Source organism: Mesorhizobium sp. M0119, assembly GCF_040322615.1.
GTDB lineage: Bacteria > Pseudomonadota > Alphaproteobacteria > Rhizobiales > Rhizobiaceae > Mesorhizobium.
On record NZ_JAMYTU010000020.1, the window covers coordinates 1 to 57,264 of the forward strand.

Genomic DNA, 57,264 nt, shown 5'->3' on the forward strand with positions numbered 1-57,264 from the left:
ACCGCAGGCTTTCCTATCGGCTGGGGCGCGCGGGGGGGGCCCGGGGGGCCCCCCCCCCCCCCCCCCCCCCACGACTGGATCACCAGCGCCTCGCAGGCACTCGCCTATGCCATCGTTGCGGCGTCCTCTGTCATCGATTTCGAAGCCGCGGTGATCGACGGATGGATGCCGCTCGCCGTGCGCCGCCGGCTCGTCGGTGCCGTCATCGAAGCTATCGGCAGGATCGACGGCGAAGGCCTGAGGCTGCCGGGCGTTCGCGAGGGAACGGTCGGCATCCATGCGCGAGCGCTAGGTGGCGCCAGCCTGCCGCTATCGGAGCGCTTTCTCATCAGCTCGACCACGATTTCCCGGAGCTTCTGAGCATGCTGATCGGCATCCCGGCGCTGCTCGGCCCGGAGCTTCTGGCGATATTGCGCGCCATGGGCCATGGCGATGAGATCGCCCTGGTCGACGGCAACTACCCGGCCGAGCAGCAGGCACGGCGGCTGATCCGCGCCGACGGCCATCATCTCATCCCGGTGCTCGATGCCATATTGAGCGTGTTGCCTGTCGACGACGCCGTGCCTGACGCGCTTTTTCGCGCCTCGGCCAAAGGCGATCCCCTGCTCGCCGATCCGGTTCATCATGAGATCGAAGCGATCTGCGCCAGGCGTGTGCCGGGCCGCAAGGTGGTTGCGCTTGCCGGCGCCGACTTTTATGCACGGGTCAAGGCCGCGCACGCGATCGTAGCGACGAGCGAGCCGCGGCTTTATGCCAACATCATCATCCGCAAGGGCGTGATCTATCCGCCGGAAAGCAAGACTTCATGATCCTCTGCTGTGGCGAAGCCCTGATCGACATGCTGCCGCGCACCACGACGGAGGGCGAGTCGGCCTTTGCGCCCTATGTCGGCGGTGCCGTCTTCAACTCGGCAATTGCGCTTGGCCGGCTCGGCGCGCCCGCTGCCTTCTTCTCCGGCCTGTCGTCGGATCTGTTCGGGGGCCAGCTCAGGGAGGCGCTGGGAGCCAGCAAGGTCAGTTCCACCTATGCACACACCTCGCCGCGCCCGACTACGCTCGCCTTCGTGCGGCTCACCAACGGCCAGGCGACCTACACATTCTACGACGAGAACACCGCCGGGCGCATGCTGACCATCGAGGATTTGCCGGAACTCGGCAGCGAGATCGAGGCCATGCTGTTCGGCGCCATCAGCCTGATCTCGGAGCCGGCCGGGTCGGCCTACGAGGAGTTCATGCGACGCGAGCATGAGCGCCGCGTGATGATGCTCGACCCCAACATCCGGCCAAACTTCATTCCGGACAAGGCCAAGCACCTCAGGCGCATCCGCAACATGATGGCGATGGCCGACGTCGTGAAACTGTCGGACGAGGATCTGAACTGGTTCGGCGAAGCCGGCTCGCATGAGGACGTGGTCCGCAACTGGCTGGACCGCGGTCCGAAGCTGATCGTCGTCACCCATGGCAGCGAGGGCGCGGTTGGTTACAGCAGCCAGCACCGGGTCACCGTCGTACCGGACAAGGTCGAGGTGGTCGATACGGTCGGCGCCGGCGACACCTTCAACGCCGGCATCCTTGCTTCCTTGCACGAACAGGGCCTGCTCTCGAAGACGGCAATCGCCAGCCTGCCGGAAGATGCCATCCAAAAGGCGCTGACGCTCGGCGCCAAGGCCGCAGCGGTGACGGTATCGCGGGCCGGCGCCAATCCACCATGGCGGCATGAACTCGCTTGACCGGCTGGTGCGCAGCCCATGGACTGCTCACCGGCGATCACTTTATGTTTCGTCCAGCCTGGCGGGCGGGATGCGAAGCCTGTATCAGGCCGGCCGAAGCCCGGATTTCCCCGCGTTTAAGAGGGCAGATCGGAAATCAGAGGTAACAGGCTGCGACACTTGAGCAATTCAGGGTTTTGCCCTGCGGCTTTCTCGGCCGTGCCAAGTCTGCTACCAGCGGCCGGTTATCTGACTATTTGAGGCCGACATGCAGTTCATCGATCTTGGCGCGCAGCGCGAACGCATCCGCGACAGGCTGAAAGCGGCAATTGACCATGTCGTCGACGAGGGCCGCTATATTCTCGGACCTCAGGTCACCGAATTCGAAAACAAGCTCGCCGCCTATATTGGCACCAAGCATGTGGTCGCTTGCGCCAACGGCACCGATGCGCTGCTGCTGCCGCTGTTTGCAGCCGGCATCGGCCCGGGCGACGCGGTGTTCGTGCCGAGCTTCACCTTTGCCGCCACGGCCGAAGTGGTGGCGCTGACCAAGGCCGAACCGGTGTTCGTCGATGTCGATGCTGACAGCTACAATATCGACATCGCCAGCCTCGAGGCGGCAATCGCCATGATCAAGGCTGAGGGCCGGCTGAGGCCGAAGGCAATCATTCCCGTCGACCTGTTCGGCCTCGCCGCCGATTACGAGGCGATCATGGCCATCGCCGATCGCGAAGGCCTGATGGTCATCGAGGATGCGGCGCAGGCGACCGGCGGCTCGGCCGACGGCAAGATGTGCGGCTCGTTCGGCACCGTCGGCTCGACCAGCTTCTATCCGGCAAAGCCGCTCGGCTGCTATGGCGACGGCGGTGCGATGTTCACCAATGACGATGCGCTGGCCGAACAGCTGCGCTCGTTTGCTTTTCACGGCAAGGGCGAAACGCAATACGACAATGTCCGCGTCGGCATCAACTCGCGGCTCGACACGCTTCAGGCGGCGATCCTGATAGAGAAGCTGGCCATCCTCGAGGACGAGATGGTGGCGCGGCAAGCGGTCGCCAATCGCTATGCCGAAGGTCTCGGCGATATCGTCAAGGCTGCGCGCAATCTGGGCGGCGGCCGCTCGGCCTGGGCGCAATACGCCATCGAAACGCCGAAACGCGACGGGCTCAAGGCACATCTCGGTGAAAAGGGCATTCCGTCAGTCATCTACTATGTGAAACCGCTGCACAGCCAGATTGCCTATCGCGATTATCCGCGCACGCCGACCGGCCTTGCCGTTTCGGAAGGGCTGCCGAAGCGCATCCTGTGCCTGCCGATGCATCCCTATCTGAGCGAGGCTGACCAGGACCGGATCATCGAAACGATCCGTAACTATATCGGCTCGAATTCGGCGCATGTAGCGGCGGCATAAATTCGAAAGCTTCGAAGCGTGGTCGCGGATTACATCGACGAGTTCATCATGTTCTGCGCCGGGTTGTGGATGGCTGGCGTCGGCTTCGGATTTTTCTCGGACCCCTCTCAAGCTCGCCCCGGCCAACAGCAGGCATGGTGGACCAACTTTGGAACCCATTTTAAATGGATGGGGCCGCTGTTGATCCTCATCGCGATAGTGCTCGCATTCGCGGCACCTTCCTAGCGGACCCTATTCGGCGGGCTATTCACGAGTTCGGTGCGATCAGCTTGAGTGATGGAAAATAGGTACGATAACGACCAACATCGCGAGTGAGCAGCGGCAGCCCATTGACGGCGGCATGGGCGCCGATGAAAAAGTCGGGCAGCACGCCGGAGCGCAACCCGCCCGATCTCCTGTATTGGGTAAAGACCTTTCCCGCGAGGAACAGTGCTGCCCGTGGCATCGAAGCGATTTCGAGACCAGCTTTGTCAAGAAACGCGTCGAGATCCTCGATGCGCCCGTATCGGACGGCCAACTCCGCATAGACAGCATCGTTGATCAACAGCGGTCCATTCAGGCTTTGGGCCTCAAGCTGGGCGATCGACCAATCCGCCCAGTTCGGATCATTGGTGACAAGATCGAGCAGAACGTTGGTGTCGACCAGCGTCACACGTCGCCACGCGTCAGTGCCATGATCGCGTCGGTATCGAGACCCTTGCCGGCATGGCCGCGCAATTTCGCGAAGCGGCTCGCGGGCTGCTTCTTGTCACTGCGCGTAATCACGACGTTGCCGTCATCGGCGCGGCGGAAGTCGACTCTGCTGCCCGGGACGATCCCAAGCAGTTCGCGGACCGGCTTTGGAATAGTCACCTGTCCCTTGGCTGTGACTTTGGTGGTCATGTTCGAACCTCGGTAATACCAATAATCAACAAGGTATTACCCGTCGTGTTGGATTTCAACCGCTAGATCGGTATCCATCCGTCATTTTACGGTCGCACATTGGCCTTCTGCACTGCCAGAACTCATCCCCTGCCCTCTCTCCCAAATCGGCCGGCGCGGCTTTGAAAGATTGCCGTCAGGGCAAAATTTTTGAAGTGCTTTGCTCTGCGCCGAAGCATAGTCTGCACCTGTCTTCCCTCTAGGCTGGCTATTTCATGAAGAAGATTGGTTTCCTCTCGTTCGGGCACTGGACGCCCTCGCCGCAATCGCAGACGCGGACGGCATCCGACGCGCTTTTGCAGTCCGTCGAGCTGGCGGTCGCGGCCGAGGAGCTGGGTGCGGACGGCGCGTATTTCCGCGTGCATCACTTCGCGCGCCAGCTCGCCTCGCCCTTCCCGCTGCTGGCAGCGGTTGGGGCGAAGACCAGCCGAATCGAGATCGGCACGGCGGTGATCGACATGCGCTATGAGAACCCGCTCTACATGGCCGAGGACGCCGGCGCCGCCGACCTAATCGCCGGAGGGCGTCTGCAGCTGGGCATCAGCCGCGGCTCGCCGGAGCAGGTGATCGAGGGATGGCGCTACTTCGGCTACGCCCCGCAAGAGGGCGAGAGTGATGCCGACATGGCCCGCAGACACACCGGAGTGCTGCTCGAAGTGTTGCTGGGCAAAGGCTTTGCGCAGCCCAACCCGCGGCCGATGTTTCCCAACCCGCCTGGCCTGCTTCGCGTCGAGCCGCACTCGGAGGGCCTGCGCGAGCGCATCTGGTGGGGCGCCGCCACAAACGCCACCGCAGAATGGGCTGCGAAACTGGGGATGAACCTGCAGAGCTCCACGCTCAAATTCGACGAAGGCGCAAAGCCGTTTCACATCCAGCAGGCCGAACAGATCCGGGCTTTTCGTGAGGCCTGGAAGGCGGCAGGGCACACGCGCGAGCCGCGGGTGTCGGTCAGCCGGAGCATTTTTGCGCTGGTCGACGATCGCGACCGCGCCTACTTCGGCGGCAACCAGAGCGGAGATCATTTCGGCTATATCGAGGCAGACAGGCTTGCCGTGTTCGGCCGCTCCTATGCCGCCGAACCGGACGTCCTGATCGAGCAGCTAAAGGGCGACGAAGCCATCGCCGAGGCCGATACGCTGCTGCTTACCGTCCCCAACCAGCTCGGCGTCGACTACAATGCCCACGTCATCGAGGCGATCCTGACCCATGTCGCCCCCGGCTTGGGCTGGCGCTGACGCGCGACTTTGTTGGAAAAGCGCACGGCTGTCGATACGATGCTCGCGTTCTGGCGGTCTCACTGCTGCTTCCCGTCGGCTCGTTTCAGCATCGCGAATGCGCGACTGATCCGTTGCAGCGCTGTGGCGTTGGCCAGCACTGCGTACAGCGCGAACCCGCCCGCCAGAATCCAGGGTGAAGCCGCGCCCATGGCGGTAGCGACTCCGTCGGCGGCGAGCAGCACGCAAATGAACACCAGGCGTTCCATCCGCTCGAAGAAATCCGGCCAACCGTGGTTTTCCACAGGGATTTCCAGCGCCGTCCGCGCCTTGGCGTAACTGGTGAGGATCCCGCCGGCGAACGCGAACATTGCGATCGCCCACAGATCGGCGACCCAGCCGATTGCCGCAAAGACGGCCAATTCCTGATAGCGGTCGACGACGGCATCGAAATAGCCACCGGCCTTGGTGCTCATATTTGTCCGGCGGGCGACCGCACCGTCCAGCGCATCGAAGGTGAAGGCAAACGCCAGGCAAAGGCCAAAGGCAAGACTTGAATGGTGATAGACATAGGCGGCCGACGACAAAGCGACGAGCACGAGCCCGCTGGCCGTAACCTGGTTCGGCGTCATGCCGATCCCGATCAGCGGAGAGGCGGCCTGCTCCCATAGCGGGTCGATGCGACTTTTCATGAGACCGGCGATCATGGCGGCTCCTCTGATGATGTCGTTTCACCGAGCTTTACCAGCAATTTGCGGGTTTGTTCCACCGTCGCTACCGTTTGACTTTGTCAACGCAGACGGAGAACTGGCTCAGCAACGTTCTCAACCCGACGCAACAGCGATTTCTTTTTGGCGGATGCGGCCGGCGGATTAAGGTGCTCGCCAAGCTGACGGAGCAAATCGACCGGCGGTCTGGCGGCCGCACCCGAACGATGTGACTAAGTTGCTGCCATCCGTCGGAAGCCGGCCGAAACTCGATGCATAAATTTTCACCCAAGTTTGCCTACCTGCTCGCGACCTCTGTCGGCGCGGGATTATCTCCAATATGGCCGGGCACGGCCGGCGCAATGGTTGGAGTGGCTGTTGCCGCAGCTCTGATACCTGCATCGCCTTGGCTGACGGTGCTTGCCTATGCGGCCCTGTTCGCCGTCGGCGTATGGGCGTCATCGCATGTCATCTCCCGTACCGGGACGGAGGACCCGCAGATCGTCGTCATCGATGAGACCTTCGGCGCCGCCGTGACACTTTCCATGCTGCCACTCGACCCACTCTGGTGGGCAGCAGGCTTCCTTGCTTTCCGGTTTTTCGACGTCGTCAAGCCTTGGCCTATCCGTATCATGCATGACAAGGTAAGGGGTGGGGCCGGCATCATGCTGGACGATGCTGCCGCGGCTGTCGTCGCTGGGGCGTTGCTGCTCCTGCTGAACGGTTTGGTTGACCATTTGCGGTAACGGCGGCATCGGCCCCCACTGCCAAAGGCCGGCACGATGGTCCATGCGAGTTTAGCACCACAAGGGAGGACCGGACCGATGCGAAGCTACAGGATAGCGGCCATTCCAGGCGATAGGATCGGCAAGGAAGTCGTGCCCGCTCCCGCCGCTCACCGATGATGTTCGTGTGCGTCCGTGCGGAAACCGAACCCGTCAGGTGTTTCGATCAGCATCCTTGATTGATATTCCGGATCAAGCAGGGCAATCAGCTTGCCGGGGACACGCCGCAAACTCAGGCAATGGATAGCGGCTGCGCATCCGCTGCGCCGACCACTTCCCGCATTGTCACGATGGTGCGAAAAGCCTTCACGTTCGAATCGGTGTGGAAGACTTCCCGCGCGAAGACATCGTAAGCCTCCATCCCCGGCAATTGCAGGAGGAGCACGAAATCCGTTTCACCGGTGACATACCAGGCCTGACGAACCTCCGAGCGCCCACGGAGCTTGCCGATGAAGGCGTCCAATTCGACAGCGCTCTCCCGATCTAGGGAAACGAGCACATGGATGGTTAGCGGCAGGCCCACGGCCGCCGGACGAACGACGGCAATGTCTGCTGCGATCACGCCATCTTTCCGCAGCCGGCGCAGGCGGCGCAGGACCGCACTCTGGGAAAGCCCGACCTGCTCGGCGAGACGCCGCGCCGGGATCTGGTTGTCGCGCTGAACCAGCGACAGCAGTACATGGTCGAAGCGATCCAGGGCGGCAGTTTTCGTCATAAGGACAGGCATCTATGACGAAATCAGGCAGGTGGGCAACGACAATAGGCGCCAAGCGGCATCGTTTCCGGAATAGAATTTCGCCTCATGACCACAGACACACAGCCGGGCCTTGGCCCCGATCTCATTGCGGCGCTGTTACAGCGCCTGTCGCCATTTTATGCACCGACACCGCTGCTCGACCTGCCAAACCTGGCTGCGAGCCTGGATGTGACCCAGGTGCTTGCCAAGAACGAGGGCCACCGTGCCCTCGGCAGCTTCAAGTCCCTCGGCGGCACTTATGCCGGTCTGTGCGCTCTCGCTCGCACTACCGGGATGGATATCGATGAATTGCTCGATCCAGAGCGGGCCCAGACGCCGCTGCCGGCACTGATCACAGCCAGCGCCGGCAATCACGGACTTGCCGTCGCCGCGGCGGCGAAGTTTGCCGGCGGGAGGGCAAGGATATACCTCCACCCGGGCGTTCCTGCAGCGCGAGTGCGGCGTATCGAGTCCCAAGGCGCCGAAATCGTGCGGGTCGACGGCACCTATGACGATGCCGTGGATCTGGCCTCTGCGGCGGCCCGCGCCGGAGAAGGCATTCTCGTGGCCGACACCTCGAGCGACCCGGATGACCCAGCTGTCGCAGATGTCCTCGCTGGCTATGGCGTGCTTGCTGCGGAAATTCGTCGCCAGGTCGACGAGATTGGCCATCTGAGGCCAACCCACCTTTTCGTGCAAGCCGGTGTCGGTGGACTTGCCGCCGCCCTGACGGCGGGGCTGAAGGACTGGCTGATGCCTCCAGCCATGATCGTCGTGGTAGAGCCAGAGGCCGCAGCCTGCGTCGCGGCCGCACTGTCGCAAGCACGGTCCGTGCGGATATCCGGCGATCTCAAAACGTCGGCGGACATGCTCGCCTGTGGCGAAGCAGCTGCATCGGCGCTCGACGTACTCCGCCAAGGCAACGCTCGGGTCATAGCCGTGTCCGAAGCGGCGCTTGCCGACGCGAAGAGCCGGCTTCGCGAGGCAAACGGTCCAGGTACAACCCCGTCGGGTGCCGCCGGCCTCGCCGGTCTTGCCACAGCCGTCGCGGTTTCCGGCCTGTCGCAGGAGCTTGCGCTCGATGGATCGAGCCGGGTGCTGATCATCGTGACCGAGGCCGAACTGGAGAGGGACGCATGACGAGGGTGCCGGGTCGGGTGAAGGAACGAGATTGGCCGGTACCTCGGCGCAGAACGGGTCCATGAAACTCATTTACCAGACCCACTCCCCCTACGCGCGCAAGGTTCTGGTCTTTGCCCACGAGGCCGGGCTTGCCGGACGTCTGCGCGTCATTCATCAGGAGACGAGCCCCATCAATCGCAACGATGATGCGTTTGCGATCAATCCACTTGGCAAAGTGCCCGTTCTCGTTCTCAACGATGGGTATGCGATCTTCGATTCGGGCGTAATCTGCGACTATCTCGACAATCTCGAAAGCAATCGTCGGCTCATCCCCGAAACAGGGCGGGCCAAATGGTCCGCCTTGCGCCTCCAGGCGCTCGCCGGCGGCATGTGCGACGCAGGCATTTCCATCCGCTGGGAAAACGAGCGCCGCCCTGAACATCTGCGTTATCCCGCCTTGGGCGCAGGCATGACGATGAAGCTTATCGAATCCTATGACTTCGTGGAACGCGAGGTCGAATTCGACGCGCCGCTCCATGTCGGCCACATCGCGCTAGCCACTTGTCTAAGCTGGCTGGAATTCCGCCGACTGCCCGACTTCTTGCAGGGAAGGCCACGACTGGCACAATGGTATAGAGCCTTCGTGGAACGCCCTTCAATGCGTGCCACACCCTATGACGGCGACACGCGAGATTGATATCGATCGCCAGGCTTTCGAAATCCAGTACGCGTCGGTCGCCATGAAATATCGGCTCCGGATTGCGCGTACTCAGTCATGCTCTCAGAAAACCGAACGGCGGCAAAGGGTGCCTATCCTCGCGTCCGCCCTGCTGTCGAAGTGCTTCGGAGCGTTGGATCAGGCAAGCTCCGACTTGAGCACGATCATTGCAAGCTCGCGCCAAGTTCGAAATTAGGCCAAGACAGCGCTCGTGCATCCACGTCTGTGATCAGCATGTGGCCCGGCGAGACGGTGATGGAGATCGCGAGTTCGGCACGAGCAAGAGCGTCTTGGGCGGTCAGGCTGCTGGCCCAAAATACAGGGACCTCCCCTTCCAAGACTTCGACGGCATCACCCCAGTCGGGAGCCATCAAATTTCGGATGCCGATCGTCGTGGGCTCTCCGACATGGACGGGAGACCCGTGCGCATGCGGAAAGCGCGCGGTGAGCACGCGAACCTTGTCGACCTCGCTATGCCGTATCGGACGCATGGAGACGACCATTTCGCCACCGAACGGTCCGACTTGGGACGTCTCGATCTTGGTGCGGAATTTGGGGGTGGTTTTTCCACGGCCGATACGCCGGAGTTTCACACCCCGTTCGACAAGTGCGGCCTCGACGGTGAGCGAACTGCCGAGCGCGAAGGCCGCAAAGTCATCTCGCCACAGGTCGATGATGTCTGTGGTCTGGCGGATCATTTCGCCGAAGTGATAGATGCTATACTGTGGTGCATCGGTCCGAATGTCGATATCGCCCAGCGCTGGCAGAAATGGGCTGCCCGCACGGCTCACACCGACCAAAGGGCAGGGTTTCGGATTGCGCACACAAAACTGATAGAAATCGGCGGCAAAGCTGCGCGGCACAATCACGACGTTGGCCTGGAGCTTGCCGCGCGCAAGCCCTCCTGTATGCCCTTCATAGGCACCCATCCTGACGAGTCTGCGCAATCTGCCCGCATCGACCATTCGCAAATCCTCGTAGATCGGTAAAGTGATCGGGCGAGCCATGGCTTCCAACGGATGCGCGTTTCAGAGACACGTCGAGAGCGCGTAAGATCATCGGCGGGTCTGCCGCTTGTCAAATCATCAGAATCTTTCCTCATTGATAAATCGTATTTATTGGCCGGCGAAGGATGGCGCTTTTTATTAGCTTTTGCTCATATTTATTCTCATTGACACTCGCGGCAGCCGATCGCTTCTATCTGTCGGCTTGCCTCATGCAGGAAGCCAAGATCCCGGTTCATGTAGAAGAGCAGGAAAGCCGCATAGAGTACAAAGACGAGACTGAACACCAGCGTCTTGACGATCAGCGACAGTGCAAAAACGTTCAGGTGCGGAGAAGCCCGCGCTAGGAATGCCAGCACAATGTCGGACAGGAGCATGCTGATGATGAGCGGGAAAACGAGGGTCAGCGCCATCGCCATGATGCGATTCAGCAGACCCAGAAATATTCCCGCAGCATCCTTGCTGAATACAGGCAGAAGACTGTCGATCGGCCACAGGCCGTAGCTCTCGTAGAGACTGGTCAGGGAAAGCTGCAGGCCGCCGGCAGCCAGGTAGATTGTGACCATGATGACTGCGAGCAAGGTGCCGGTAGCACTCGTCTCGTGCGTCATCATAGGGTCGATCAGCGTCCCCATCGTAGAGCCCCGCTGCAGGTCGAGGATGTCGCCGGCAGCCTCCGCTGCCCAGAACGGTATCCCCATACACAGCCCGAGCGTTACACCGACCACAACCTCCTTGAGAATGTAGGCTGCGATCATCGTGGTCGTGATGTCGCTGTTCGTCAGCTTGCTCACGACCATTGGAAAGATTGGAACTGCCAGCGCCAGCGCCACGCCATTGCGTAGAAGCCCTGATAGCGGCACACGCGAAAACAGCGGCATCAGAAGCATGAAACCACCCACGCGAGCGAGCGCGAAAGCGCCTGCCAGGAGATAGACCTGAAGGTCTTTGACAGACGCGAAGAGTGGTTCGACCGGCACCCGCGTGCCTCAACGTGTGACGACCGGGAATTCGTCCAGAGCCGTCGATGCCTGCTGCGCGATCTGCTGCCCAAGCACAGGACCTAAGACGATGATGACCAGCAGGATCACGACAAGCTTGATCGTCTGCGGCAGCGACTGGTCCTGAATCTGTGTCAGCGCCTGGGCAAGGCCGACGAGGATGCCGACCGCCAGCGCCGCAATGATCGCTGGGCTGGACGCGAACAGCACCGTCAAAAGCGCGCTTTGGACCTTCGCCAGGATGAAGTCATTGCTCATGCGAACCCGCCAATGTCGTCAGCCGTAACTCAGGATCAGGCCATGCATCAGCCGCGACCAGCCATCTATGGCGACGAAAAGGAATAGTTTCAGGGGAATCGAAATAAGGACCGGCGAGACCATGATCATGCCGAGCGTCATCAGGATATTGGCAACAACGATGTCGATGATGAGGAAAGGAAGATAAAGCAGGAAACCGATCTCGAAGGCTCGGGTAAGCTCGGACGCGACAAAGGCCGGAACAAGGATCGAGAGATCGTCGTCCTTCAGGTTCTGCCGCGCCTGTTCCGGCCAAAGGCGGCTCGTTCCATCGAGAAAAAACTGCCGCTCCTGCGGCTGAGTGAATTTCATAAGGTGTCGCTGCAATGGTTCCCTGACCAGTTGTGCTGCCCTGGCGAGGTCGTCAGTCGTCTGGAACTGAACTTGCCCTTCCTGAAGTCGGCCAGACATCTCGCTCAGCAACGGTGTCGTGACGTAGACGGTGAGCACAAGCGCTATGCCGTACAGCACCAGATTGGGTGGCATCTGCTGGACGCCGAGTGCGTTACGGATGAGAAACAGCACGACCGAAATCTTCAAGAACCCTGTCATCGTGACCACCGCCAGAGGCAGCAACCCGACGAAGCCGACGGCGATCAGAATACCAAGGAGATTGGGCGAATTCTCAAGCATTGTCGAACATACGAACGATCCGCACGCCCAGGCTTTCCCCAATCCGCACGATCTCGCCACTGCCAACACGTTTACCGTTGGCAATGATGTCGACAATCGCCTCCGTCACATCGGGGAGCGAAACGATGGCGCCGGGCGCAAGCAGCCTCACTTCTCCGAGAGGCATTGCCGTGCGGCCGATTTCGAAAGCGAGTACAACCGGCAACTCGTCCAGAGTTGACTCTTCCAAGGTCTGGCCGACTGACGACGGCGTGTTCTGGTTCATGGTCCACTCCCAATTGGATCCGGCGATGGGGGTCGGCGCCGCAAGCAATTGCGGCCCGGCGGCAGTCAGAGCCACCGACGCATAAAGGTGCTCGGCAATGACGAGTGCCGCATTGCGTTCTTCCGCCTCATTCCTGAAAAGCACCACGTCGCCAGCCTGCAGGCTTTTCAGCTCACCAAGGGTTACTTTGAGTGCGCCACGCCGAAGGCAGATCGGCAGAGGAAATTCGGCCGGGATCGGCGGTCCGGCATTGGCGATCTCGTCAAAAAGACGGCCGATCCGAACCGCCAGGCTGGCGTCATTCGTGTTCAAGACGCAGTCAATCGTTTCCTGGCTGTCGGTCAGGACAAAAGCCAACGGGGTCTCGCCCGAAACCGAAACGGCTTCTGTTTGTGTGACCGAGGTGAGCGCGATACTCTCGCCCAGCTTGGCCTCAATCCATTCGAGATCCTCTTCAAACGCGGATTCCAGCAGCAGTGCGGCATGGGCGGGGGCCAGCCGCTTCATGTCGACCAGTTCGTCTGCCCTGGCGAAGCCCCTTTCGACCACGGAAAGCGGCAGGCGCAATTTGCCCATCGTGTCTCCGACGGAGAACGCAATGGTGTACCACCACTGGTCGGCAGGGTTGGGCGCCGGCCAGACGGCGGCAATCGGCACCGCCCTGCCCGCGATCGTGATTTCCGCGGGCGCGCGCCGGCGGTAGAAGGCGTTCAATGCCTCAACGTCGACAGACGCAACAGAGTTCAGCACCAGCCGCTCGCCAACGCTTGACCGTGAGGCCTTGCGTTTTGCCGGCTTTACCTGCGCTCTCGTTTTTCCCGACGCAAAGGCTTGGGGCATCACATCCATATTCGATCACAAACTGGGCTATCGTTCTGTGGGCAGGCGCGTTGGACCGCGCTCTTCTTCCTCGGAAAGCTCGGCAAGCGCCAGGCAACGTCGTGCGGTGCGTTTGATCAGATGCTCCAATAGCCCGTCCAGCTTCGTCAGAGCTTTCATGGCCGCACGATGATCATTGCGAGCTGCCGACAGTTCCTCTTTCCGTTGCTGCTCGGCGACGCCGGCCATCTTCTCGTTTTCACGCAACTGCTCGGTTTTTCTGGCGGCGATTTCGAACCGTCCCTGTAGCTGGTGAAGGCTGGCAGCCTTTATCGGATGCCCAATAAGCGAGCCGAACGCTGCGTCTTCGGCATCGACCGTGCGCTGCAGGTGCTCCGTGACCGCTCTGGCCGCCTCCCGACCCTTCCTCGCGGCCCGGTCCAAAGCGGCGTGCCGTCTGATCACCTCTTCCCGTGCACGGTCCTCACGGCGGCGTCTGAGGTCGCGTAATCGAGTGATCATCTCACGATCTTTCACCGACGATCTCCCGCATGAGTTGGCGTGTCCTCTCGAAGCTCTCATGAGTGGCGGACGCCTGACGCAGAAAGGCGTTGATGACATCGATCTTCACCACCGCCTCGTCCGCCACGGGATCGCTGCCTTTTTTGTATTCGCCGACGCGCAGGAGAAGCTCGATGTCAGCGTAGCGGGCAAGCAGTTCGCGCAGGTGGCCGGCGTCGGACCGATGTGCCGGCGCCACAACCGCATCCATGAGGCGGCTTCGGCTGCGCAAGACATCAATGGCCGGGAAATGGTTGCGCTGGGCAAGCTCGTTCGACAAGAAGACATGGCCATCAAGGAGGGCCTGAACTTCCTCGGCGACAGGGTCCAGCGTACCGTCGCCTTCAAGAAGAACGCTGTAGAGGCTGGTGATGGATCCGACGCGACCCGTGCCTGACCGCTCGAGCAGACGGGGCAAGATCGCAAAGAGCGAAGACGGAAAGCCGCGACGCGTCGGCGGCTCGCCCGCGGCCAGGCCAATCTCTCTGTGCGCACGGGCAAACCGGGTTAGGTTGTCCATTGCAAGCAACACATGCTTGCCCTGGTCGCGAAAATATTCGGCAATGCTGGTCGCCACATAGGCAGCCTTGACACGCTCAATGGCGGGACGGTCCGAGGTCGCAACAACGACAATGGCCCTCGCCCGCCCCTCGGGCCCGAGCTGTTGATCGAGGAATTCGCGCACCTCACGTCCGCGCTCTCCAACAAGGGCGACCACCGCGACATCGGCATCGGTGCCGCTGACGATATCGGAAAGCAGGATCGACTTTCCCACGCCCGGTTCGCCAAAGATTCCGACGCGCTGGCCGCGCGCACAGGTGAGCAGCGCATCGAGGGCGCGTATTCCGAGCTGGATCGGCTGGGAAATCAAGCTGCGCTCCAGCGGAGATGGCGGATAGGCATTGACCGGATAGCTGCCGGTGATGCCGTCCGACGAAAGCGGCTTGCCGTCCAACGGCTCGCCAAGCGCGCTGATCACGCGACCAAGAAGGCTGGGGCCGACGGGCACCTGCTGGTCTTTTCCGGTCGCCACGACCTCAGTCAGGTTTGAAAGACCGGCCAAATCGCCCAGCGGAACAAGGATCGCCATTTCGTCCATGAGGCCGACGACTTCCGCCTTGGTCACCCTTCCGGTCCTAGGGTCGACGAGTTCGCATATCTCGCCGATCCGTGCCTCCTCCACAGTCGCATGAATGACCGTGCCGGCGACCCGCCGTACACGCCCCTTCCTGGGCCGGCCGGTATCGTCGCGCAGCCCCGAACGCAAATTCGGGATGATGGAGGCCAGACGGCTTTCGATATCAGCGGCGGGCGCGGTCATCGGACCTCCGTCTTCGACGCAATCGCGGCAGCTATGGCTTTGAGCTGTGCGTCGATGCTCGCGTCGACGACGGCAAAGTCGGTCGAAACGATGCAGGCGTCGGGAGCCAGCGCCTCATCCGCGTCGATCTCAACCGTCATCCCCAGATCACTTTCGCGCAAGACTGCGTCCAGCTCATTACGAACCCTTTCGATGGACCCGGGATGAACTCGGACTTTCAGGTATTTGGCGCGGCGGATTTCAGTCACCGCCTGTCTTGCGGCTTTGGCGACAAGCGCGCCGACGTCGAATTCCCCCAGAATTCGCCTGACGATGTCGACGGCAAGGCCAACGACTTCGGATTCCAGCCCACCAAAATAGCGATCCACCTTGACCGCCGTCTCGCTGACTAGCCGCGTGGCCTCAGCATCGCCTTGCGCCTTGCCGTCGTCATAGCCCAGCGCGTATTCGGCCGCATAGGCTCGCCGAGCGGCGTCGCGCAACTGCTGCGCATCACGCCTTGCTTCATCGAGAAACGCATGCCCATCCTGCAGAGCGCGCACCTCGGCGGGCCGCAGGATCCGAGCGTAGGGACGCCTCACCAGAGCTTCCGGCGCTTTGCCCGATTCGACCATCTCGTCTAGCTCATCGCTCGTCGAACAATCGCGGGGCCGGCCTCGGCAAATTGTTCGGCTGACGGCTGGTGGATGAGCTCTTGCGGCATCAGCTTGAGACGCACCCGCATGCTCGTATCGCTCGGCATGATCTGACACCAGGCGCCAAGGCAACTCAGGCCGTCGGCATAGACGCGACCGGAAATGTCTTCCAGCGGCCCCAATCGCTCAATCCGGCCGGCCAGATCGCGGTTGGCGACGGCGAAAGCGCACAGATCAGCCCCAAGCGCCGCCTGCAATGCGGCCGCTTCACGCCCAACAATGACTGCGGCCAGACTCCCAGCCCAGTAGATCGCGCCCGAGCGAAGTGCAAGTTCCTCCAACTCTTCGCCAGACGATAAGGCGATCGCTCGATCTACCTCGTCGGCCGGCTCTTCGACCACTCGAGAGAGCCTATGCCGGTCGAGCAGAAGCTTCGACAGTCGCTCCTGCAAGCGTTGCGAGCGCAGCATGCGCTCGCAGGCAGCCTCGCCGATCGCTCCGTCAAAGCACTCCGCGAGCCAAGCCGCATCCACATAAGATGCGGGTTTGGAGATGAATGCCTGCCATTCCGGGGTGGCAGTTTGCTCCGAGCCGCGCTGGGTCATGTTTTCTTCACCCGCATTGCGGGAGCATCGAGCGCGTACACGCTGGGCCGTCGATACCACTGCATGTAGGCCAACCGACCAGCCAGCGCGAATATGGCGGCCGCCATGCCATAAAACAGCGACATCGCGGCGGCGACGCTGTCGGGATGCAGCCACAGGCCGAGGAAGGTGGTGAAACCGGCCTCGCCGGTTTCCTGGTTGGGGGCTGTCGCTGCAACCGGAATGAGGGTGACCGAAACATTGTCGTAGGTCAGTCCGGCGATGCCCTTGGCCACCAGCATCTTGACCTGCGGGATGAGCTCGTTCATCGGAACGGATGCGCGATGCCGGATGAACACGGAGGCGGACGACGGTACCAGCTGCTGCCTCAGTGGATCGTTTTCGGGCAGGACGAGATGAACGCGAGCCGAAAGCACGCCGTCGATGTCCGAGATCGTCTGCGACAGCTCCTGGCTCAAGCCGTAGATCATCGTTGCCCGCTCTTCCACCGGCGAGGACACAAGCCCATCCCTCTTGAACACCTCGCCGAGCGTCTGGAATTCCTGTTTGGGCAAGCCGCTCTCGTCGAGAATGGCCATAGCTTCGGCGAAGCGGCCCTTCTGTACGGAAACCGTCATCTTGCCGTCCTTGCCTGCCTCGCGTTGGGCTGGAATCCCGTGACGCATGAGCGTGGCCACGATCTCGTTGGCCTGCCGTTGGTTGAGGTTGGAATACAACTCCACCGAACACGCCTGGAGCACAAGCATACCCATGACAACGAGCGCAACGCGACACCTGGCGCCGCATCGATTCAATCGCATTAAACGCCGCAGCGAGGTTGGCATGGGCGCGAACACTCCGCGGCGCTTACTGTTGCTTGATCAGCGTGCTGGTGGACGACGTGACAGCCGTCACGCTGCTCGTGACCACCTCGAGATTGGCGGCCGCCCACATCACCGAAATCGATCGTTCCAGGAGTTGCTCTGCATTCCTGGCTCGGGAGTCTTCGCCTTCCTTGCCGGATAGAGCCATCTTGTCGGCGCGATCCTGCGCGGCGGCCTTTTCAGCACTTTGGGGGGCGTTAGCCTGGCCAAGAGCCGTCTGTACCTGCTGCATGGTTCCTTCCAGCGACTTGACGGCAGAACCGAAAAGGGCCGATGGATCGGTGAACACCCCACCTGCAGCCTTCTCCGTCTCGGCCAAGTAGTCCAAGAGTTTGTGCTCGAGGATTGGCTCGGTCTTCTCCGGCTTGAAAGCCTGGCCGCCTATTGCCGGATTGGTGCCGGGCGGCTGCGCCACCTGCTGACCAGCCCGCGTGGCGACATCACTGCGCTCAGATGTATTGACCTTCGCGGCATCGTGCTTTTCTTGCTTGGCGCCCACCATTCGGTTGCCGGGCTGGGCTGCCGCGCCGACGGTGATTTGCTGTTGCGAACTTATGCTGGTGGTTAAGTTTGCAAGCGTAGCCTCTAGGGCTCCAATCGGCGCGATTTGCATGAATCTGCCCTCCTGTTCTAGTTCGGTTTGGTGGAGGGGACAATCTGCGCCTCCGCCTGCTTTCCGCGGAAAACGCGAACGGACACAGCTTTGCCAGTCTCCTGCTTGGCGCTCGGCGTGGCAGGCACCCCGAGGGTTTTCCTGACGAGCTCGATGTAGGATGGGGGACCCGATACCGAGATGACATCGTCTTGCTTGGAGACCTTTATTGGAAACCGCGGGTCACTGACGCCCAGCCGTGAAAGCCTGTCTTCCGCGCCAGCAGCCATGTTGGCATCAAGCGGGATCATTTCCGTCTGGACTTCCGCTTCGGTCGCGACGTTCATGACAATGCCGTCGAAATGCCAGATCAATCCATATCGATTGCATATCTCTTCGAGGAACTCGCGAGCTGTTCCAACCGGCATGCCGGCGCTCAGGCGCCCCTTTACCAGCTTGCTGACACGCATGGGCACCCGCATGTTGCGGCCGAGCTCAACCAGCGCGTCTGTCACCGACTGATCGATCGTGATGTATTTGTAAGAGCCAGGGGGCCAACGCGGTTCGGCAGCGGCCGCACGCTGCGAGCCAACGCCGAGCGCCAGGATCACGGCAAGGCCGCAGGCGACAAAGGCAGCCCTGCCTCCCGACAACCGATCCGCATGATAGATTCCGCGTGCCGTCACATTGGTCCTATCGCAAGCGACGCACGAGTGATGCCCCGCCTCGCTTGCTTCATAGTTTGTCCGCCGATGTCATTCTATCGCGGACGCTCGAAAAGGGGAAGTCCAATTGGATTGCGCATCAACGACCTGTGCCAAATGTTGCGAAGGAACCGCAAGACGATATGGTACGGCGTCGGAATCGGTTACCACCGGTTCGGGATCATTGGTTCAATGTGGAAGGGAGTGGTGTCGGTGACGGCAAACAACAGCCTGCTCGCGAAGTTGGACGTGCCCGCAGGCGTTCCTCGAGGCAAGAGGTTTGTGGCAACGCGTCTTGTCGAGGCATTGAGTGCATCGGTTCTGGTCGCCGTGGCGTCGATTGCCGCAATCGCGTCGGCGCAGGCCCAATCGAACGGCGGTTATGACCCTAGAAGTTGGACATACGATCGGGGAAGAAATGTACTGGTCTCGCCTAGTGCTTCCGGCCTGACGGCCGACGGAGAAATCGTGCCCGAGGAGTCGGTGATTCCCAGGCAGGTCGTGACATTCAGCGAGGCTCAGCCGAAGGGGTCGATCGTGATCAACACCAAGGAGCGGCGCCTCTATTACATGCTGGGGGGCGGCAAAGCGCTACGATACGCGGTGGGGGTCGGCAAGGAGGGGCTGGAGTGGTCGAGTCGCGACATGATTTCGAAAAAGAAGGACTGGCCAGATTGGCGGCCACCGGCCGAAATGCGATCCAGAGAAGCATCAAAAGGCCGGATCCTGCCTGCGCACGTGGCCGGAGGCCCGAACAACCCATTGGGCGCACGGGCACTGTATATCGGAAACACGCTTTATCGCGTCCACGGCACCAATCAGCCGTGGACTGTCGGACGAGCCAACTCCTCTGGTTGCATTCGCATGACCAATGAAGACGTCATTGACCTGTATGACCGCGTAAAGGTCGGCGCTCAGATTATCGTCCGGCATTGAATTGTGATCCCTTTCAACATCAAGCAGCTCGAAACCTTTCTCCTGGTGGCGACTTTCGGAAGCTTTCGAAAGGCTGCCGAACGCCTGAACACCACGCAGCCTGCGGTGTCCAACCGAATTGCCGGGCTGGAAGAAGCGCTAGGTGCCAAGCTGTTCGAGCGGCAGAGCGGCAATGTCAGGTTGACAGCCCAGGGACAACGGCTTCTGCCGGCTGCTCAACGGGTCCTGCGGGTAGCGGAACGGCTGCAACTGACGGCCAGCTCTCTTTCAGAGACGGCAGGGGTGCTTAGGCTCGGGGTTGCCGAAACGATCGTGCACACCTGGCTACCGGATTTCCTCAGGGAGCTGCAAGCAAACTATCCGCTTGTCGAAACCGATATCGTCGTCGACGCGACGACCACCCTTCGCAACGAACTCATGTCGCACCGACTCGATCTTGCGGTGCTGATGGGCCCAATTTTGGAACACAGCATCGAGAACATCGAGCTGCCGTCGTTTCCGCTCGTGTGGGTCTGCTCGCCGCACCTGAAACTGCCGCACCGGCGCAAGCTGACGCTGACTGATCTGATGCAATTTCCAATCATCAGCTATGCGCGCACCACCAGACCCTACAGCGAACTTTACCGCAAGCTGACCGGCGAACTGGAAGAGACGCCGCGTATCTTTCCCGCCAATTCGCTGGCCGCTTCCATCAAAATGACACTCAATGGTATCGGCATCGCCTCTCTCGCGGAAGAAGTCGTCCAGGATTATACCGCAAGCGGTAAACTGCGCATTGTCGACTGCGAATGGCATCCGTCCGATCTGCAGTTTACCGCCTCCTACTCCTCCGAACCGTCCAATGCGGCAGCTGAACGGGCGGCAAAGCTGGCCGCCAGTGTCGCAAACGCGTATGCCGCGAGAACCGGCAAGGCGCAGGAGCCAATGGACGATAGGCTTGGCCCGCGGTTTCTCAGCCGATCGAGGTGACCGGCAGATAGATGCGGTCGCCTGAGAAGATCAGGTCCGGGCTCAAAATATGATCCATGTTGAGCACCACCGTCTCCGCCACATCCGCAGAATGGGTCTTGGCGATCAGGCGAATGCTGTCGCCATCCTTGACCTTGACCCACTGATAGCCGTCTTTCTCCAGTGTTGGGTTCGTGCGACCCTCAGCATTGCTGCTGCCCTCGGCATGAGCCTCGACATAGTCGCCGGTAACCCAGCCGCTATGCATTTCGCCGTCCGGTCCGAAACCTTCCACAGGTATCCAGGTCTCCCCTGACGCATCTGTCGACGGCTTCGCGGTCTGTTCGACGAATGTGCCGGGTTGCAGAACCGTTTCAACCGTCGAATGCCCGTCAGGCTGGGTCCGCAAATTCAGTCCGTCATCGGCGACCACGACGAGCTGCGGGACATCCTCCTCCGGGATCTGCGGACCACCGGGAACGTCTGAAGGATCATCGGGTTGGTGGGACGAAGCATCGCCATCCGGTTTTTTCGGATCGGGTGGACGGGGCGTCTTCGCGCCCTCCCAAGGTTCCCCGAGCAAGGCGTCCAGCGAGAAGAGAAGCATTCCAACGCCGAACGTGATGCCCAGAGTCCACCGATCCCATGCAGCCCATCTTTTGTCCGACTTTTCCGCCCCCGCGATATCAGCATCGGTTCGCGGCACTGAACGGCGATTCATCCGGTCCGTCCTTATGGCCGACGCCCAGAATTCCGCGCAGCCGAAGGTGAACATGGCGCCGGCGACTGTGGCGATCGGCGCCGGCCAGGAGTGCACCGTATAGACGGCGCAGCCAAGCACATAGCCGGGTCCAGCCAGATATTCGGCCAGGTTTCGGATCACCGGTCTGCCGGTGAACGACTGCAGCATCGACTTCGTGCCATAGACGATGTTGCCGAGCGTAAACGTGCTGTTGACGACAAGATCTTTGCCCTGGATCATCCCGGTCGCGGCACCTGGTGCTGCGGCAATGAATGTGGCGCCGCCGAGCGCGTTGAGAAATCGCCCGAACGGCTTGTGACTTGCCGTTGCGTTGGGGAAGAGCGCCTGCGCGCCGAAGACGATGCCTCGCACGCCAAATGCCACCGATCCGGCGGTGGCGGTCCAGGTTGGCGGCAACGAACTCCATAACATGTAGGAGGTGGTCGACATGCCGCCAAAGGTGGCGAGCGCCTGAGCGTTTTCCCGCAGCCTGGCATGGCTGAGGGCCAGATCGACACTGGTGGCCTGATCCGGCGTCATCGCCATTTTGTGGGTCGCCCGATAGGTCGTCAGTTGCAGCACGGAGAGGGCGTTCGTCTGATCCCCGTTCATCCACTCGAATTGCTCAAGCGTGAACTTGCGGAACTGGCCGGGGCTCATTTCCTCCAACTGTTTTCGTGTCACCACTTCGATCTGCCGCTGGGTCAGGGCCTCGGTGTGGTGGATCGTGAAGGCGCCCCATTGATCGCGGGTCAGCAGCGGAATCTGCTTCTCGGTCAGCCACGGCACCTGGTTGGGATCGAACTTCGCCACGTCCACCGAATCTATGATGGTTGCGGGGATCGCCTGAACCTGGCGCTCGGTGAGATTCTTCAGCAATCCGGCCTCGCCCAGATCCTTGAATTGCTGTGAAGTGAACTTGGCGACCTGGCCGGGCTTGAACCACGGAATCTGGCGCGCTTCCAACTTCGACACGTCAACGAACTCGACCATGTCTCCTTTTATCGCTTGCAACTGTGGTTTCGTCAGGTGAGGCGTCAAACCGGCATTGCCGAGATCGCGGAACTGCTGGTCGGTCACATTCCGGATGTGGCCCTCGGTCAGCCAAGGAATCTGTTTCCCGTCGAAGCCCGCGATGTTGACCTGGCCTATCTTTGCCTTCGGGATAACGCGCAGCTGGCTCTTGGTCAGATAGGACAGCAAGCCGGCCTGATCCATGTCGCGGAATTGCTGTTTCGTCAGCTCGGCCACCTGCTCGCGCTTAAGCCAAGGAATCTGGTTCGGCTGGAAATCGCCCATGACGAGATCCGGAACCTGGTCGAGCGGGATCGCTCTGACGCCGGTTCGGGTGAGCGGTCCATTGTTCGGAGCGGGTTGGCCCTGGGTTGCTGGTGCGGGACGGCCAGTTTCAGCCGGGGGGTGGGAACCAGTGGACGCGTAGTAGTCGTATAGCTCATCCGCGTACCGGCCATAAAACTCCCCATACGTTCCGTCAGCAGTGCTCGGCTCCTTGTCACTGAATAGCGTCGCCATTTCCTCAACGGCTTGCGATCGACCAATCTCGCCGGCCTTGTATCGGGCGAATATATCGGCCTGGGCCGAATTCCACTCGGCGCCGAGGATAGCAGCCGGCTTGCCGCTGTTAACCGCAAGCTCGTCGGCAGCGGCATATTGAGCAAATGTCGCTTCACCCTCGACGTTCAAATAGGCAGAGATCACGGCATGCTTATACACCTGCCGGTCTGGAAAATTATTGGGATGAAGGTCGATTGGCGCGTCCCCCACGTGGGACAGCTCGTGGCCGAGCAGGTCGACGAATTCGGCAAGTACGGTGTCGCTGTCCGCATCGGCTGCACGGAATGTCTCGGCATCGACAAAGACTACTCCCACGTCGCTGACGTATTGTGATCCAGTCGCCGTCAGATCGTCGCCGGAGCTGGCGTCGAAAATCCGGAGGTCGTGCCGCGCCGGGTTGACGATGCGTACGCCTTGCGCGTGAGCGCCGCGCAAGAGATCCATCAGCGTCGGCGAGCGGCTGAGCTGATCTATAAGATTGGCCTTGGCGACTTCCGGCATGCCGAGGTTCTGATGGAGCATGTTGTCGAGCAGGCTCGCCGCCTCCTGGCGGTTGGCCGCGATTTCGGCCTGCGTCAGCGGCTTGGCGAATGACGGGCCCGATGACCCATCTGCTGCAAACCCCTGCCCTTTCGGCGCTGGCCTGGGCGCCGGACTGCGGGGAGCGATCGGGCCCTCGCCAGCTGGCGGCAAGCCGTTTGCCGGCGGCGAATTATGGCGGACCTCCCGCTCAAGCAACTGGTTGAGGTAATGGGCCTGCGTGGGCGTCAGTTCGCTGCGAGCCTGCTGATCCAGTTGTTGCCGCAACGCTTTCCACGCTGGCTTGCTCATCCCGTCTGGGCGTCCGTCGACGGTCGCGAGTTGGTCCGGATATGGCGCACCACCCAATTCCGGGAACACATCGGACACGCGCTGGCCAGCGAATCTGAGCTGGGGATTGGGAGAAGCTGCGATCTCTCCAAGATAACCAGCGAGATGCTGCAGGACGCCCGGCGTCAGTCGCCCATCCGACGTTTCCAGCGCCGAGAAAACCTTTTGCGCGCCTTCAAAGAATCCCGGGTGCGCGCGGGCGGTACGGGCATGCGGCACCAGAACCTTCCTCACCGAGCCGAGTTCTGCTGTCGTTACCGGCCATTGCCCAAGGTTTACCGCGAAACCGACGCCGTGGTCTTTGCGGTCCAGGCGGTTGAGTGGCCCGGCGCCCGCCTCGCGCGGAACGCCCTCGAAGGCAGGGCTAGCGCGCCAGGGTTCCTTGCCGCCTCCGAAGGGGGAAATGATATCGTAGTTCCGGTAGAGGACCCGATCCTCGAAACCGGGCACCTTGCCTTCGGCACTGTAGTGGCTGGCACCACCTCTCGCAGCTTCTTCCCAGAAGGAGGCTGCCCTTTGGCTGAGCGGGCCAGGTTCCCTAAGCGTATACCCCGACCGGCCGCCTTCGCCACCGAGATAGAGCAGCGTGCGTTTGACGTAGGCCCCACTCACAGAGAAGCCAGCGATGGATATGGAAGCGCCAACGGCGTTTTCGCTCTGGAACGTGTTCTTCGACATCATCGGGGCCGATGCGACCCACTGGGCAGATGGAGCCGCAGCCTCGTCATAAGCGAAATTCGGCCGGTATCCATTGACGAAAAGTTTCTGGCCCTTCGCGTCGTCGGGATGGACCGGGAGCAGAAAGCCCGTGCCGTCCGGGCCGTTGTTCTTCAGGCTGAGTTCCCCATAGACCTGCCGGCTGGGCAGCGGCACCTTAATGCCGAGCATCGATCCGCCGAGGCCGACCGTGCGGCCCGCAAAATCGTTCAGCATCGACCCACCCAAGACATTGGCTTCGTGTTCCTGCAGGAACCAGGAAACGGTCGCGCGGTCGGAGCGCCAGACCCCTTGCGCATCCGTGAAGAACGTCGGGGCGCGCCACGAACTCGCCTTGTCGGCATCCAGCAACCGCGCCAGCAGGACAGGCACGTCGCTGTTGATTTCGGTCCCGGCCTTGGGCTTGCTTCCAGGCAGCGCGTTCTCCAAGGCGTGCGCGAGCGACCGGACTGCGGGGTCCGCGGATTTCTGCTGGTTGGCGGCGTAACCGCGCATCTCTCGCCAAAGATACGGTGTCCAGGTCTCGTGGCCGGACAGAACCTTCTCATTGTAGCGGCCTTCCGGCGAAAGCTTGCCGGCGGGGTTGAACGAAGACTCCGGCTGAAGCTTCGGACCGTAGACCCACGTGCTGCCACCGTCGGCCTTCAGGACTTGCATGAGCGCATCCTGCTGTGCGGCGGTCACGGCCTTGCCGGGCTTGGTGGCGCGCCCCTTGAAAAACGGCGAGGCGGCATTTGCCACGGCGGCAAGGTTCGGATCGGTGGAGCCTGACGCAGCCTTGAGGTAGTCGCCGATGATGCCACGGCCGGCATCGGTCCAGCCGGCTTCTCCTGGCAGCGCCCCGGCGGTAAGGAACTGCTCGCCGCGGGGCAGCCTGCCATCGGACGACAGGCCGAGTTGGTCGATCACTTCTCCCGGCGACAGATGCGGCAGCTTGCCCTGAGCGCTGAACACCTGGAGGGTCGTCAAGCCGTTCATCGAAAGCTGGCCGACCGGCTTGGAGCCGGTGAACGGGCTGTTCCGGTCGGCGTTAAGCATTTCGACAAGCGCATTATGCTGAGCCTGCGTCATTTCCGTGCCGGACTGAGGCAGGCCCCTGCCCCCGAGTTGCACTCTGGTCATGGTCACCGCATCGCGGACGACGGGATCGGTGGAACGTTCGAGGGAATGGAGGTAGTCGCCGACGAGTTCCACCTGCTCGGGCGCCCACGTCGGCGCGGGCGTCGCCGCATCGTCGGGAAGCGCCGGCAAGGTCGCGGCCAGGGTTTCGCCGAGGGCCGAGCGATGGCTAACTTCCGGATTGTCGGCAGGATCGAACGTATGGACTTCCCGTGCCGGGGTGTTGACCCTGAGCTGGCCATTGGGCGTGGTTATCGATCCGCGCTTGGCGCGTTCGACCGTCGGGCCGGAACCCAGGTAGCCGGCCTCTGTGGCGTGCTCGCCCGGCAGGACGATGTCGCGGGTCATGCTCGCCTGCGGGCCGGCCACGATGACCTTGGCCGGCAGGTATTCGCCGCCGGCCTCGACATAGATGTCTTGTCCGGCGGTGACGCCGTCCTGCGGAACCGGTCTGTGATAGATGCTGTCGACCAGTTCGCCAAGCTTCGGATAGTCATAGCGGGGTTCGGTGTTCAGGTAACGCGTGCCGATGCGCCTGAGGCCGGCTCTGACGGCATTGAACGTCTGGCCGAAGCTGTACGGGTTTGACGAGAAATGATTGATGATCGGCGTGCCGTCGGGCCGAGCCGGGCTGGGCTGCCCGGTGTCCGTCACGGCCGGTTGCTCCGTGCGGGCGTTCGGATCGGCTGTCCAGCGGCCGTCGGCGCCAAGATAAAGCACCGGCAAGGAAGGATCGAGCTCGACAGGAGCCGGCACCGGTTCCGGCGTGGCCGTGATCGCCTTGGGTTCGGGTATCGCGACAACCCTCTGCCCTTCCGGCAGGTTGAAATTGACGAGCATCTCGCCGGTATGGCGGTTGCCGAGAGTGTAGCGCATCAACGGGGGGGTGCCTGCCGCCCCAGCTTCCGGCAGCTTCGCTCCGGAAGGCCCCTGCCGCTCGCTGGTTTCGCGGCTCGAACCGTCGCGTGTTTCCGTTTCGGACTGGAGTAGGAGCTCGTCCGGGGTGGCCAGCACACCCGGGTCGGAAGGGCGTGTGCCGTCGAGATAACCCGTCTGCTGCGGATCCTTGCCGCTGGTGTAGGTGTATTCGCCGGCGTCCGGCTTCGGCATACCGGTAAATGACTTTGTTGTCGGGTCCCAGACCAACCGCACACCGCCGCCGCGGACCGGCGGAACCACGATCGGATCGCCATCGGCGGGCTGGCGCACATTCTGCTCACGCACTTCCTGGGCGCCTCGGTCGCTGGCATTTTCGGGATCGCCGCGCTCGCCCGGGGCGCTCGGCCCTTCATCGTGGACGTTGACGACCGTCCCCTCGACGACCGGGTGGCTGGGATCGTGGAAGACCAGCTTGTCGGTCGGGCGATAGACGCCGTCGGGGCCCTGCTCATGCACGACCATCGGCCGCGACGGCTGGCCGTCGCCTGATGGATCACCCCTGCCGCCCGTGGGTGGCGGCGGGTTCGGACCCTCGGACTCGCCGGCCGGCAGCGCGCGCTGACCGGTTGGACGGTTAGCTCCTCCCGTGTTGTCAAAACCGTTCCGGGCGCCGAAATCATGCCCCTGCTGGCCGGACGTTTCGCCGATCACATCGCCATCGATGATGATCTCATCCGGGTCCGGCATGACCTGTTCGCCGGTGGGCCTATAGACACCGTCGGGACCGACTTCGTAGACGGCCCGTGGTTGTGGCCCCGAATCCGGTCCGCCAGGAAAACTGGCCGACGTGTGAGTTCCGCTCCGAGTACCGCCCGCTCCAGGCATGTTGTACAACAGCGAGCGGCCGCCCAAGCCTGTGCCGACAGTGCCGACGCCTATCCCCATGACTGCGTTCGCGAGCTCGAGCAGGGACATCTCGCCGCCATGCGCCGCCAGATCTTCCACCGATTTGCCGAGCACCGGAACACCGGTAACCACGGCGGCGGCATCGAGCCCCCATGCAGCGGTGGTCAGCTTGTTGCCGCTTTGCATAAACGCCGAGACGTCATCAGCATAAGAGGCCTGCTTTACGTTCACCTGGAATCTGCCGATGCCCCAGCTGGCATCCTTCATGCGGGTCATCCCGAACCCACCCGCGAAAGCCTCGGACCCGGACAAGCCTGACCTGGCCAAGCCGAACGTGCGCAGGGCGCCGGCGCCTACGGGCAGGAATGCGGTTACGCCGGTCGCGATATTCCAAGCCGACTGACTGTCGAAGTCGCCGCCCTGAAGGAGGTGCTCACCTTCCCTGTACAAGGCCTTACCGCCCAGAGCCGCACCGGAGGTGATCGCGATTGGAATGGCCCATTGACCGCCTGGAACAAACGAGACAATGGTGGCGGCGCCCGCCACGATGCCCAGGCCTATGTCGGTGGCCTTGTCCCAGAAATCCACTTTGCGTGCGTCGGCCACTTCCAGTTCGTCGAGCGAAAAACCATCCTCGCCGAGCGACATGTCGCCGCCCTTGGCCATGACCAGATTGCCCTTCTCGCCGAAGATGCGATTCTCGTGCTGGAATTCATCGAAGGTGCTGTAATATTTACCAGAACTGTCGACATAGCCGGCTTCGTTTCCATCGCCCTTGATCGCGAACAAGGCCGTCGATGATTCCATCCCGCCATCGAGGGAGAAGATCGGCACGATCTTGACTTCGGCGTTGTCGCCGGCGCGGTCGGTGATTTCGTCGACGACCTTTTCGACTCCCTCGCTCGATGGATCGAGGCCGAGGGTCTGAGCAACGGTACCGCTGAGTTCGCCGGACGTATATGTCTTGTATTCACCGGTGAAACCGGCTTTGTAGAGGTTCTCGAACTGCACCTGATATCCAGCGAGCGCCTGGTCCCGGTGTTCTTCAAAATACTCGTTTTTGAGTCTCGCCTCGTGCTCCTCCAAACCATATTCGAGCAGCTTGGGGTGGCTCGCGGAAAAAGCGTACCAGTCGCGCCCTGCCACCATCGCCGGCCGCACGTTTTCTTCCCAGTCCTCCAATTGGTTCTTTTCGGTCTCCGCCTGGCCTCGATCGATTTCCGCGGCCGCGACTTCGGGGTGCACCCATAGCATCTGGCCGTCCATCTCGATCTGGACCCACTTGCCGCTGTCGCCGATCGCGCCTGGCCCCTGCTCTTCGTAGGCCGCGGCAACCTCCGGCGCGACCCATAGGTCGCGGCCGTTCACCGTGATCTTCACCGCCGTCTCGCCCGGCTTGAGCGTGCCGGCGGGCGCCTCTACGGTTCCCGGCCCGTAGTCGGTGATCGCCTGGTCGCGTGCCGTCGTCGCGTTGACAAGTTTCGTCTTCGCGTCCCTCAGCCCGGCATCCAGCTGATCGACCTGCACGCCTATAATATTCGACTTGGCCACCTCCAGCGCCGAGTGCGATCCGTTCCCATATGGCGTGCAGACCCGCGCTGATACATCCTGCGTCGACGCCAGCATCTCCTGCCACTGCTTGTTGAGTGGATCGTTGCGGAAGTCTTCCCTGATATTCTCGTCGTCGAGAGCGTATGTCAGGGCAGATTTATGCACATTGGTGTCATCACCGTTCTCGTCTGTGAAAGTGTCGTTCTCATAGACGGTAACGACATAGAGCTGACCGTTCTCCTCGACTATGTCCTGCGATAATATCTTGCCGGTAAACTCACCGCGTCCATTGGTATACCCTTCCCAATCGAAATGGTGTGGGTTTCTTTCCCGCGCCTGCGCAAGCAGTTGCTGCTTGAGAGGCTCCATGATTACGGCAAGATCCGCCGCCTCTTTCTGCGCAACCCCATACTCCTGATAGGCTTCGGCCAGCGTTACCTGGTTGGTCGCCGCCTTCTGCAACTCTTTCAGGCTGTCGCGTCGCCCTTCGATCTCCGTATATTCAGGACTCCCGGGTTTGGCATCGGTAAGCTTCAGCTCCAACTCGGTCGAGCTGAGCATTTGGTCGATCGTGGCTTTGTTGCCATTGGCGGTGTGGAGCGACACGTTCGTAAAGAGCTCGGCGACCTCCGCGTGCGCGGCCTTTCCTTGTTGGTTGGTTTCCTCGGCGCTGGGACCATCCGTGCTGCGGACAGCTGTCTGGTTGGGATCGCTGAGCGTCGGCAGGTCTATCTGTTTGTCGATCGCGTCGAGAAGTGACTTCTGGCCCTGCTCGTATTCGGCCCGGGCAGTGCTGGCGCTTTCAAGCGCGTTGTTGGCGAGGGTCAACCGATTTTGCGCATCTGCCAGCGTACCCTTCGGCTCGGGGGCCTTCCACTCCAGCCCATAAGGCGCCAAGACCTCGTCGAGCGTCGACTCGGCACCCTCCATGGCGTTCTTGTATTCAGGGTCCAGCGCATAGACGTCGAGTTGTGCCGCGCTCTGCTCGAGCTTTGCCTCTGCCTCGCCGAGGTTCGCAATCGCAACGTTCTCGGCTGCGATCGCCTTGGCTACCTCCGGGTCGAACCATTGCCAGCTCCCATCGACCAGCAGCGGCACCCACTTCCCGCCTGAAGGAGCCGTCGGTGATGGTGGGTTCCCGTACGGACCGACCGACGTGGCGCTGCCGTCGAGACTTTGCGTCGCGGGAGTACCTCCGCCGTAGTTCTCGATCGCATCCTTTACTGCTTGCTGCTTGTCTATGACTTCTTGAGCAAGCTCGGGACTTGCTCCGCCGAATATGCCGTCCAGCGCCGTCTTGACTATCGTGTCTTCCTTGGCCTGTTCCGGGTCATTGCTGTTCGGGTTGATGTCCAGCAACAGCTTGGCCAACGCCTCCTGCGCGGTGCCGGCCGCGATGTCCGTGACGGCGCCAGTCGTATCGTTGGTCAGCGTGATCTTGCCGTCTGACGACGTAGTCAGCGTATAGCCGTTGAAGGTGACTTCCACGGTCGTGCGGGTACCGTTTTCGATAGTAACCTTTTCCCCCGGATGGATGATGTCTGGGTCACGAGGCGAATTGAACAGCTCCGGGTTCGTTCTCCTCAGATCGTCCAGCGACACGCCATATTGCTGCGCAATCAGGGTCAGGTTGTCGCCAGGCTTGACCTCGTACTCGACGGGCTCGCCGCCATTGATCTTCTCGGTGGTCGTTGTCGTTACCCGACCGTCCTTGTCGGTGACGATCTTGATTTCAGTTCCGGCCTTCGGATCGACGATTGTAGTTGTGGTCTCGCCTGTCTCGAGATTGCGGACACTGTTGCGCGTCCCGCCGTTCCCGTCCTCCGACACCGTCGTTTCCTTGCCGTCGGACGTCGTCACGACGGTTCGCTCGTCATGCTGGTAGTCGTGATAGTAGACGGTCTTGTCGCCGGTGTGCGGATCGACGACTTCAACCGACTGCACGTCACCATTGTCGCTCGTCGGTTCGCGCGCCGTGACCTGATAGCCGGCGGCCTGCAATTCGGCAATCACCTGCTCGTTGGTCAGACCCCTTTCACGCGCGATTTGCTCTATGCTCTTGCCGTCGGCGAGATCATCCTTGATGCCCTGGGTGGTTGCCCCGCCCGGATCCTGCGATGCAGCGAGGACGGTCTTGTGACCATCTGGCCCGTTGACGGTGGTGACCGGCAAGGCCGGCCCGTACCCAGGTGTAACGGTTTCCACTGAAGCGCCGTTCGGCAAGGTGGTCCGCTCGGAGACGGTTCCGGTGCCCAGATCGTCTTCATAGCGCGTCGTGATCGCACCGGTATCGGGATTATAGCTGCTAGTTTCCTTGCGCCCGAGCCCATCCCGGATCGGCGTGGTGGTTGCCGTGCCGTTGGGTTGTTCCACGCTCGTGTAGTAGCTGTCGTGCTGGTAGTCGTAATATTGGCTGACGGTGCGGCCGCTGGCATCCGTGATCGTCGTCGTCTGCACGTCGCCATTGTTGCTTGTCGGGTCGGTGGTCGACACGCTCATCCCGCCGGACCTGAGCGCGGCGATAACCTGTTCGCGCGTCATGCCCCGGGCAGATGCAATCTGGTCGATGCTTTTGCCGCCAGTGACGTCGCTGACGATGTTGCGCGCAGTCGTCGCTTCCGCGGCGTTGTCTCCGGGCGTGCTGCTGTCCAGTTTCACCGGTGTCGCGGCCAGTGCCGCGAGATCGGTCTGCGTGTAAAGAGCCGGCGTCACCGTCCTGCCATTGCCGGATGTGCCGTTGCTGGCGTTGACGACGTTGACACTCGGCGCCGCCGAAGCCGCAACCGGCGGCGGCTGAAGCGAATCCAGTTGCGTGTTAACACGGGCCAGTTCCTGGCGGGCCTGTGCTGCCCAATCACGCTCGCCCATCCTGTTGGCAAGCCTGATCTGCTCCCGCAATTTGGCAGCCTGCGCCTCCAGCCGCGCTGTCTGCGCGGCATTTGCCTTGGCATTGACCTTTTGCGGCTGGACCGGCGGCTTGGTGGGCGTTATCGGGCGAACCATCAGGACGACCTCCGGAAATCAACGTTGCCGGCAGCCTGGCTGCCGTCACGCCCGCCCGATCGCAGCCTTTCGGATGTTATCGAGGGGGCTTCCAATAAATGCCGAAAGCAGCGAGCTGCTCTTCCGACTGTTTTACCCGTTCTGCTGCGTTCGTTTCAGACTGCGCTGCCGCCAGTGCTGCCAGAATCTCGACGGCGGCGAACGCCGGCGCCATGCTTCGGAAGAAGGACTGCGAATTTGACGTAACGATAATCGTTTCCCGCGCGATCTGTGTCAGCGGCGACACGCTGCTGTCAGTGATCGCCACCACGCTGATGCCCTGCCGAGCGGACTGTCGCGCAATGTCGATCGTTGTGCGCCCGTAGGGCGACATTCCCACCGCAAGAAGTACCGCGCCGCGTCCCGCGTGCTGGAGGCCATCCAGGCCCGGTCCGGCCATCTCGCCGACAAGCGTCACCTTGCAATCGGTGCCAGCCAGTAGCGACATGACTTGAACGAAGTGGCTTGCGACCGGATAGGCGCCGCGCGAGCCGACCGCGAACACATCGCGCGACCGGGCGAGCAGACCGGCTGCCGCGATGAGCTGCATGGCGCTGCCGTACTCGCCAAGACTTGAGATCTGGGCGGCGAGCGTGTCGGCAACGACGCCGGCAGTCGAATATCCCGGATCGCCATGCTGTCCGATATTCTGTCGCGCCGGCTCGCGCGCGATGGTCTCGCGCAGCGCGCGCGCATAAAGGCTGCGCATGTCTTCGTAGCCTTCAAGGCCAATCCATCGCGCCAGCCGCATCATCGTGCTGTGCGAAACGCCGGCTTGGTGCGCCTGCTCGCGCATCGACATCAGTGCGACATCTTTGGGATGATCCAGCACGAAACGTGCGGCGACCCGCAACTGCGGCGGCATAGTCTCGAATCGTTCGACCAAAAGCTCGGCCAAAGGACCTTTTTCCATTCTGAAATACCCCATTCACCCACCTGCCAAGGTACTCCTTGAACGCGGAAGACGCAACAGTTGGAACCGAAGTGTCTCAAATATTCCAACTGGACTTTCATTTTCGGCCATGCTGCCTTAAGCTGCCTTCGCAACCCTCCGGACAGCAGCGATGTGAGTCCGGAGTTTGCAAATTGGATAGTCCCTCAAGGAGACAATGATGGCTGCTACCCCTCCCATTACCTCCGGCTCTGCAGGGTCGCCGGAACAGAACCTGGACAAGATGATCAAGCACCAGGAGCGCATGTTTGGCCTGGAGATCACGAAAGAGATCGCGAAATCCCAGCATGACATGCTGATGAGCACCGCCAGGACACTCGGCCAGTCGGCTGAAAAGGCCTAAGGCGGCGGATTCTCGAATCATGCGCCGCCGCAAGCACCCGGCGGCGTACTTGCACGGCGCAATTTTTTCAGCGCCGTCATCAGGCTGCGTTGGAAATGGTCATTCGGCGGGAGATGAAGTGGCATGACCGCTCGTCCTATCAGCAAACGTCTGGAAGCAGCAGTGCCGGCGCGTCGACTCCGATCGATCATCGCCCCCTCCCCGGGTACCGGACATTCCATAGCGCTGAGCGTAACCCATGGATTTCACGCCGGTGCCGAAGTCAGCCTGGTCGAGCCAGAATATACGATCGGCTCCAGCACCGAGTCGGACATTGTCCTGCGGGATGCCGGTATTGCACCGATTCATGCAAGGCTGCGTCGCAAGGGCAGCCAAGTTGAAATCGAAGCCGTCGGCGGCGATGTCATATTGGCCACGAGCGAGACCATCCGTGAGGGACATGGCAGCCGCTGCAGGCTGCCGCTCACCATAAGCCTAGGCGAAGCGCGCATCCGGCTGGTCAGCCTGGAACGCGCACCCAATCGATGGTCTTTTGGGTATTTTGCCAATCGTCCGCTGCTGATCGCCAGCAGCGTTCTCTGTGCGGTTCTGGCAGTTTCCGTCGCCGCGAACGGGCTCTCGTTCGCCAAGCAAGAGATTGGCACAAAGGCGTCCTCCCAAGACGGGCAAACGGTCAAAGTGGCTTTCGCCGGCAAGACAGGCGAAAAAGTCCTGGACGCTTCATCGCCAGCGCAAATCCAGACTGCCGCCGAAGCGGTAAGTCAGCTCAAATTGCGCCTCGAGCAATCCGGCATAATCACATTAACAGTTCTGCAATCAGACGGACGCCTTGTGGTCTCGGGTATGATCCCGAACGACAAGAGTGATGTCTGGGCAGAGACGCAATCCTGGTTCGATCAGTCGTTCGGCGCTCACCTTCCCCTCATCTCCAACGTCATGGTTGGCAATGCGCAGCAGGCGCCGCGCCTGAGGCTGCAGGCGATCTGGTATGGCGAGCGGCCCTACGTCATCGCAGCCGATGGCGCGCGATATCACGAAGGTGCATTCACCGACGACGGCTGGGCCGTCGAACACATCGGCGAAACCGAACTTCTCCTGACTAAGGGCGGCGCCACGGTCGCGCTGAAATATCCGTGAACCGCCGGCTTGAAGCGGCACGATTCGACACGGCACGGATTGACACGGCGGGCCGCGACGGGCGGCATGCGGAAAATGTGCGTGGCCAGGCCATCAGCCGGCGACGGACAAATGGGGTCGGCAAAGCAGCCAACGGTGCTCAGGGGGCGAGATCAGCCGCTGGTGCAGAAGGGCCGGAAACGGCGGAATTCCAGGCTTCTCAAGGTGCGGCCGGCGAGTCGCTCGACGAGATACTCGCCAATTTCGTCATGCCCAATATTCCCGAACCAGCTATCCTGCGGCGCTCCGTGCCTATTCTCCAGCACCTCGTAACGCACCTGGTCCCAACCCTTGAGGGTGGGGAGCAACTCAAGACGCTCGCCAGAACGCTGATGGAGGATGAAATCGAGCGTCATCGCGATCTGCTTGGTCGCATGCAGGAAGGATCGAACTCTGACCGATCCGCGTGACACCGTGCATCTTTTGCATGTCCTGGGCTATCTCTACGGGTGCCACGGGCAGGCAAAGCGGGGCGCGGCCTACCTGCTCATTGCTGCACAGCTCTCGCCGGGAAATGCCGGCGTCCTCAGAACGTTGGCCCACCTTCTCATACTCGATGGCGAGGCGGAAAAGGCGCTTGCCACGATTGCCAGGCTGGAGACCTTGGAAGGAATGGATCATCCGGTGCTTACATTACTGAAGAGCCGCGCCTTGCTCGTAGCCGGGCGAAAGACGGAGGCGCGTAGTGCCTTGCTTAGCTTCCTGTCGCAACGAGGCGTCCGATGACCGTCTCGGAACGTCTGATGCAATTCGTTGTCAGGCTGTCACGCCGCAGTGATCTGGTCATTGCCATTCTGATGCTCGTCGCGGTGGTAATGATGCTCATTCCATTGCCGACGTTTCTCGTCGACAGTCTCATCACCGCAAACATCGCCATCAGCGTGCTTATTCTGCTGGCCTCATTCTACGTTTCTCATCCACTCCAGTTTTCGTCACTGCCGTCGGTCATCCTCATCGCGACTTTGTTCCGGCTGGCGATCACGATCACGACCACGCGACTCATCCTACTCCAGGCCGACGCGGGAGAGATCATTACCGCCTTCGGCACCTTCGTCGTTGGCGGCAGCATTGCCGTGGGCCTCGTCATCTTCCTGATCATCACTGTTGCACAGTTCATCGTTGTTGCGCGGGGCGCCGAACGCGTCGCCGAGGTGGCCGCGCGCTTCACGCTCGATGCACTGCCGGGCAAGCAGATGAGCATCGATGCCGAGCTGCGCAACGGCGACATCGACCAGGCGGAGGCACGCCACCTGCGCCAGCAACTGGAGCGCGAGAGCCAGCTGTTTGGCGCAATGGACGGCGCCATGAAATTCGTCAAGGGAGACGTGATTGCAGGCATTGTGATCATTTTGGTCAACTTGATCGGCGGTTTCGCAGTCGGCACGCTGCAGCACGACATGTCGCTCGGCGACGCGGCTGCGACCTACACGTTGCTCACCGTGGGCGATGGCCTGGTGGCGCAGATACCCGCACTGCTCGTCGCTGTGGCCGCCGGTACAATGGTGACGCGCGTCGGCAGCGCGGATGGAACGGGCGATCTTGGCCAGCAAATAACCAGCCAACTGCTGCGCGACTCCCGCGCGCTCGCACTCGCAGCCGTGATCATGGTCGGCCTTGCCATGGTGCCAGGCTTCCCCTCCATCATGTTCCTGGTCCTTGGTGCCTGCTGCGGCGCAGGCGCCTATGCAATCAATCGCCGCACCGCCCAGGAGTCCGGGCCTCAAGACATCGGCCATACCGCCTCGCCTGCACAGCGAGGGGATTCCGCGTCGCTTTCGGCGATCTCCACCGCAACACTGTCTCCATCCTACCGCGTCGTGGTGCGCTTCGGAACCGAGCTCGCTCGCTTGGTCCCGGAGGCCGAATTTGCCGCGCTCGCCGACGGCGTGCGCCGTGAGCTCTTCGGTGATCTCGGTGTCGACGTTCCGGCCATCGGCATGCAGGTCGACGAGATGCTTTCGCAACGAAGCGTCCGCGTCGATCTGGAAGGTGCGCCCATCCTGGAGTCTGAAATTCCTGCCAACCGTGTTCTTGTCGAAGCGGACACCACGCATCTCGATCTGCTCGAAATACCTTACAAAAAAGGTTCTCCGATTGCCGGTCTGCGCAAATTCGTATGGGCCGATGACGGCTACCTGTCAGCACTGAACGAGGCCGGCTTTGTCTTCTCAACGCCGGTGCAAATAGCGGCCAAATGGACCGGCCATGCACTTCGCCTTTATGCCGGCCATTTCGTCGGGATTCAGGAGACACGCAGACTGCTCTCGGAGATGGAACCGGATTATGCGGATCTGGTCAGGCAGGCGCAGGAGACAGTGCCGCTCCAGAAGATCGCCGAAGTGCTTCGCCGGCTCGTCGGCGAAAACGTCCCGATCCGCAATCTGCGCCTTATCCTCGAGGCACTCATCGAATGGGGCCAACGCGAACAGGACGTCCTCTTGCTGACGGAATATGTCCGCACATCCTTGAAGCGCCAGATCAGCTTCCGCTTCGCCGGCCCCAACAACATCATCGCGGCCTATGTGCTGCAGCGTTCGGCCGAAGATATCCTGCGAAACGCGGTGCAAAGCACATCGACCGGCACCTTCCTGAACCTGTCGGACGATGATGCGCAGGCTTTGGTCACCGAAATCGAGCGAGCCCGGTCGCAGAACGCCACCGATGTTTCGCCGGTCGTTCTCGCCGCGATGGATGTGCGCCGTCACATGCGCAGCCTGCTCGCACATAATGCCATCGAGCTTCCTGTCCTGTCCTTCCAGGAACTCGCACACGAGTTCAATGTCCAGCCGCTGGCCACGATCGCTGGCCGCCCCGGCAACGCCGGCGCGCGCGTCGTCTCCCATTCGCTCCCGTCGGCTCAGGCGAACGCCGCGCAGGAGGCGCCCTCCTGACGCCAGCCGGACGGACGGACATTGGGGATTCAGGAGAGAAATGGCAATGACCACCCACAACACCGCGGCAGACGTAGGATCAGCCGCTTTCGCCCGGCGGGCAGATTTAGGCCGGTTGGCTATCGCGACTATTGGCGTCCTGCTGGCGTTGCTGCTCACACTAGCCGATGCGACGGCACAGAACATATCACCGTTGCCGAGCAAACCAACGGTCGGCTTGCCGGTCGGACAAGGACGCTTGTTGCGGTTCAATGAACCGGTCGAATCCGTGCTGATTGCCGACACCACGATCGCGGACCTTCAGGTCGTGTCGCCGAGCATGGTCTACGTGTTCGGGCTCAAACCCGGCCTGACCAACCTAATTGCGATCACGGCCGATGAACGGATTGAGGCAACAGCCCAGTTCCGCGTCACCCCCGATGTCACGCCTGCTACCGAGGCCAAGCAAGCAATGCAGCCGAGCTCGGCGACAAATCTCCACATTTTCGGAACCCGTATCGTTGCAACAGGCGAGGCGCGAGGCGTCGATGAGGCAACGGATCTGGACAATGTCGCCCGGACCTTCTCGCCGCCGGAACAGCCGCCGCTGAACAACATGACCGTGCAGGGCTCACAGCAAGTCAACATCCGGGTTCGCTTCGCCGAAGTCTCGCGCACGGAACTGCAGTCCTACGGCGTCGACTGGTCCGTCGGCTACAGGAGCGGCGGCTTCGAATTCAACATGTTCCAGGACAACGGTGTGCCCTCGGGCAACGGGAATTTCGGTTTGAGCATGGACCAGGCGCATGGCCTGAACTTCGACATTCTGATCGAAGCCCTGCAACGCAACGGCATCGTCAAGATACTGGCCGAACCGAACCTGACGGCCATGACCGGTCAGACTGCAAGCTTTCTCGCCGGTGGCGAAATTCCGGTTCCAATCCCGCAAGGAACCGACGTCGCCACCGTCCAATACAAGCCCTTCGGCGTGTCCCTCGGCTTCACCCCGACGCTGATCGGCCGCAATCGCATCGCGCTCCATGTCCAGCCGGAAGTCAGTTCGTTATCTGAGACCGGATCCGTAAGCGCCAACGGCTTCGCCATGCCGAGTTTCGTCGTGCGCAAGGCCGACACCACGGTCGAAGTGGCGAGCGGTCAGACATTTGCGATTGCCGGCCTTTTCCAGCAGCGGACTTCGCGCAATCTGGAAAAGTTTCCGGTGCTCGGCGATGTACCGGTGCTTGGCCCGCTTTTTCAATCACAGCGTTTCCAGCACGAAGAGACCGAACTGGTCATTTTGATCACGCCCTATCTGGTGGAACCGGTGCGCGACAGCCTCGCCACGCCGCTTGACCGTCCGGCAGCCAAGCACCGCAGCCGCAAGCACGCCAATGACGCGTCGGCGACGGGTCTGATCATCAAGTAACGAGGACCGGATATGACATCGCCCATCGGATTTTTCTGCGTTATTCCAGCGCTGGTCCTGGCCGGCTGCGCGAACAGCCCGCAATCGCGGCAGGATTATTCGCCCGGCTATAACTATGTTTCGACGGATGCAGGCGGCTCCGAGAAAGGTGTCGGCGGCTCAGTTCTTGCTCCCGATGCCTGTCTGGCCGAGCCAGCCGACGACGACAACTCTGCTGCCAAGACGAACCTGACGATCGTCTCCGGCGTCGGCTCCCATTTGCCGCCCGGTTGCGCCAATGCCTTCAATCTTCAGCGTATGTCCGAAAGCCAGCGTGATCTCGTAGAAGGCCGCCGCATGGGCCCGGCAGCGGCCGCACCGACCGCGCGCGCGGCCCGTCGCTACCTAGATGGCGAGGAGGCTCCGATAGGCGGCGCCAACAGCGCGCCGTCGGTGCCGCAAACAACGCTCCCAGTCGAGTGAGCCGGCGCGGTATTCGCCCGCGTAGTGTCACTCTGCGCGTCGCGCTTGGCGGAAGGCCGCTTCAGGCCCTCCGGCCCGATTCGCTAGCCGAGGATGGAGCCGAGCGCCTTCGCTTTGGCCTGAGTGCTGCCCTTCAGCCGGATGGTTCTTGCGCGGGCAAGCAGGGTGGCGACCTCCTTGGTCGTCAGGCCGATTGGCGGCGAGGCCTTGACCTGGTCGGCCTGGCCAAGAAGCCCGTACACCACCACAATGTTGCGCTTGTGGTGCAATTGCGCGTTGGGGGCGGCGGCAATTTTCTGCACCAGCGGCAGCGCCGCGGCGGAATTGTCCTCGAGCGCAGCCGCCAATGCCATGTTGGTCTCGACGTCAAGATCGCCCGGCGCAAGTCTCAACGCCTGGCCGAAAGTCTCCTGCGCCTGTCCTGTCTGCCCGGCGAAAGTCTGCGCAACGCCCAATCGATTGTAGGCGCTGCTGGTGTTGACCAGCGGCGCTGCCTGCGCAAGCGCGCGCATGCCCGCATCGATATCGCCTGCCTCTATCATCGCCGAGCCAAGCCCAAGCATTGCTCCGCCGTCATTGGGAGCTTTGGCGAGCGCGGCCTGATATGCTTTAGCGGCGTCGGCGGGATAGCCCGCCCGCATGTAAGCATCGCCCGTCTTGACGAACGCGCTCGCCTTGGCGTCCGGCATTGCTGCTGCGCGCTGGTAGAGCGCGATGGCCGTATCACTTTCTCCACGCGCATCAATATCGTCGGCAAGTTTGATCAGGCGCTCGGATTGAGACGATGGGCCTTGTGCCTTGGCCTGCACCGAGCCGGTTTTGGTCGTCTGGCAACCGCTCAGCGCCAGCGCGACGACGACCGGCAGGAATACGACACGCAACCGCAAATCCACCTCTCCGTATTCAAGCCCGTCCCACCTTACACAGGGCATCGGCCGACTGGAACCACGATAGTGCGGTAAGATTGCAACATGGCCGAAGAAGCTGAGGAAAAGAAACTACCGGCGTCCGATAAGAAGCTTCGCGACGCCCGCCGCAAGGGCCAGGTTTCGCAAAGCCGCGACCTGGTTTCCGGCTTCACTCTTTTCGCAGCGCTTGGCTATCTCTATTTTTGCTGGCCGCTGCTCTTCAAACATCTTTCGGAACTCGTGGAGACCGTGACGGTGCCCGGCGGCTCCTTCGAGGAGGTCAGCCTGCGGGCCATCCACCACTCGTTCTCATTGCTGATGCTTGCTACATTGCCGCTAGTCGGGATCGTTGTGGTTTTCACCGTAGCCTTCGGCATGCTGGCCACGTTCGGGCCGGTCTTCTCGTTCGAGCCGCTCAAGCTGCAGTTCGATCACATAAACCCGGCGAAGGGCCTTCAGAAGATCCTGTCGCTCCGCAACGTCATCGAGTTCGCCAAGGGCCTCGTCAAGGTGGTGTTCCTGGCAAGCCTTTTCGTATTCATCCTGATCGCCTGGCTACAGCCTCTCTTCGATGCACCAGGCTGTGGTCAGGCATGCCTGGAGCCGATCATCAAGGCGGTGATGACACCTCTCGGAATTGCCGCCGCCCTGGCCTTTGTCGTCATCGGCTTGATCGATGTTCCTATTCAGCGCTGGCTGTTCCTACGTGACATGCGCATGACGACGACCGAATACAAGCGCGAACACAAGGACCTCGAAGGCGATCCATTGATCCGCCGTGAACACCAGCGACAGCGGCGCGAAGCAGTGATGCAGCCTGCGAAGCTGGGTGTGAAAAACGCGGTCATCGTCCTGGTGTCAGGCGACCGCGCCGTGGCGTTGCGCTACGTCAAGGGCGAAACGCCTGTGCCGACGGTTGTCGGCAAGGGTCAGGGCCGTGCGGCCGAAGATATGATGGCTCAAGCGCGCGAGGCAGGTATCCCCATAGTCGAGGATGCCGTCACCGCCCAAACGATCTTCGAAGATGCGAACCTCGGCTCTTATATCGGCCAGCAGATGTTTTCCCCGGTCGTCCGCCACCTCGTCCGGCACGGGCTCACTTGAAGCCAAAATCCTGCGATTGTCCTTGTATGCCAGTCTAGCCTGTCGGCTGGTGGAAGTGAAGCGGCGGTCCGCTGGTCGCGCATCCGTCAGCGTCAAGGCGGCGAGCAAGCCGTTCCAATGAGGAGTTTCGATATACGCACCATGCCGCCCGATCCGCAGCTTGCTTTCGTTCGGGTTGAATAACGATGAATTATCGGCACGACATTCGATCGGGGCGTCATGGAGTCTGAAAACAGCGTTCTCGGGTACGTTATCGCGACAAGGCCACGGGCGGCCCCGAAGCGGTCTCGACACCATCATTGCACCCAGCGGGAAACCCTGCTGGAAGCTGCGCGCCAATGTGGCGTTTACGTCCCCACCGCTTGCCAGCAGGGAATTTGCGGTACGTGCCGGATCGCCAAGCTGTCCGGCGAAGTCGTCATGGATGACCTAGGCGGGCTGACATTGGACGACAAATCGGCAGGCTACGTCCTGGCGTGCTGCAGCCGCCCGCAAGGCGACGTTTTGCTTGATCTGTAACTGTCACATACCGCAGTGTAATCGGGGCAGCCTGGCCGTTACTGCGCCGCGAGCGATTAGCGTTTCGGAGCCTGTTGTCCGGCCTAACCGCGAGACTTAACCACCTTGAACATCCTAAGTTAAGCGCCGTTTACCTCATTCAAACAGACGAGGACAATAGGTCAACCCGCCCTTAGGGTAAGAGGTCGTTCTGTCGATTTATCCGGGAGATACTATTGTCAGTAGTGTGGAAGCAGAAGCAAACTTGCGAGTCTCCATGCAGTCACTATTGCAGTTCATGTGCTCTCATCCCATAGGGGGGACGTTGTCGAAGAATGAGTGGGGGAACAACAATTTTCTCGGTGCTACAGCAAAAATCTATAAACCCCATTCGGTGATATGCCGCCAGGAGGACGACAACAGTGAGATATTCATTGTAAAATCGGGTTGGGCAATACTTTATCACGCACTGCCGGACGGAGAGCGGCAGATCATAGACACTCCCCTCAAGGGGGACGTCGTCGGTTTCCGTGGCTTGGACGGACCCCATCTTGCGTCGCTGGCGTCCATAACCGAACTCGCTGTTTATGAAATTTCCAGTAAGGAACTGGTCGAGGCCATCCTGTCGGAAGGCCGAATCGGGAAGAAGATCGCCTGCTCGCTGGCGCGCCTGAACGCCATCCTTGCCGAACATCTCATGAATACCGGGCGGCGGAACGCGATGAGGCGTACCGCCCATTTCCTGCTCGAGTTGGAGGAGAGGCTCTCCATGGTTGGGCTGTCGGCCCATGGAAGATATGAGTGCCCCCTTGCCCAGCATGAACTGGCGGACATCCTCGGAATGACCACGGTTCACGTCAACCGAACGTTAAGGGAGCTCCGCAAGGCCGATCTCGTCTCTTTCAAGTCAGGCCATGTAGAGGTGATCAACCGCAAGAAGCTGGTCGAAACAGCCGGATTCGACAGCGAGTATCTCAGGTAGCGGCTATCTCTTTGAACGCCAGCGCATGGACATCAAAATTTCCGCTGAAAACGATCATTCCGTCGCCGGAACAGTTCGAGACAACATTTACGGAGGGCTGGTCGTGCGCGGGACACCTGGTAGAGCTTGGTATGTCTCGAGACAGCGGTATCCGGCTCGAGGCGGTCGAAGGTTGGGCCGAGCGGAACGCAACCCCGTTCGTGCTGACCAAAGTGTGACAGGCGAGATCATCATGACCGCGGCAACTCGGCCTATCGCACCGAGGACGGCGTGCTGCCGAAATATGCGCAGAGGCCCTTTACACTACGGCAGGCCCATCGGGTGGGCTCGAACTAAATTGTTGAACCACGGCGATCACCACTGTGCGCTAACCGTGTCAACGGCACCCTCTGGTCTACCGCTGAATCGCCGCAGGCACTAGCCGATCCACGTTCGGCTGCTGGGCTGAAGAGGGCTAAGTGGTCCGATGCATGCGTCTTCAGGCAGATTGCAGCCCTTTGGGCCCAGCTTGGCGGGATTCCCTGAAAATTACGAAAAAAGCAACCTATGTTAGAGACTGCTTATAAATAAACCCTAGACTTACCCAGGTTGGGTCTCGCCGGGGCTCAGGGAGCTGAAAACGACGCAAATGGGGTAATCGACTCGACGTTTCACAAGTCGTAGTACCAATTTTTCAATGCCAGAGAATGCGGGACCATATTGGCCGGAGTGGCTTGTGTGGGCGAGAGCGGGTATTGATATGGGTTCCACAGCAGGACTGCACAATTACACTTCGGCCAATCGGCCCGGAGTCCCGTGCGGCGGAACGGAAGTCGTCCGCGGGCAGACAGGCAGGGAATGCCTTCTCATCCTGGACGGAAGGGCACTAGACCGCGAGTGTCTCGCATCGGCTCTCGTGGAGCACGAACTCGGCATGGATGTCGCCGCCTTGGGTTCCATCGAGGAATGGCGCGTCAGAAAGAGCTCGGCCCCTCCCCTTGCAGCCATACTCTTCAATCTTGGCAGTCGGAAGGTCACCGATCGTGGCATCGCTGACGAGATTAGGCATATTTCCTGCGAGTTCAAATCAGTCCCTGTGGTCGTCCTGGCCGACACCGAAGACCTTGCCCAGATACTGACCGCTCTCGAATGCGGTGCACGCGGCTACATTCCGACCTCTGTTGGAATCGATGTCTGTGTCGAGGCAATCAACCTTGCGGCAGCGGGAGGCATCTTCGTGCCGGCGAGCAGTGTCCTTGCTATGCGGCACCTGATGGAGTCGGGCCGCCGCGACACGCAGCCTTTTGCGGGTATTTTCACGCTTCGGCAGGCCGAGGTTGCGCAAGCGCTCCGGCGCGGCAAGGCGAACAAGATCATCGCCTACGAACTGAATTTGCGCGAAAGCACGGTGAAGGTGCACATCCGCAATATCATGAAGAAGCTAAAGGCGACCAACCGCACGGAAGTCGCCTGCAAGCTCAACGATCTTCTCTCAGAAGGAATTCTGGCTGAGGAGTGAGCCCAAGCATAACACTGCCCAGCTTGGGTGACTCCTGCGGCCGTATTCGACTGTTTGCCCAGTCAAATATTCATTTGATAATCGGCGGCCTATCTAAGCAGGCTCGGGGAAGGTGTGACTCCCTACCCATCTTATGGCCTCCTCGACCGTATCGAAGTTCTTGTGCTGTCCGCTCAGCAGCCCAAATCCCGTTTCGAGGAACCATTTGCCTTTCGTGGAGTAAGCTTCCTCGTCGATTTGGGTAAGGACCGCCACCAGTTGGTCGCGTTTCCACACCAGGACCCCGGATTCTCCGCCTTCAACCGTTCCGATGCGGGCTTCGCTGAATGACAATCCAGAAACAGTTTTTGCTTGGCCCATTTTGATGAATCCTCGAATTCAAAATGGCAGTAAAATCCGTCAGCCTTGCAATTTTGTATCAGGTCACGCGCTGAGGGCAAGCCGTTTGAGGCGATCTACTTCGTCGATCCACCGCTATTGTCTACAGAGGGAAATGCGAAAGGAAACTGGATCTGAGACGACCCACAGCTAGACTAGCGGGGCGGGTCGTGGTCACGCTGGCGCTGTCCACATGATCCGTGCGGCCTCCACCGCGCTCCTTCGCCCAGCCCGGGAACGATTTGAGCCCCATGCCTTGGGAACGAACTCTGGCAAATGGATGCACCAGCCCGAACGAAGATCTATCGCTGGTCATATCGGATGATCATTATCGAGAAAGAGGTATCCGTTTTGTGCTTCAGGCAGGTCATGCGGAAGGTGAGCTGACTGAGGTGCTATCGTGTCGTTCCCCGTCGGGCCGTTGCTAGACGCTGGATTCAGCATACCATGGTTCATCGCCCAAACTGCAGCCTGTGTTCGGTTGCGGACCCGAATCTTTCGAAGGATGGCCTTGACGTGTACCTTCACTGTAGCCTCGGCGATGTTAATCTCGCGCGCGATGGCTTTGTTAGACTCCCCTTCGATCAAGCGACGTAGAATGCAGTTCTCCCGATTTGACAAAATTACTAGTTCTTTTCCGCCATTCTCCACTTTAACTACTACCTTTGTTAAATCAACTACCGCTTCATTTTTCAAATCTTGCCTAATATCCTGAATAGCCGTCGAAGTTTCCGCAGGTAACACCGTTTGTCCTAGCATAACCAGTTCGAGAGCTTTGATGAAGGTGTCGTAAGCAGCGACCTTTGTCAGGTACCCGTTAGCCCCGGCACGAAAAGCTGAGACTATATTTGTCGTTCGACAGTGATCGGCTAGCGCAACGACACGGCTGGTCGGGTAAATCGCCTTAAAGTTTGCAATTTGGGCGAATTCAGCATCCGCATCAGTATCGCCGACATCTATGATGAGCAAGATGGCCCGGTGCTGGGGTAGCTGCTTCTGCAGAAGATCGTGAACACAAGCCGCGGAGAAAAGAATACGAAAATTTGCCGCATTCAGGATTCGACCAAGCCCTTCTCGAAGCAACTCGCTCGGCTCGACAAGCACGGTTGTGAAAGATTGTCTTGTCATCATCGCATTCTCGCTCGGCGCGATTGAGATACACGCGTCGATTAGGGTGCTCCACGCGCCAACCGCACAGCTTCTTTTTCTTTCTTAATGTTACGCTCGGAAACCCTTACACCCAAATACCGTCTTTAGGCGTAGGGCAGCATCATCGAGGCGTATCCGAATTCTTGAACCTGGGGCTTTTGGTCAAGGCTACGAGCTCTTGGTTTCAGCAGCTCAGGGAGGCAGCCATCGTGGCAAAGGACTGCGCGGCCGTGAGGATTGCCAGGGCTTGGTTGAGCCAGGCCATGCGACGCGGCACCGATAACAGGGCAGATGCCTCTTGGCTTTGAAAGTGGGCGAAATCTGCCGGCCGGCAATGGAGGGGTTGCCGGCCGCGGCCGATGTCGGGGTGCGCTGCTAGGATCGTTTGGCAGGTGCCGGAATTCGAGCCGGACGTGAGAGCCGACGAAAGAAAGTGACGCGGCCAGTTCCGCTATGATTACCCGATAGGATTGCCAAGACTGACGGCTTCGTCGCGTCGTTCTTCTGGGCCTGGACAACATAGTGGGAAACGGCCCAGCCATCCTGCGAATGCATGTCTGAGCCGCAGGCGATTCGAGACGCTGCGTCGGCAAACCACGTTTCCGGCTCTCCGTTGCGTTCGATGGCGTTTGTCCCGTTACATCGAGGAAGCTCTCCTGGAGCGCAGCAATCTGGTTGGCCGAGTTCGCCCCAGACCATGCTTATCCGAAAGGAGTGCCCACAAAGGGATAGTTGTGCCGCTGGCGGTGAAGGCTCACGATACCGCAGAGCCTTGCTCGTCGACACGTGCTCGACATCGGGACGGGCTGGCCACCATTGAAAGTGAAAGCCACACGCCATGGCCGTGGATACAGAGCTCAATTCCGAGCCCGTCACTCCCTCGTCACACACGCCCCATCGCAGGGGATTGAAGGCTGTCCTGCTTGTCTTCGGGCTCTCCGGGGTCGCGGCCTTGGGAGGGGCCGCAATCAAACACTTGGGTGCAATAGAGGTCGCTTCCAAAGCCGTGGCACAGGTCAAGGATGTCTCCGGACCTGTGGTGCAGAAGGTCGAGGATGTCTCCGCCGCCGTGGCAAAGATGGCCGAGGATGCCTCCGGAGCCCTGGTGCAGAAGGTTGAGGATGGCTCCCAAGTCCTGGTACAGAAGCTGGAGGATGTCTCCGGAGCCGTGATGCAGAAGGCCGAGGATGCCTCCCATCCCGTGGTACAGAAGCTCGAGGATGTCTCCGGAGCCGTGACGCAGATGGTCGAGGACGCCTCGGGAGCCATGATGCAGAAGGTTTCTGCTGCCATCGATAGCTTGCAAGAACAACCGGTTCAAACCACGGCCCAACCCTCCGGCGCGATCGCGTCGGGACCGGATCCGTCGGCTGTGGCGCCGGTCGAACGGAGCGCAGTCCCTGCGGTCCCCACCAGTGCCGCCCCCCCCAAAACCCTCAGCACGGGACCGGATGCATCGGCCGCGGCATTGATCGAGCGGACTGTCGTCCCTGCCGTCCCCACCAGTGCCGAGCGCCCCAAAAACCTCAGCAAGGCGCCAGGCATGGCAGCCGGAGCCCTGTTCGGCGTCGGCGACCGCCTCAAGATCGCGTTCTACGAGCGCGTCGACGTCGAGGAAGACAAGTGGGGGGGAGCGTCCTCGGCCTCGGCCCTGCGCGGCCTCCTGCAGCGTCCGGAATTGAGCGGCGAATATACCGTCCAAGAGGACGGCACGATTTCCCTGCCCTTGCTCGGCTCCATTGCGGTCGCCAACCGGTCGACGCTACAGGTACAAGCCGACCTGATGGAAACGTTCGATCAACTGCTAGGCCACAAGGGGCTGGTCAACATCCTGCCGCTGGAGCGCTCGCCCATTTACGTATTAGGGCCGGTCAAAAATCCAGGCTCGTTCAAGTACGCGCCCGGCATGACGATCCTGCATGCGATCGCGCTGGCCGGCGGACTTGACCGGGCTGAGAGCGAGCCGTGGCAGAAGATCGAAGCCGTGCGTGAGACCCAGAAGCGGAGCGGGGCGATCGATGCCATGTTGAAGTTGCTCGCGCGCGCGGCGGTGCTGAAAGCCGAGCGCGACGGTACAGCACCCACTATCCCGCGCCAGCTGCTGGAACTGGCCGGCGCGACCGAAGCGGCTAACCTCGTCAACGAGCAGAGCGCCCGGCGCAAGGCCATCGCCACGGCCCGCAAGGATCGCGAGCGCGCGAACCTGAGTGCTCTGGAGGCGGCCAGGCATGATGTTGTCGCTTATGGGCGCATGGAGTCGCTCGACAAACTCGTCAAGCTGCGCCAGGAGCGCGTCAACAGCATGCGCACCCTCGTGGACCGCAAAGTTCTCAGCATTATGGTTATGGATCAGATCCAGAGTGAGTTGTCCGACGCGGAACAGCGTCGGCAGGATGCCCTCAACCAATACGCGAGCGCCAACCAGCGCCTGGCTTCGCTGGAGTCTGAGGTGTTGCGGACCCGGGCCGACCTCATGAACGATCTGGAGGTCGAGATCGAGACCACGGAGAGCCAGATCGCGGCCAATGTGCGCGAGTTGAATATCAGCGAAGGCGTCCTGTACACGTTGCCGGCGACCCGCGTCCAGTTTGCTAAGGACGCGAACAGCGCAACCTATCAAATCGTGCGGCAATCGGCAGCCGGGCCGGTCAGCATCGAGTCCGTCGGGATGACCCTGTTGCAGCCAGGGGACCTCGTCAACATCATCGTGGGCGAAAGCGAGCCAAGAGAGCCGGCCGGTTCACCGGTCCCGACCTCGTCGCCGACCGGCGAGAGTTTGCCGGCTGCGTCCAACCCCAACGATGTCGAGCCTTCCCGCGTGGTGGCGGAGTAGAGGATCGGTCCGAATTGATGCCCGGTATTTTGGTCAGCAAGGTGATTTTTTCTGCACGGATACGCTCGGTGGTGGCCGGGGACTTCAACTGTCGGGCCGAGGCTTTCCCTAGGCCCCTTGCGTTGGGCCGCTCCGATGGCGGGTGGACATGGCCAGCCGGTCGCCAGGGTCTCAGACTCGGCCACAAGAAGGCGCCAGATCGAATGGGGGCGTGTGATGACAAAGCTGAAGCCTGACTATGTCGCGAGCCAGCGGCGCTGGAAGGACACACGGCCGCCTGAGCGCCTGATCGCGCACTACGAACTGGAACGCCGGCTCGCGGATCGGCTGCGGGCCGCCTCCCGCGACGAGCGCTACCGACTCTGTGCCGAGGTGCATTCGGAACTGTTCAACGGCCTGCCGGACCATCCGCAAAAGCCGCTGTCGGCTCGCGCCCCAACCGGATCGCGAAACAGGTCAGGGCCCTCAAGCCTCTCGACCGGGGCACGAGCGACTCGTGGCAGAAGATCGAAGCGGTTCGGCAGGCGGAGCGGCGAGCCAGCGGTCGCGGATCAGAGGATTGGTCCGAAGTGATGCCGGCAAGTGAATTGGTGGATGGGCTTCATCTACATGGATAACCCGTTGGGACCCAAGCAGGGAGAGGAGGCCCCTGGGGGGCAGCGCTCTCCCATCGGAGGACGAGTGAAAAGCTTTAAACCACCATTTCCTCCGCAGCTTGGGCCTCGTGAACAAGCATGTCCTTTTCCGCAGAAGGATTTGGAGCACTGGCATGGCGCAGTCAGATGAATCCGAACCGGACAACGGTGCCCATCAAGCGGCATGGATCAAAGATTCCGAAATTGGATCGCGACTCGCGGACGCCTGAGAAGTTAGTTGCTCATTATCAGATCGAGAAAGGTCTGGCTGCTCAGCTGATGAACGCTGATCAAAGCGCTCGGATGCCTTCAACGCACGATAGTCCGTTAACGACCGGGCAAGGAACGCTCGGCCTTTCAGCTACCGCCAAATTTCTGTGGATTGCGGTGAGTGCAAATGCCGTATTCGCGCTAAATTCCGGTGCTTTAGCGATCGGAAACTGCACCAACGCCGCTTTGGGATTCGTATACTGGTGGTTGGCCGCACGTTCGCTTTCGGCCGAGGCGACTGGCTCGGCGTCGGCTCTTATCTCAATGATGGTACTATTGTCTCAACTGGGGGAGTTCGGGCTGGGCACCCTGCTGCTCGGCGAAACGCAGCGGCATGCAGAGCGTGCGCATGGCCTCATTATAGCTGCTTTGCTGACAGCATTCGCTTTATCAGCCCTCTTTGGATCAGTTTATTGCGTTCTGGCGGGTTCGCTCTCACTGCTCGGTCGGTTCTCCGAAAGTTCGTTTGCTGGACCACTGTTCGTCGGTGGCTGTGCGATCACCGCCATCGCCATGGTGCTCGATCAAGCGTTGATTGGACTCCTTAGAAGTATGCTGACGATGTACCGAAATTTGGTCTTCGCGATCGTCAAGCTGATCCTGCTCGCGGCCGTGGTCATGATGCGCCCTTCGATGGAGGGCGTATCGGCTGTCCTCTTCAGCTGGGTGGCCGGCATCGCCATTTCGCTTCTGCTCCTCCTTCCCTTTGCATGGAGATATCGAGTGCGCGTCATGCGGGCTCCAGACTTCGACTTACTAGCAACTCTCAACCCCAAGGTTATCGATCACCATCTTCTCAATATCTCAACCCAGGCGCCCGCTGTCATTTTGCCCTTTGTCGTCGCAGTGCTTTTGTCACCGGAGATCAACGCGGCTTTCTACCCCGTCTGGATGCTCGTCACTGTAGCCTTGATAATTCCCGCGGCGCTCACCACGACCTTGTTCACGTTAGCTGCGGCCGACCCCGGAAAGCTGCGCCGCCATTTGCGATTCTCCCTCGTGATCTCCGGTGCTTGTGCTCTAGCAACTGGCATATTCCTTTTGTTGTTCTCGTCATTCGTTCTCCGCATCTTCAATCCAGCCTATCCGGAAATCGCCGGCTCGAGCCTCCGATTCCTGGGTTTCAGCTTGTTCGGCGTCATGATCAAGTTTCACTACATCGCTCTGATGAGATTGAGGAACCATATGCGCCTTGCCTCAGTCTGGCTCAGCCTCGCGGCTATCTTCGAGTTAGGAATGGCGGTTGCGGGAGCCAGAATTGGTGGGTTGCAGGGGCTCGTGCTGGGGTGGATGCTGGCCATTTTCATCCAGGCAACCTTCATGTCGAAGCCGATACTGGAGGCCGGGTTGGGTGCTGACCAGCATAGCGGCACTTCGTGAAAGGCATTCCCTAGGCGGCCACGACAGCGGGATCGCGCGACGCAGATCGGACCAAACTATGAGACCTGCACCACTTGAGGATAGACATATGCAAAGACAGAATTTCTATTTCTCGTCCCGTGCGCAGGTCGGATCCATTATCACGATGAAGTCGAGTGCGAACTCGCAGATAGTCATGCGAATGTCTTCAAGCGGCATCCCTGCCGACAAGCACGATCAGTTCGATATTCGCAACGACGGACGTCTGGCTTGTGTTGAAGCCGCGGCGGATAACCAGCGCGCGAAATCCGTGAGATATTGAGGAACACAATCCATGGAAAAGACCATTCTGCATATAACTTGTTCGAAAAGCACTAAATACGGAGCAGGGGAGCATTTTTTTCTTGAGACGGCCCGCCAATGCCGCCAGTTGGGTTACAAGACTGTTATGCAATATCAGAACCAGCCTAGAAGCTGCGCCTATTTGCACGAACTAAAGGGTCTGGATGTTGACGTTGTAACGGTAACGTTGAAATTAAATCCGCTGAAAATTTTTAAACTGATTTCCAATGCGAAGCCAGAAATTATTCATGCAAATTTTGCAAATTCCGTTCTTCTATTTGAAATTGCAATTATTGCCAGGCTGTTAAGAGTTACGAAATTAATAGATACGGAGCACAATATATCAAGTCCCATAGTAAGGAAATATGTACTGAGTCTGTACGATAATGTTGTCTGTGTTTCGGATAAAATACGAAATATAATGAGATATTCTGGCGTTAAAAGCGGTAAGTTATCGACATTGCCTTTGGGTGCATTTGTAGATTTCGCAAATCAAGCGCAATTGAGGGACAAATTCAGGCGAGAATTTCGAATTTCTGGCCAGGACAAAGTTCTTGCGTGTATCGCCTTCGATACTCCATTCAAAGGCCTAGATATCTTGCTGAAATCTTTTCAGAGGGTGTGCTGTGATTGCCCTGACGTGCGCTTGATCATAATCGGTGTAGATCCGGAGAGATCGCAATTACCAACTTTGGCAAGGGATTTAGGAATAGCTCACCGTGTTCATTGGGCGGGAATTCGGGACGAAGGCTGGAAGGTTTTAACTGCAGCCGATGTCTATGTTCAGTCCTCTCGATCATCGGAAGGGGCTCCGTTAGCTGTAATGGAGGCGATGGCATTGAAGTTGCCCATCGTGGCGACGCGAGTAGCTGCTGGTGAACTTATATCTGATGGAGAAGCTGGCGTCTTATGCACACCCGATGATGTGGACAGCTTAACCAAAGCAATCCGGGACATGCTCAAGCAACCAGAGACTTGGAAGAGGATGGGAGAGGTAGGCTATAGGCGTTATATGGAAAGATTCCAAGGTGAAAAGGTAGTAGAGACGTTAATTCACAATTACTACCTGGCATGATCTCGTTGCGTTTTCCCGCGCTCGGCAGTGGCGATGGTCCAAAGGGCCCATCTCGAAATCGTTGACGAAACCGAGGGCACGATTGAGCCCGCCGAACGGCGGCTCAACGATCAAGCGCAGACGGTGATTTCGATCCGGCTCGCCTCGAGGCGGCGCGTTTGTGTTGCAATTCGCACCGATAGAGGTCGTCGCGACCGTTCCAGGCTCCAGAGCGCCGGAATTCACGATCAGCGTCTGTTGACGTGCCTCGCGCCCACGCACGACGCCCGTCCTGGCGACGTCTACCTGCACGGTGGCTCTCCCAAAGTCCGGTGCGTCAGCACTGGGGCTTCACTCGTCGTGGGGCGCAGGACGTCCCGGTAGACCTGCTCGATCCGGATCGCGACCGCTCCGGCCTTGAAGCGCCCGACCCTGGCGAGGGCGGCGCTGGAGGAAAAGTATAAGCGATCATGGTCATGAGCGCGTTTCGATGCAGGCCCTGCCAGGAGCGGCCCTCGAAGTGGTCGAGGCCGAGGCGGCCCGTCGGCAATGCGGATGCGAAGCGCCGCGAATCTGGCGGTCAACGGGCCTTTTGTTCCGGTGCACCAGCTCAGTGCCGTCCAGATCGCCGCCACAACCGCGTCGCCACCAAACACGAGCTCAAGGATCATGGCCGCCATGGATTACATCTCAAGTCTGCAGCGGGGGGCGCGGTCGGTCGTTCGTGCGCGGGGCCGGCGGCAAAATCCAGCTTCATCGCGAAGGCCAAAACGAAGGCCGCACATGCACCTCGATGCTGGCGAGCGTCCACCCCAAGACCAGGCCTTAAAGTCCATCAAGCTTCGCCCCCGCCATTCTGCGTGAAGCCAAACAGCCGTTCCCCGGCGTATGATGGCTCTTTCAAGAAGGCCTATCGCATCGAGACCCAAGCCGATGCCCGGTTGCTCTGCGAGCGAGTGCTGGACACGGTGGGAGAGGTGATTGTTCAGGAGAGGGGTCGAATGACTCCATCTACTTTTGCCTGTGCTACCAGCGCCCGGGTGCTTCGGTCGCCTTTACGGGCCGCAAAGGCCGTTCCTGGCCGCCTCAGATCGGCGTGACCGCCAGTTGCTGGGCGGCGCCGGAAGTCGTCGAGGAATTGGAGGATCTGACAATCCGCTTCTTCCGATCAATCGGTTTGACGAACGGATTCGCCAGCATGGAATTCAAGCGCGACCGGCGTGACGGTGTACTTCGATTTGTCGAGCCAACCGTCGGCCGGATCGATGGGCAGGTTGAGATCTCGGCCCTCTGTGGCATCAATCTGTGTCATATCGGTTATTGCGACGCCGCTGGGCAGACAGACCCACCATTAGAGCTTGATCCGACGCACGTCTGGCGCAATGAATTCAGGGATTTCATCTCGGCCCGGCTCCTTGGCGCCGGCTGTTTCTATCCACCGGGTCATCGGATTCATAATGCCTACTGGCGCTGGCACGATCCAGGTCCGGCGCTGCTGGAGACAGGGCAAGCTGCGAAAGAAACGCTGCGCCGTGTGATCTGGGGCTCCGTCAAAACCAAGCCGATTTCAACGTACCGGAAAAGCAATCAGTGTTAAGGTGCTGATTGTCTCTGCGTTATCTCCGCCATAGATTGACTTCATGGGCCCGTCGGCCGCGACCGGTTTTGCCTCCCGGTCTGCCATTGAGGGGCTCCCGCAGCAGCGCAGCCATGTGCTCATTGGCCGAGTTTTGTCACTTCGCCCAGGGCGGTGTGTCATCCGGAAGGAGTGCCCACAAAGGGATAGTTGTGCCGGTTGCGGTGATGGGTCACGATAGCCTTGCTCGTCCTCCATGCTCGACCTGTCCGGGGCCGGATGGCGACCGTCGAAAGTGAAAGCTACGCGCCATGGCCATGGATGCAGAATACAGCTCCGAGCCCGCCACTATGGTCATGCCGAGAAATCTTCACGTCCAGGCTTTACGCGGAATTGCCGCATCGCTTGTCGTCCTGAGCCATGCAATTGATGTTATCGTCGAGCATCGCATTCTTCCGGAGTGGTTTAGGCCTGTCGCGTTTAGCATTGGTGGACTTGGTGTGACGACATTTTTTGTCATCAGCGGGTTTGTCATGGTTACCATTTCTTATGGTGACTTTGGCAGCTTCTCAAATTCCCTACGTTTTGCCAAACGCAGGCTTATCCGTATTGTGCCGACCTACTGGATCGCCACATTTGTCGCGTTCGCGCTGTATCAGATTGCTCCGTTCTCTCGAGAACCCTCTATAATTGAATTGGTTAAGTCGCTGACCTTTATTCCTTATCCGACTGGTCCCGGTATGGACATGCAGCCAGTACTCGGGCAGGGTTGGACGCTCAATTACGAGATGTTCTTTTATGCGTTATTCGCTGTCGCCGTAATATTGCCTCGACGCATTGGTTTGACTGGTGTGTTTCTAGTTTTTTGTGCTGTCGTCGCAGAGGGATCCTTGGTGAAGCCGTTTTCTAATAGTACACCGGCGCAGACTGTATTCACGTTCTTCGCCGATCCGATAATCCTCCTGTTTGCGGCTGGTATGGCGATCGGCGTGCTGAAACAGCACTTGGGGCGCCGCTTTGTTCTTCGCTATCCATTTTGGATCGCGGTGGCTCTACTTCTGGCCCAGATCCTTGTGAATATCGTTTTTCGGATCCCGTCGCGTCTGCCATTTCCGGAAGTCATTTCGATTTGGATAGCTGGCGCAGTGGCTGTTGCGGCGTGCGCGTTCGCCGCGCCCGGATCGGGTGGCAGGTTTGAAACCATTGCCGAGGCGCTGGGCGACGCATCATATAGCACGTATCTGTTCCACATTTTCTTGGTCGCGGCGCTAAAAATGGTGCTCCCGATCACGACAGTGACCGCCGTGTTCTTTGTACTGGTGGCGTTGCTGCTGTCAAACCTGTTCGGCCTTGTGTTCTATCGGACCATCGAGCGGCCGATCTCCGCATTGCTCCGAGGATCGCCGATCACGCGGATGCCATTGCCTGCGCGGGTCGCCTGAATTGCCACCCGGTAGCTGCGCGGCTGGGTTGGTCGTGCGGCGTCAAGTCCGCAACCACATCGACAGATCGACCAATATCGTGGGTTCGTCCAGAGGCGGCAACGATCTCCCATGCTGTCGTGATGGAAACCGGGTTGAACATGCGGATCGCATCAAGACGATTGGCCCGTATCGGCTCGCATCTTGGCCAGTACGCCCAGCAGCCCTTTCCGCCATGTCGGGTTCATCCACTGAATCAATCGATTTGGCCGCCTCGAACAGCAAGTCAATTTTCCAATCGACCAGGCCACGCAGCCCGTATGTCGCAATGCGCCTGATCGACCACCGCACTGAGAACGGTCAGGCAGTAGCCGAGGACGAACGCAACGCCCACGAACCAACCGTCGATCGGCCCGGTCGAGCTGTTGAGATACGCCTCCCCGAAGACAAACAACAAGGCGAAGCCAACCGCCAGCGCCACCCCGACGGACGCTGCCGCGGCCACGAGGCCGCGCTCCTTGCCCGGGTGCCGAACGATTTCGCCCATCAGCAGGGTCCCGAGCCCGCCCTCCCCCAGCAGGCCGACGAGCCCCATCACGGACAGGAGGGCAGAGGCCTTGCCGATCACCTCCGGCGGAAACAGCCGGGCGGCGAGCAACCAATAGATTAACCCAAGACCGGCCGCTGCCATCGTTCCGATCGCCAGAGCGCCGGAATTCGTGACGAGCGTGGCGTTCTTTTGAAGCGCCCGGCGCACGCGAACAATGGCCGTCCCGGCGAGGCCTACTGGCATGAAGGCTCTCCCGACCCTTGGTGCGCCGGCACCGCGGATCTGCTGGCGGCTGGGCGCAGGACGTCCCGGTAGACCTGCTCGATCCGGGTCACAACCGCTCCGGCCTTGAGGCGCCCCACCCTGGCGAGGCTTGTCGCCTCCAGGCGAGCCAGCAAGGCGCGGTCCTCCAGAAGGGTCTGCATTGCGTGGGAAAGGGCGTGCGCATCACCGGGCCGCACGAGAAGCCCAGTTTCGCCATGATCGACGAGATCCGGCATGCCGCCGACGCCGGTTGCGACGACCGCCTTGCCAGACGCCATCGCTTCCATGATGACCGTCGCGCAGGCTTCGGGCCCCAGCGACGGCAGCACGCCGAACAGTGAGCGCCGCCATGCATGCATGATGGCGGAATGCGGCCACGTATTGAACACGCGGACGTTCGGCGGAAACTCTGTTGGCGTATCGGCGACCCGGCGCCCGATCAGGACCAGCTGCGGCGCCCGCTCCAGGCCGGCATAGGCTTGCAGGAGAACGTCAATGCCCTTCAGGCGCATCATGTCGCCGACGAACAGGATGAATTCATCCCGGGGTAGCTCCCGCAGGCAGGGATCTTCCGGGCCAAGCACCCCGACATCGTCGGGCACGAAATTGGGGATGACCTCATAGCGGGCGCGCCCTTCGGTCAGTCCGGTGTGGCGCGCCACCGCGTGGCTCACCGCGATGAAGCGGTCCACCAGGCGCTGAGCGGCGAAGCTCGACGCCCAGTTGCCCAAGGTGGTCGCGGCTGCCTTCACGGCCCCGAAATGCGCAGTGGCACAAGGCAGGCACTTGGCCAGCGCTGGGCCACTGCAGAGATGGGTGCCCAAGTGCATGAAGTTCTTCTTGGCGCAGACAAGGCCGTAATCATGGAGCGTGACCACGAGGCGTGCCCCACTCAGACCTTTGAGCGGCAGGAAGGACGCGTAGATCCAGTTATGGGCGTGGACGATGTCGGGCCTCTCCTTTGCGACCAGCCGCTTCAGGGCAAGCACCAGTTCGGGATCCGGGAAGGGTGGTGCGTGGCGGCGCTCGGAATCGGTGTGGAGGCCCGACAGACGCTGGAGCGTGCCGCGCAGGCGATGCACGCGGACCGCGCCGTCCAGCTCGGTTTCTGGCGATCCGGGATGCATCAGGGTCCCGACGCTGACATGATGGCCCCGCTGCGCCAATGCCGCGCCGAGATTGCGGACGTGCCGCTCCTCTCCCCCGATCACCGGAGGATAGAACTGCGACAGCAGCAGGATGCGCATGGTCGAGCCTCGTTTCAGATGCCCGGCACCAGCGTCGAAACGCTGCGATAGAGCCGGTTA

General features: G+C 60.7%; 52 protein-coding genes and 2 pseudogenes (1 of these 54 only partly in view). 28 read left to right on the forward strand and 26 right to left on the reverse strand.

Features of this window, described 5'->3' with window-relative positions:
* The 5 genes and pseudogenes from NKJ40_RS19100 to NKJ40_RS19120 form a co-directional block, all read left to right on the forward strand.
* Positions 1–360: pseudogene (locus NKJ40_RS19100) on the forward strand (hypothetical protein); the annotation flags it as partial.
* Positions 361–362: 2 nt separating this feature from the next.
* Positions 363–809 carry an RbsD/FucU family protein gene (locus NKJ40_RS19105; RefSeq protein WP_352467352.1) on the forward strand — a complete coding sequence of 149 codons (447 nt, stop codon included), beginning with the start codon at positions 363–365 and terminating at the stop codon, positions 807–809.
* The gene (locus NKJ40_RS19110; RefSeq protein ID WP_352467353.1) at positions 806–1,729 is read left to right on the forward strand and encodes a carbohydrate kinase family protein; all 924 of its coding nucleotides are present in this window, start codon (positions 806–808) and stop codon (positions 1,727–1,729) included. The genes NKJ40_RS19105 and NKJ40_RS19110 overlap by 4 nt, the downstream gene beginning before the upstream one ends.
* Before the next feature lie 247 nt (positions 1,730–1,976).
* Positions 1,977–3,119, forward strand: coding sequence for a DegT/DnrJ/EryC1/StrS family aminotransferase (locus NKJ40_RS19115; protein WP_352467354.1), 1,143 nt, complete (start codon positions 1,977–1,979; stop codon positions 3,117–3,119).
* An 18-nt stretch (positions 3,120–3,137) separates the two neighbouring features.
* Positions 3,138–3,344 (forward strand): hypothetical protein, encoded by a 207-nt coding sequence (locus NKJ40_RS19120; RefSeq protein ID WP_292653636.1) that lies wholly within the window; start codon positions 3,138–3,140, stop codon positions 3,342–3,344.
* A 22-nt stretch (positions 3,345–3,366) separates the two neighbouring features.
* Here the strand turns inward: NKJ40_RS19120 and NKJ40_RS19125 are convergent, their stop codons facing one another.
* Together NKJ40_RS19125 and NKJ40_RS19130 are read right to left on the reverse strand one after the other, a co-directional pair.
* Positions 3,367–3,771 carry a type II toxin-antitoxin system VapC family toxin gene (locus NKJ40_RS19125; protein ID WP_352467355.1) on the reverse strand — a complete coding sequence of 135 codons (405 nt, stop codon included), beginning with the start codon at positions 3,769–3,771 and terminating at the stop codon, positions 3,367–3,369.
* Entirely contained in the window at positions 3,768–4,001 is a 234-nt protein-coding gene (locus NKJ40_RS19130; protein ID WP_292653638.1) for an AbrB/MazE/SpoVT family DNA-binding domain-containing protein, read from the reverse strand. The genes NKJ40_RS19125 and NKJ40_RS19130 overlap by 4 nt, the downstream gene beginning before the upstream one ends.
* 254 nt (positions 4,002–4,255) lie before the next feature.
* On the opposite strand from NKJ40_RS19130, the gene NKJ40_RS19135 reads away from it, so the two are divergent.
* Positions 4,256–5,275 carry an LLM class flavin-dependent oxidoreductase gene (locus NKJ40_RS19135; RefSeq protein WP_352467356.1) on the forward strand — a complete coding sequence of 340 codons (1,020 nt, stop codon included), beginning with the start codon at positions 4,256–4,258 and terminating at the stop codon, positions 5,273–5,275.
* A gap of 59 nt (positions 5,276–5,334) precedes the next feature.
* Here the strand turns inward: NKJ40_RS19135 and NKJ40_RS19140 are convergent, their stop codons facing one another.
* On the reverse strand, positions 5,335–5,961 hold the full coding sequence (locus NKJ40_RS19140; protein WP_352467357.1) for a CDP-alcohol phosphatidyltransferase family protein: 627 nt from the start codon (positions 5,959–5,961) through the stop codon (positions 5,335–5,337).
* A gap of 272 nt (positions 5,962–6,233) precedes the next feature.
* On the opposite strand from NKJ40_RS19140, the gene NKJ40_RS19145 reads away from it, so the two are divergent.
* Positions 6,234–6,707: a phosphatidylglycerophosphatase A family protein gene (locus tag NKJ40_RS19145; RefSeq protein ID WP_352467358.1), complete on the forward strand. Its 474-nt coding sequence runs from the start codon at positions 6,234–6,236 to the stop codon at positions 6,705–6,707.
* A 271-nt stretch (positions 6,708–6,978) separates the two neighbouring features.
* Here the strand turns inward: NKJ40_RS19145 and NKJ40_RS19150 are convergent, their stop codons facing one another.
* Positions 6,979–7,461 carry an Lrp/AsnC family transcriptional regulator gene (locus NKJ40_RS19150; protein ID WP_352467359.1) on the reverse strand — a complete coding sequence of 161 codons (483 nt, stop codon included), beginning with the start codon at positions 7,459–7,461 and terminating at the stop codon, positions 6,979–6,981.
* Positions 7,462–7,548: 87 nt separating this feature from the next.
* On the opposite strand from NKJ40_RS19150, the gene NKJ40_RS19155 reads away from it, so the two are divergent.
* Positions 7,549–8,622, forward strand: a complete 1,074-nt coding sequence (locus NKJ40_RS19155; RefSeq protein WP_352467360.1) for a pyridoxal-phosphate dependent enzyme — start codon at positions 7,549–7,551, stop codon at positions 8,620–8,622.
* 61 nt (positions 8,623–8,683) lie between these two features.
* Entirely contained in the window at positions 8,684–9,301 is a 618-nt protein-coding gene (locus NKJ40_RS19160; protein WP_352467361.1) for a glutathione S-transferase family protein, read from the forward strand.
* Between the two features lie 185 nt (positions 9,302–9,486).
* Here NKJ40_RS19160 and NKJ40_RS19165 read toward each other — a convergent pair whose 3' ends face one another.
* The 12 genes from NKJ40_RS19165 to NKJ40_RS19220 all read right to left on the reverse strand — a co-directional run bounded on the left by NKJ40_RS19165 (position 9,487) and on the right by NKJ40_RS19220 (position 18,529).
* Entirely contained in the window at positions 9,487–10,329 is an 843-nt protein-coding gene (locus NKJ40_RS19165) for a D-glutamate cyclase family protein (protein ID WP_352467362.1), read from the reverse strand.
* 161 nt (positions 10,330–10,490) lie between these two features.
* Entirely contained in the window at positions 10,491–11,306 is an 816-nt protein-coding gene (gene sctT / locus NKJ40_RS19170) for a type III secretion system export apparatus subunit SctT (protein ID WP_352467363.1), read from the reverse strand.
* Positions 11,307–11,315: 9 nt separating this feature from the next.
* Positions 11,316–11,585, reverse strand: coding sequence for an EscS/YscS/HrcS family type III secretion system export apparatus protein (locus NKJ40_RS19175; protein ID WP_352467364.1), 270 nt, complete (start codon positions 11,583–11,585; stop codon positions 11,316–11,318).
* 18 nt (positions 11,586–11,603) lie between these two features.
* The gene (sctR, locus tag NKJ40_RS19180; RefSeq protein WP_352454246.1) at positions 11,604–12,257 is read right to left on the reverse strand and encodes a type III secretion system export apparatus subunit SctR; all 654 of its coding nucleotides are present in this window, start codon (positions 12,255–12,257) and stop codon (positions 11,604–11,606) included.
* Positions 12,250–13,371, reverse strand: coding sequence for a type III secretion system cytoplasmic ring protein SctQ (gene sctQ, locus NKJ40_RS19185; protein WP_352467365.1), 1,122 nt, complete (start codon positions 13,369–13,371; stop codon positions 12,250–12,252). The genes sctR and sctQ overlap by 8 nt, the downstream gene beginning before the upstream one ends.
* Before the next feature lie 18 nt (positions 13,372–13,389).
* A complete protein-coding gene (sctO, locus tag NKJ40_RS19190; RefSeq protein ID WP_352467366.1) occupies positions 13,390–13,878 on the reverse strand; it encodes a type III secretion system stalk subunit SctO in 489 nt (162 codons plus the stop codon).
* Entirely contained in the window at positions 13,865–15,223 is a 1,359-nt protein-coding gene (locus tag NKJ40_RS19195) for a FliI/YscN family ATPase (protein WP_352467367.1), read from the reverse strand. Before NKJ40_RS19195 ends, sctO begins: the two co-directional genes overlap by 14 nt.
* Complete coding sequence (sctL, locus tag NKJ40_RS19200) at positions 15,220–15,837, reverse strand: type III secretion system stator protein SctL (RefSeq protein ID WP_352467368.1); 618 nt, start codon at positions 15,835–15,837, stop codon at positions 15,220–15,222. The genes NKJ40_RS19195 and sctL overlap by 4 nt, the downstream gene beginning before the upstream one ends.
* 5 nt (positions 15,838–15,842) lie before the next feature.
* Positions 15,843–16,463, reverse strand: coding sequence for a SctK family type III secretion system sorting platform protein (locus NKJ40_RS19205; RefSeq protein WP_352467369.1), 621 nt, complete (start codon positions 16,461–16,463; stop codon positions 15,843–15,845).
* Positions 16,460–17,299: a type III secretion system inner membrane ring lipoprotein SctJ gene (sctJ, locus tag NKJ40_RS19210; RefSeq protein WP_352467371.1), complete on the reverse strand. Its 840-nt coding sequence runs from the start codon at positions 17,297–17,299 to the stop codon at positions 16,460–16,462. The genes NKJ40_RS19205 and sctJ overlap by 4 nt, the downstream gene beginning before the upstream one ends.
* Before the next feature lie 10 nt (positions 17,300–17,309).
* On the reverse strand, positions 17,310–17,939 hold the full coding sequence (locus NKJ40_RS19215; RefSeq protein WP_352467372.1) for a hypothetical protein: 630 nt from the start codon (positions 17,937–17,939) through the stop codon (positions 17,310–17,312).
* A gap of 17 nt (positions 17,940–17,956) precedes the next feature.
* Positions 17,957–18,529, reverse strand: a complete 573-nt coding sequence (locus tag NKJ40_RS19220; protein ID WP_352467373.1) for a type III secretion protein — start codon at positions 18,527–18,529, stop codon at positions 17,957–17,959.
* A 186-nt stretch (positions 18,530–18,715) separates the two neighbouring features.
* Here NKJ40_RS19220 and NKJ40_RS19225 point away from each other — a divergent pair, with 186 nt between their 5' ends.
* Both NKJ40_RS19225 and NKJ40_RS19230 read left to right on the forward strand, forming a co-directional pair.
* Positions 18,716–19,558, forward strand: a complete 843-nt coding sequence (locus NKJ40_RS19225) for a L,D-transpeptidase (protein WP_502903731.1) — start codon at positions 18,716–18,718, stop codon at positions 19,556–19,558.
* A 3-nt stretch (positions 19,559–19,561) separates the two neighbouring features.
* Complete coding sequence (locus NKJ40_RS19230) at positions 19,562–20,527, forward strand: LysR family transcriptional regulator (protein WP_352467374.1); 966 nt, start codon at positions 19,562–19,564, stop codon at positions 20,525–20,527.
* Here NKJ40_RS19230 and NKJ40_RS19235 read toward each other — a convergent pair.
* Positions 20,511–31,868 (reverse strand): LysM peptidoglycan-binding domain-containing protein, encoded by an 11,358-nt coding sequence (locus NKJ40_RS19235; RefSeq protein ID WP_352467376.1) that lies wholly within the window; start codon positions 31,866–31,868, stop codon positions 20,511–20,513. The genes NKJ40_RS19230 and NKJ40_RS19235 overlap by 17 nt on opposite strands.
* Before the next feature lie 76 nt (positions 31,869–31,944).
* The gene (locus tag NKJ40_RS19240; RefSeq protein WP_352467377.1) at positions 31,945–32,805 is read right to left on the reverse strand and encodes a MurR/RpiR family transcriptional regulator; all 861 of its coding nucleotides are present in this window, start codon (positions 32,803–32,805) and stop codon (positions 31,945–31,947) included.
* A 214-nt stretch (positions 32,806–33,019) separates the two neighbouring features.
* Here NKJ40_RS19240 and NKJ40_RS19245 point away from each other — a divergent pair, with 214 nt between their 5' ends.
* Both NKJ40_RS19245 and NKJ40_RS19250 read left to right on the forward strand, forming a co-directional pair.
* Positions 33,020–33,202: a hypothetical protein gene (locus tag NKJ40_RS19245; RefSeq protein WP_126092905.1), complete on the forward strand. Its 183-nt coding sequence runs from the start codon at positions 33,020–33,022 to the stop codon at positions 33,200–33,202.
* 123 nt (positions 33,203–33,325) lie between these two features.
* Positions 33,326–34,339, forward strand: a complete 1,014-nt coding sequence (locus tag NKJ40_RS19250) for a SctD/MshK family protein (RefSeq protein ID WP_352467378.1) — start codon at positions 33,326–33,328, stop codon at positions 34,337–34,339.
* 152 nt (positions 34,340–34,491) lie between these two features.
* On the opposite strand, the gene NKJ40_RS19255 is transcribed toward NKJ40_RS19250, so the two are convergent.
* Positions 34,492–34,734: a hypothetical protein gene (locus NKJ40_RS19255; RefSeq protein ID WP_352467379.1), complete on the reverse strand. Its 243-nt coding sequence runs from the start codon at positions 34,732–34,734 to the stop codon at positions 34,492–34,494.
* On the opposite strand from NKJ40_RS19255, the gene NKJ40_RS19260 reads away from it, so the two are divergent.
* Genes NKJ40_RS19260 through NKJ40_RS19275 form a run of 4 tightly spaced genes read left to right on the forward strand, consistent with a single transcriptional unit; the run spans position 34,718 to position 39,136 of the window.
* Positions 34,718–35,104, forward strand: coding sequence for a tetratricopeptide repeat protein (locus NKJ40_RS19260; RefSeq protein WP_352467380.1), 387 nt, complete (start codon positions 34,718–34,720; stop codon positions 35,102–35,104). The genes NKJ40_RS19255 and NKJ40_RS19260 overlap by 17 nt on opposite strands.
* Before the next feature lie 17 nt (positions 35,105–35,121).
* A complete protein-coding gene (gene sctV / locus NKJ40_RS19265) occupies positions 35,122–37,269 on the forward strand; it encodes a type III secretion system export apparatus subunit SctV (RefSeq protein WP_352467381.1) in 2,148 nt (715 codons plus the stop codon).
* A gap of 46 nt (positions 37,270–37,315) precedes the next feature.
* Positions 37,316–38,674: a type II and III secretion system protein family protein gene (locus tag NKJ40_RS19270; protein ID WP_352467382.1), complete on the forward strand. Its 1,359-nt coding sequence runs from the start codon at positions 37,316–37,318 to the stop codon at positions 38,672–38,674.
* A 12-nt stretch (positions 38,675–38,686) separates the two neighbouring features.
* Positions 38,687–39,136 carry a hypothetical protein gene (locus NKJ40_RS19275; RefSeq protein ID WP_352467383.1) on the forward strand — a complete coding sequence of 150 codons (450 nt, stop codon included), beginning with the start codon at positions 38,687–38,689 and terminating at the stop codon, positions 39,134–39,136.
* 83 nt (positions 39,137–39,219) lie between these two features.
* Here the strand turns inward: NKJ40_RS19275 and NKJ40_RS19280 are convergent, their stop codons facing one another.
* Entirely contained in the window at positions 39,220–40,023 is an 804-nt protein-coding gene (locus NKJ40_RS19280; protein WP_352467384.1) for a tetratricopeptide repeat protein, read from the reverse strand.
* A gap of 84 nt (positions 40,024–40,107) precedes the next feature.
* On the opposite strand from NKJ40_RS19280, the gene NKJ40_RS19285 reads away from it, so the two are divergent.
* The 5 genes from NKJ40_RS19285 (at position 40,108) to NKJ40_RS19305 (ending at position 44,126) form a co-directional block, all read left to right on the forward strand.
* The gene (locus tag NKJ40_RS19285) at positions 40,108–41,148 is read left to right on the forward strand and encodes an EscU/YscU/HrcU family type III secretion system export apparatus switch protein (RefSeq protein ID WP_352467385.1); all 1,041 of its coding nucleotides are present in this window, start codon (positions 40,108–40,110) and stop codon (positions 41,146–41,148) included.
* 219 nt (positions 41,149–41,367) lie between these two features.
* Positions 41,368–41,667: a 2Fe-2S iron-sulfur cluster-binding protein gene (locus NKJ40_RS19290; protein ID WP_352467386.1), complete on the forward strand. Its 300-nt coding sequence runs from the start codon at positions 41,368–41,370 to the stop codon at positions 41,665–41,667.
* Between the two features lie 304 nt (positions 41,668–41,971).
* On the forward strand, positions 41,972–42,628 hold the full coding sequence (locus NKJ40_RS19295) for a Crp/Fnr family transcriptional regulator (protein WP_352467387.1): 657 nt from the start codon (positions 41,972–41,974) through the stop codon (positions 42,626–42,628).
* 11 nt (positions 42,629–42,639) lie between these two features.
* Entirely contained in the window at positions 42,640–42,846 is a 207-nt protein-coding gene (locus NKJ40_RS19300; RefSeq protein ID WP_352467388.1) for a hypothetical protein, read from the forward strand.
* A gap of 521 nt (positions 42,847–43,367) precedes the next feature.
* Positions 43,368–44,126 carry a LuxR C-terminal-related transcriptional regulator gene (locus NKJ40_RS19305; protein WP_352467389.1) on the forward strand — a complete coding sequence of 253 codons (759 nt, stop codon included), beginning with the start codon at positions 43,368–43,370 and terminating at the stop codon, positions 44,124–44,126.
* A gap of 93 nt (positions 44,127–44,219) precedes the next feature.
* Here the strand turns inward: NKJ40_RS19305 and NKJ40_RS19310 are convergent, their stop codons facing one another.
* Together NKJ40_RS19310 and NKJ40_RS19315 are read right to left on the reverse strand one after the other, a co-directional pair.
* Positions 44,220–44,486 carry a hypothetical protein gene (locus NKJ40_RS19310; RefSeq protein WP_352467390.1) on the reverse strand — a complete coding sequence of 89 codons (267 nt, stop codon included), beginning with the start codon at positions 44,484–44,486 and terminating at the stop codon, positions 44,220–44,222.
* 330 nt (positions 44,487–44,816) lie between these two features.
* Entirely contained in the window at positions 44,817–45,635 is an 819-nt protein-coding gene (locus NKJ40_RS19315) for a LuxR C-terminal-related transcriptional regulator (RefSeq protein WP_352467391.1), read from the reverse strand.
* 856 nt (positions 45,636–46,491) lie between these two features.
* Between NKJ40_RS19315 and NKJ40_RS19320 the strand changes: the two genes are divergently transcribed.
* The 4 genes from NKJ40_RS19320 (at position 46,492) to NKJ40_RS19335 (ending at position 52,167) form a co-directional block, all read left to right on the forward strand.
* Positions 46,492–48,486 (forward strand): polysaccharide biosynthesis/export family protein, encoded by a 1,995-nt coding sequence (locus NKJ40_RS19320; RefSeq protein WP_352467392.1) that lies wholly within the window; start codon positions 46,492–46,494, stop codon positions 48,484–48,486.
* Positions 48,487–49,220: 734 nt separating this feature from the next.
* Positions 49,221–50,771 (forward strand): lipopolysaccharide biosynthesis protein, encoded by a 1,551-nt coding sequence (locus NKJ40_RS19325; RefSeq protein WP_352467393.1) that lies wholly within the window; start codon positions 49,221–49,223, stop codon positions 50,769–50,771.
* 88 nt (positions 50,772–50,859) lie between these two features.
* Positions 50,860–51,072: a hypothetical protein gene (locus NKJ40_RS19330; RefSeq protein WP_352467394.1), complete on the forward strand. Its 213-nt coding sequence runs from the start codon at positions 50,860–50,862 to the stop codon at positions 51,070–51,072.
* 12 nt (positions 51,073–51,084) lie between these two features.
* On the forward strand, positions 51,085–52,167 hold the full coding sequence (locus tag NKJ40_RS19335) for a glycosyltransferase family 4 protein (RefSeq protein ID WP_352467395.1): 1,083 nt from the start codon (positions 51,085–51,087) through the stop codon (positions 52,165–52,167).
* A 316-nt stretch (positions 52,168–52,483) separates the two neighbouring features.
* Here the strand turns inward: NKJ40_RS19335 and NKJ40_RS31950 are convergent.
* Positions 52,484–52,681, reverse strand: a pseudogene (locus NKJ40_RS31950) (IS701 family transposase); the annotation flags it as partial.
* A 561-nt stretch (positions 52,682–53,242) separates the two neighbouring features.
* Between NKJ40_RS31950 and NKJ40_RS19345 the strand changes: the two are divergent.
* A complete protein-coding gene (locus NKJ40_RS19345) occupies positions 53,243–53,743 on the forward strand; it encodes a hypothetical protein (protein ID WP_352467396.1) in 501 nt (166 codons plus the stop codon).
* A 290-nt stretch (positions 53,744–54,033) separates the two neighbouring features.
* Entirely contained in the window at positions 54,034–55,164 is a 1,131-nt protein-coding gene (locus NKJ40_RS19350) for an acyltransferase family protein (RefSeq protein WP_352467397.1), read from the forward strand.
* A 265-nt stretch (positions 55,165–55,429) separates the two neighbouring features.
* Here the strand turns inward: NKJ40_RS19350 and NKJ40_RS19355 are convergent, their stop codons facing one another.
* The 3 genes in view from NKJ40_RS19355 to NKJ40_RS19365 are tightly spaced (at most 14 nt apart) and all read right to left on the reverse strand, a layout consistent with a single transcriptional unit that may run on beyond the window.
* On the reverse strand, positions 55,430–55,936 hold the full coding sequence (locus tag NKJ40_RS19355; protein ID WP_352467398.1) for a hypothetical protein: 507 nt from the start codon (positions 55,934–55,936) through the stop codon (positions 55,430–55,432).
* Positions 55,927–57,204, reverse strand: a complete 1,278-nt coding sequence (locus NKJ40_RS19360; protein ID WP_352467399.1) for a glycosyltransferase family 4 protein — start codon at positions 57,202–57,204, stop codon at positions 55,927–55,929. The genes NKJ40_RS19355 and NKJ40_RS19360 overlap by 10 nt, the downstream gene beginning before the upstream one ends.
* Before the next feature lie 14 nt (positions 57,205–57,218).
* A protein-coding gene (locus NKJ40_RS19365; RefSeq protein WP_352467400.1) for a hypothetical protein crosses the window boundary here: on the reverse strand, positions 57,219–57,264 show its 3' portion. It continues 713 nt past the right edge of the window; only the last 46 of its 759 coding nucleotides appear in the window; its start codon lies beyond the right edge, outside the window — the gene reads right to left on this strand; it ends in the stop codon at positions 57,219–57,221.

Bases quoted from the DNA above. Each gene is read 5' to 3' on its own strand.
- sctL (WP_352467368.1), bottom strand. From the start codon at position 15,837: ATGGTCGAATCGGGCAAAGCGCCGGAAGCTCTGGTGAGGCGTCCCTAC.
- NKJ40_RS19215 (WP_352467372.1), bottom strand. From the start codon at position 17,939: ATGCAAATCGCGCCGATTGGAGCCCTAGAGGCTACGCTTGCAAACTTA.
- NKJ40_RS19360 (WP_352467399.1), bottom strand. From the start codon at position 57,204: ATGCGCATCCTGCTGCTGTCGCAGTTCTATCCTCCGGTGATCGGGGGA.
- NKJ40_RS19145 (WP_352467358.1), top strand. From the start codon at position 6,234: ATGCATAAATTTTCACCCAAGTTTGCCTACCTGCTCGCGACCTCTGTC.
- sctV (WP_352467381.1), top strand. From the start codon at position 35,122: ATGCAATTCGTTGTCAGGCTGTCACGCCGCAGTGATCTGGTCATTGCC.
- NKJ40_RS19255 (WP_352467379.1), bottom strand. From the start codon at position 34,734: ATGACGCTCGATTTCATCCTCCATCAGCGTTCTGGCGAGCGTCTTGAG.
- NKJ40_RS19325 (WP_352467393.1), top strand. From the start codon at position 49,221: ATGTCCTTTTCCGCAGAAGGATTTGGAGCACTGGCATGGCGCAGTCAG.
- NKJ40_RS19320 (WP_352467392.1), top strand. From the start codon at position 46,492: ATGGCCGTGGATACAGAGCTCAATTCCGAGCCCGTCACTCCCTCGTCA.
- NKJ40_RS19350 (WP_352467397.1), top strand. From the start codon at position 54,034: ATGGCCATGGATGCAGAATACAGCTCCGAGCCCGCCACTATGGTCATG.
- NKJ40_RS19165 (WP_352467362.1), bottom strand. From the start codon at position 10,329: ATGGCTCGCCCGATCACTTTACCGATCTACGAGGATTTGCGAATGGTC.
- NKJ40_RS19315 (WP_352467391.1), bottom strand. From the start codon at position 45,635: ATGATGACAAGACAATCTTTCACAACCGTGCTTGTCGAGCCGAGCGAG.
- NKJ40_RS19135 (WP_352467356.1), top strand. From the start codon at position 4,256: ATGAAGAAGATTGGTTTCCTCTCGTTCGGGCACTGGACGCCCTCGCCG.
- NKJ40_RS19130 (WP_292653638.1), bottom strand. From the start codon at position 4,001: ATGACCACCAAAGTCACAGCCAAGGGACAGGTGACTATTCCAAAGCCG.
- NKJ40_RS19195 (WP_352467367.1), bottom strand. From the start codon at position 15,223: ATGACCGCGCCCGCCGCTGATATCGAAAGCCGTCTGGCCTCCATCATC.
- NKJ40_RS19155 (WP_352467360.1), top strand. From the start codon at position 7,549: ATGACCACAGACACACAGCCGGGCCTTGGCCCCGATCTCATTGCGGCG.
- NKJ40_RS19250 (WP_352467378.1), top strand. From the start codon at position 33,326: ATGACCGCTCGTCCTATCAGCAAACGTCTGGAAGCAGCAGTGCCGGCG.
- NKJ40_RS19335 (WP_352467395.1), top strand. From the start codon at position 51,085: ATGGAAAAGACCATTCTGCATATAACTTGTTCGAAAAGCACTAAATAC.
- NKJ40_RS19270 (WP_352467382.1), top strand. From the start codon at position 37,316: ATGACCACCCACAACACCGCGGCAGACGTAGGATCAGCCGCTTTCGCC.
- NKJ40_RS19105 (WP_352467352.1), top strand. From the start codon at position 363: ATGCTGATCGGCATCCCGGCGCTGCTCGGCCCGGAGCTTCTGGCGATA.
- NKJ40_RS19245 (WP_126092905.1), top strand. From the start codon at position 33,020: ATGGCTGCTACCCCTCCCATTACCTCCGGCTCTGCAGGGTCGCCGGAA.
- NKJ40_RS19150 (WP_352467359.1), bottom strand. From the start codon at position 7,461: ATGACGAAAACTGCCGCCCTGGATCGCTTCGACCATGTACTGCTGTCG.
- NKJ40_RS19330 (WP_352467394.1), top strand. From the start codon at position 50,860: ATGCAAAGACAGAATTTCTATTTCTCGTCCCGTGCGCAGGTCGGATCC.
- NKJ40_RS19355 (WP_352467398.1), bottom strand. From the start codon at position 55,936: ATGCCAGTAGGCCTCGCCGGGACGGCCATTGTTCGCGTGCGCCGGGCG.
- NKJ40_RS19175 (WP_352467364.1), bottom strand. From the start codon at position 11,585: ATGAGCAATGACTTCATCCTGGCGAAGGTCCAAAGCGCGCTTTTGACG.
- NKJ40_RS19235 (WP_352467376.1), bottom strand. From the start codon at position 31,868: ATGGTTCGCCCGATAACGCCCACCAAGCCGCCGGTCCAGCCGCAAAAG.
- NKJ40_RS19160 (WP_352467361.1), top strand. From the start codon at position 8,684: ATGAAACTCATTTACCAGACCCACTCCCCCTACGCGCGCAAGGTTCTG.
- sctQ (WP_352467365.1), bottom strand. From the start codon at position 13,371: ATGGATGTGATGCCCCAAGCCTTTGCGTCGGGAAAAACGAGAGCGCAG.
- NKJ40_RS19275 (WP_352467383.1), top strand. From the start codon at position 38,687: ATGACATCGCCCATCGGATTTTTCTGCGTTATTCCAGCGCTGGTCCTG.
- NKJ40_RS19310 (WP_352467390.1), bottom strand. From the start codon at position 44,486: ATGGGCCAAGCAAAAACTGTTTCTGGATTGTCATTCAGCGAAGCCCGC.
- NKJ40_RS19115 (WP_352467354.1), top strand. From the start codon at position 1,977: ATGCAGTTCATCGATCTTGGCGCGCAGCGCGAACGCATCCGCGACAGG.
- NKJ40_RS19140 (WP_352467357.1), bottom strand. From the start codon at position 5,961: ATGATCGCCGGTCTCATGAAAAGTCGCATCGACCCGCTATGGGAGCAG.
- NKJ40_RS19305 (WP_352467389.1), top strand. From the start codon at position 43,368: ATGGGTTCCACAGCAGGACTGCACAATTACACTTCGGCCAATCGGCCC.
- NKJ40_RS19285 (WP_352467385.1), top strand. From the start codon at position 40,108: ATGGCCGAAGAAGCTGAGGAAAAGAAACTACCGGCGTCCGATAAGAAG.
- NKJ40_RS19290 (WP_352467386.1), top strand. From the start codon at position 41,368: ATGGAGTCTGAAAACAGCGTTCTCGGGTACGTTATCGCGACAAGGCCA.
- NKJ40_RS19260 (WP_352467380.1), top strand. From the start codon at position 34,718: ATGAAATCGAGCGTCATCGCGATCTGCTTGGTCGCATGCAGGAAGGAT.
- sctR (WP_352454246.1), bottom strand. From the start codon at position 12,257: ATGCTTGAGAATTCGCCCAATCTCCTTGGTATTCTGATCGCCGTCGGC.
- NKJ40_RS19110 (WP_352467353.1), top strand. From the start codon at position 806: ATGATCCTCTGCTGTGGCGAAGCCCTGATCGACATGCTGCCGCGCACC.
- NKJ40_RS19205 (WP_352467369.1), bottom strand. From the start codon at position 16,463: ATGACCCAGCGCGGCTCGGAGCAAACTGCCACCCCGGAATGGCAGGCA.